The sequence below is a fragment of the Pseudomonas sp. KCJK9111 genome (assembly GCF_046231935.1).
GTDB lineage: Bacteria > Pseudomonadota > Gammaproteobacteria > Pseudomonadales > Pseudomonadaceae > Aquipseudomonas > Aquipseudomonas parafulva_B.
Genome location: NZ_JBJJMO010000046.1, coordinates 1 through 40755, shown reverse-complemented (window position 1 = coordinate 40755; position 40755 = coordinate 1). Strand labels below are relative to the sequence as shown.

37 protein-coding genes are annotated in these 40755 nt (G+C 62.9%); 7 read left to right on the top strand and 30 right to left on the bottom strand.

The features are described from left to right. From ACK59L_RS15625 to colR, 3 genes are all read right to left on the bottom strand, one after another. A partial coding sequence (locus ACK59L_RS15625) for a class I SAM-dependent methyltransferase (RefSeq protein WP_409274584.1) occupies positions 1-411 on the bottom strand: 411 nt, incomplete at its 3' end. 108 nt (positions 412-519) lie between these two features. Then, the gene (locus tag ACK59L_RS15620; protein ID WP_409274582.1) at positions 520-1827 is read right to left on the bottom strand and encodes a sensor histidine kinase; all 1308 of its coding nucleotides are present in this window, start codon (positions 1825-1827) and stop codon (positions 520-522) included. Beyond that, a complete protein-coding gene (colR, locus tag ACK59L_RS15615) occupies positions 1817-2500 on the bottom strand; it encodes a two-component system response regulator ColR (protein WP_023534349.1) in 684 nt (227 codons plus the stop codon). The genes ACK59L_RS15620 and colR overlap by 11 nt, the downstream gene beginning before the upstream one ends. 182 nt (positions 2501-2682) lie before the next feature. Here colR and ACK59L_RS15610 point away from each other — a divergent pair, with 182 nt between their 5' ends. Beyond that, positions 2683-3411, top strand: coding sequence for a phosphatase PAP2 family protein (locus ACK59L_RS15610; RefSeq protein ID WP_409274580.1), 729 nt, complete (start codon positions 2683-2685; stop codon positions 3409-3411). 93 nt (positions 3412-3504) lie between these two features. Here ACK59L_RS15610 and groL read toward each other — a convergent pair whose 3' ends face one another. From groL to ACK59L_RS15585, 5 genes are all read right to left on the bottom strand, one after another. Continuing rightward, positions 3505-5148, bottom strand: a complete 1644-nt coding sequence (gene groL, locus ACK59L_RS15605; protein ID WP_144964855.1) for a chaperonin GroEL — start codon at positions 5146-5148, stop codon at positions 3505-3507. Between the two features lie 50 nt (positions 5149-5198). Then, a complete protein-coding gene (locus ACK59L_RS15600) occupies positions 5199-5492 on the bottom strand; it encodes a co-chaperone GroES (protein WP_003251905.1) in 294 nt (97 codons plus the stop codon). Between the two features lie 235 nt (positions 5493-5727). After that, entirely contained in the window at positions 5728-6192 is a 465-nt protein-coding gene (locus ACK59L_RS15595) for an FxsA family protein (RefSeq protein WP_196135086.1), read from the bottom strand. A 67-nt stretch (positions 6193-6259) separates the two neighbouring features. Next, positions 6260-6991 (bottom strand): HugZ family protein, encoded by a 732-nt coding sequence (locus tag ACK59L_RS15590; protein WP_409274577.1) that lies wholly within the window; start codon positions 6989-6991, stop codon positions 6260-6262. Positions 6992-7095: 104 nt separating this feature from the next. Next, positions 7096-8106 carry a DUF481 domain-containing protein gene (locus ACK59L_RS15585; protein ID WP_409274575.1) on the bottom strand — a complete coding sequence of 337 codons (1011 nt, stop codon included), beginning with the start codon at positions 8104-8106 and terminating at the stop codon, positions 7096-7098. 150 nt (positions 8107-8256) lie between these two features. On the opposite strand from ACK59L_RS15585, the gene ACK59L_RS15580 reads away from it, so the two are divergent. Together ACK59L_RS15580 and ACK59L_RS15575 are read left to right on the top strand one after the other, a co-directional pair. After that, positions 8257-8610 (top strand): MGMT family protein, encoded by a 354-nt coding sequence (locus ACK59L_RS15580; RefSeq protein WP_409274573.1) that lies wholly within the window; start codon positions 8257-8259, stop codon positions 8608-8610. Between the two features lie 42 nt (positions 8611-8652). After that, on the top strand, positions 8653-10200 hold the full coding sequence (locus ACK59L_RS15575) for an AmpG family muropeptide MFS transporter (RefSeq protein WP_058637151.1): 1548 nt from the start codon (positions 8653-8655) through the stop codon (positions 10198-10200). Positions 10201-10237: 37 nt separating this feature from the next. Here the strand turns inward: ACK59L_RS15575 and ACK59L_RS15570 are convergent, their stop codons facing one another. The 3 genes from ACK59L_RS15570 to ACK59L_RS15560 form a co-directional block, all read right to left on the bottom strand. After that, positions 10238-11482 (bottom strand): MFS transporter, encoded by a 1245-nt coding sequence (locus ACK59L_RS15570; RefSeq protein WP_409274570.1) that lies wholly within the window; start codon positions 11480-11482, stop codon positions 10238-10240. A 192-nt stretch (positions 11483-11674) separates the two neighbouring features. Further along, the gene (locus ACK59L_RS15565) at positions 11675-12517 is read right to left on the bottom strand and encodes a mechanosensitive ion channel family protein (RefSeq protein ID WP_409274568.1); all 843 of its coding nucleotides are present in this window, start codon (positions 12515-12517) and stop codon (positions 11675-11677) included. Positions 12518-12627: 110 nt separating this feature from the next. Then, the gene (locus tag ACK59L_RS15560; RefSeq protein ID WP_144964860.1) at positions 12628-13113 is read right to left on the bottom strand and encodes a YajQ family cyclic di-GMP-binding protein; all 486 of its coding nucleotides are present in this window, start codon (positions 13111-13113) and stop codon (positions 12628-12630) included. Positions 13114-13212: 99 nt separating this feature from the next. Here ACK59L_RS15560 and ACK59L_RS15555 point away from each other — a divergent pair, with 99 nt between their 5' ends. Genes ACK59L_RS15555 through ACK59L_RS15545 form a run of 3 tightly spaced genes read left to right on the top strand, consistent with a single transcriptional unit; the run spans position 13213 to position 16765 of the window. Continuing rightward, positions 13213-14130, top strand: a complete 918-nt coding sequence (locus ACK59L_RS15555) for a putative 2-dehydropantoate 2-reductase (RefSeq protein ID WP_409274566.1) — start codon at positions 13213-13215, stop codon at positions 14128-14130. A gap of 36 nt (positions 14131-14166) precedes the next feature. Then, positions 14167-16197 carry an ATP-binding protein gene (locus ACK59L_RS15550; protein ID WP_196135091.1) on the top strand — a complete coding sequence of 677 codons (2031 nt, stop codon included), beginning with the start codon at positions 14167-14169 and terminating at the stop codon, positions 16195-16197. A gap of 1 nt (position 16198) precedes the next feature. Continuing rightward, entirely contained in the window at positions 16199-16765 is a 567-nt protein-coding gene (locus ACK59L_RS15545) for a cob(I)yrinic acid a,c-diamide adenosyltransferase (protein ID WP_100850934.1), read from the top strand. A 30-nt stretch (positions 16766-16795) separates the two neighbouring features. Here the strand turns inward: ACK59L_RS15545 and ACK59L_RS15540 are convergent, their stop codons facing one another. From ACK59L_RS15540 to secA, 3 genes are all read right to left on the bottom strand, one after another. Then, on the bottom strand, positions 16796-17740 hold the full coding sequence (locus tag ACK59L_RS15540; protein ID WP_196135093.1) for a Nudix family hydrolase: 945 nt from the start codon (positions 17738-17740) through the stop codon (positions 16796-16798). A 106-nt stretch (positions 17741-17846) separates the two neighbouring features. Continuing rightward, complete coding sequence (gene argJ / locus ACK59L_RS15535) at positions 17847-19064, bottom strand: bifunctional glutamate N-acetyltransferase/amino-acid acetyltransferase ArgJ (protein WP_058603293.1); 1218 nt, start codon at positions 19062-19064, stop codon at positions 17847-17849. A gap of 209 nt (positions 19065-19273) precedes the next feature. After that, on the bottom strand, positions 19274-22009 hold the full coding sequence (gene secA, locus ACK59L_RS15530; RefSeq protein WP_409274563.1) for a preprotein translocase subunit SecA: 2736 nt from the start codon (positions 22007-22009) through the stop codon (positions 19274-19276). A 352-nt stretch (positions 22010-22361) separates the two neighbouring features. Between secA and ACK59L_RS15525 the strand changes: the two genes are divergently transcribed. Further along, positions 22362-22817 carry a DUF721 domain-containing protein gene (locus ACK59L_RS15525; protein ID WP_058637158.1) on the top strand — a complete coding sequence of 152 codons (456 nt, stop codon included), beginning with the start codon at positions 22362-22364 and terminating at the stop codon, positions 22815-22817. 177 nt (positions 22818-22994) lie between these two features. Here ACK59L_RS15525 and lpxC read toward each other — a convergent pair whose 3' ends face one another. From lpxC to mraZ, 16 genes are all read right to left on the bottom strand, one after another. Then, positions 22995-23906 carry a UDP-3-O-acyl-N-acetylglucosamine deacetylase gene (gene lpxC, locus ACK59L_RS15520; protein ID WP_023534425.1) on the bottom strand — a complete coding sequence of 304 codons (912 nt, stop codon included), beginning with the start codon at positions 23904-23906 and terminating at the stop codon, positions 22995-22997. Between the two features lie 112 nt (positions 23907-24018). Continuing rightward, positions 24019-25215 (bottom strand): cell division protein FtsZ, encoded by a 1197-nt coding sequence (gene ftsZ, locus ACK59L_RS15515; RefSeq protein WP_058606149.1) that lies wholly within the window; start codon positions 25213-25215, stop codon positions 24019-24021. 55 nt (positions 25216-25270) lie between these two features. Continuing rightward, positions 25271-26530: a cell division protein FtsA gene (gene ftsA / locus ACK59L_RS15510; protein WP_023534383.1), complete on the bottom strand. Its 1260-nt coding sequence runs from the start codon at positions 26528-26530 to the stop codon at positions 25271-25273. A 14-nt stretch (positions 26531-26544) separates the two neighbouring features. Continuing rightward, positions 26545-27414 carry a cell division protein FtsQ/DivIB gene (locus ACK59L_RS15505; protein WP_058606148.1) on the bottom strand — a complete coding sequence of 290 codons (870 nt, stop codon included), beginning with the start codon at positions 27412-27414 and terminating at the stop codon, positions 26545-26547. A 5-nt stretch (positions 27415-27419) separates the two neighbouring features. Next, entirely contained in the window at positions 27420-28376 is a 957-nt protein-coding gene (locus tag ACK59L_RS15500; RefSeq protein WP_167338524.1) for a D-alanine--D-alanine ligase, read from the bottom strand. Continuing rightward, positions 28373-29800: a UDP-N-acetylmuramate--L-alanine ligase gene (gene murC, locus ACK59L_RS15495; RefSeq protein ID WP_181405482.1), complete on the bottom strand. Its 1428-nt coding sequence runs from the start codon at positions 29798-29800 to the stop codon at positions 28373-28375. The genes ACK59L_RS15500 and murC overlap by 4 nt, the downstream gene beginning before the upstream one ends. A gap of 13 nt (positions 29801-29813) precedes the next feature. After that, positions 29814-30893: an undecaprenyldiphospho-muramoylpentapeptide beta-N-acetylglucosaminyltransferase gene (murG, locus tag ACK59L_RS15490; protein ID WP_409274559.1), complete on the bottom strand. Its 1080-nt coding sequence runs from the start codon at positions 30891-30893 to the stop codon at positions 29814-29816. Next, positions 30883-32097 carry a putative lipid II flippase FtsW gene (gene ftsW / locus ACK59L_RS15485; RefSeq protein ID WP_058637160.1) on the bottom strand — a complete coding sequence of 405 codons (1215 nt, stop codon included), beginning with the start codon at positions 32095-32097 and terminating at the stop codon, positions 30883-30885. The genes murG and ftsW overlap by 11 nt, the downstream gene beginning before the upstream one ends. Further along, on the bottom strand, positions 32094-33440 hold the full coding sequence (gene murD, locus ACK59L_RS15480; protein ID WP_409274556.1) for a UDP-N-acetylmuramoyl-L-alanine--D-glutamate ligase: 1347 nt from the start codon (positions 33438-33440) through the stop codon (positions 32094-32096). The genes ftsW and murD overlap by 4 nt, the downstream gene beginning before the upstream one ends. 6 nt (positions 33441-33446) lie before the next feature. After that, a complete protein-coding gene (gene mraY / locus ACK59L_RS15475) occupies positions 33447-34529 on the bottom strand; it encodes a phospho-N-acetylmuramoyl-pentapeptide-transferase (protein ID WP_015271711.1) in 1083 nt (360 codons plus the stop codon). Then, positions 34529-35896 carry a UDP-N-acetylmuramoyl-tripeptide--D-alanyl-D-alanine ligase gene (murF, locus tag ACK59L_RS15470; RefSeq protein ID WP_196135099.1) on the bottom strand — a complete coding sequence of 456 codons (1368 nt, stop codon included), beginning with the start codon at positions 35894-35896 and terminating at the stop codon, positions 34529-34531. Before murF ends, mraY begins: the two co-directional genes overlap by 1 nt. After that, positions 35889-37376 carry a UDP-N-acetylmuramoyl-L-alanyl-D-glutamate--2,6-diaminopimelate ligase gene (locus ACK59L_RS15465; RefSeq protein WP_409274554.1) on the bottom strand — a complete coding sequence of 496 codons (1488 nt, stop codon included), beginning with the start codon at positions 37374-37376 and terminating at the stop codon, positions 35889-35891. The genes murF and ACK59L_RS15465 overlap by 8 nt, the downstream gene beginning before the upstream one ends. Next, positions 37376-39124 carry a penicillin-binding protein 2 gene (locus ACK59L_RS15460; protein WP_167338592.1) on the bottom strand — a complete coding sequence of 583 codons (1749 nt, stop codon included), beginning with the start codon at positions 39122-39124 and terminating at the stop codon, positions 37376-37378. Before ACK59L_RS15460 ends, ACK59L_RS15465 begins: the two co-directional genes overlap by 1 nt. Beyond that, positions 39124-39417, bottom strand: a complete 294-nt coding sequence (gene ftsL, locus ACK59L_RS15455; RefSeq protein ID WP_023534348.1) for a cell division protein FtsL — start codon at positions 39415-39417, stop codon at positions 39124-39126. Before ftsL ends, ACK59L_RS15460 begins: the two co-directional genes overlap by 1 nt. Next, positions 39414-40361, bottom strand: coding sequence for a 16S rRNA (cytosine(1402)-N(4))-methyltransferase RsmH (gene rsmH, locus ACK59L_RS15450; RefSeq protein WP_058604950.1), 948 nt, complete (start codon positions 40359-40361; stop codon positions 39414-39416). The genes ftsL and rsmH overlap by 4 nt, the downstream gene beginning before the upstream one ends. Continuing rightward, on the bottom strand, positions 40358-40755 hold a 398-nt coding region (mraZ, locus tag ACK59L_RS15445; protein WP_409274551.1), incomplete at its 5' end, for a division/cell wall cluster transcriptional repressor MraZ. The genes rsmH and mraZ, both read right to left, overlap by 4 nt.

The window sequence follows — 40755 nt, the reverse complement described above, 5'->3', positions numbered from 1 at the left end:
CCTGTGAGCCGATTCGCCAATATGGTGAAACAGACGCATGCAAAAAACGCTGTCCACCGCGTTATCCGGTAACTCGATGGCAAAGGGCGAGGTCTGCAAAGGTCGTACCCGGGCCACGACTTCCGGTGGTTGGGACGCGCATGCCGTCTCGATCATGTCGGCGGAATTGTCTGCGCCAATGATCACGCGGTTGGCTTTTTCCGCCAGCAGTGGCCAGAAGCGACCCGCTCCGCAGGGCAGGTCCAAGACCAAGCCCGGTTCGCCCGCCAGCATCAGGGCCCGGCGAGCCAACTGCTCATCGCGTTTATGGGACAGGCGCCTGGCCAAGCCGGCCTGGTGCTTCAAAAAATACTGTTGGGCATGGGCCTTGTCGTATTTACGGGAAAACTCGAGGTTGATGGGGCTGCGCATCGGGCATCTCCTGATTCCAATGGCGGCCAGACTAAGCAGCCAAGCGTTGGAATCAAGTTATGACGTTGTGAAAAAAGCGTTCTTCACCAGGATATTTCTTACAGGCTATTACGAAAGTGTATTCAGCTCGCCCTTGACCACGGTACTGCTGAGGTCCACTTGGAATCGGCAGCCATGGGGATGGGTCGAGGTCAGCGTGACCTGCCAGCCTTGGTCATCGCAAATGCGCTGGACCAACGACAAGCCAAGACCAAGGCCTTCCCCTCGGCGTTCGTCCCCGCGCACGAAGGGCTTGAACATGGCCTCGCGCTGCTCCTCGGGGATGCCTACCCCGCTGTCCTCCACGGTGAAACGTGTGGCTTGCAGAGTCAGACGAATGTAACCGCTGTCGGTGTAATGGGCGGCGTTACGCAACAGGTTGCCCATGACCGATTGCAGGAAGGTGGCGTTGTACAAGACCGGACCTGCGTTGCCACGGCCTTCGTAATGCAGCGTCAGCCCCTTTTGTTCGATGGTGTCGCGCCAAACCCCGATCAACTCATCCCCTACTTCGCGCAGGGTTGCCCGCGATGCCACAGCACCCTCGTCCCTTTGGGCCCGGGCCAGCATCAGGAAGGTCTTCACCAGCTCGCGCATTTCCTCAGTGGCGCGGGCCACCCGCTCGACCTGACTGCGCGAACGCGCGTCCAATGCCGGGTTTTCCATGAGCAACTCGCATGAGGTCGCCAGCACCATTAGTGGTGTACGCAACTCGTGGCTGACGTCGCTTGTGAACAGGCGCTCGCGCGTCAAGGCATCGCGCAGACGGCCCAAGGTGTCGTCGAAGGCCACTGCCAACTGCCCGACCTCGTCAGCGGCGTAGTCAGGCGCCAAGGGTGGCGCCAACCCAAGCAGCTGGTCGCGATGGCGCACCTGGCGCGCCAGGCGGATGACCGGCGCCATCACCCGACGCGCCACCAACCAGCCCAGGATCACGGCGAGCACCAGGCTCAATACGAACCCTACGACCACCACGGCGAACAGCAGCCGCTCTCGCTCCTCGAAGTCGCTTTGATCCTGCAACAGCACGTAACGACGACCGTCCACGATCTCCACCATGGCGTGATACGAAAGCTGGTCGCGAAAGACCTCGTGGAAACCCCGGTCCAGATGGCGCAGGTCCTTGGGCAGCTCGAAGTCGTCCCGCCCACCACTGAAGTAGAACAGTTGGTCCGGTCGCGGGCGGTGACTCCAGTCGCTGACACTGTCCATGCGCAACAGCCGCTGCAGGTCACCGCCGAGCACCGAGGAAATCAGGCGCTCTTCCACCAGGTGCACGGTGGAAACGATACCCACCGCGAAAGCCCCGGCCACCAGCGCGCTCATCAGCGCAAAGGCAATGATGATGCGCTGGGCAAGGCTCTGTTTAAACTCCATCGCGACCCTCGGCGAGGCGATAGCCGACGCCATGGACGGTATGCAGCAGGGGTTTTTCGAAAGGTTTGTCGATCACCTGACGCAACTGGTGTACATGGCTGCGCAGGCTGTCGCTGTCAGGGCAGTCATCGCCCCACAGGGCCTCTTCCAGGACTTCGCGCCGCAACACGTGCGGGCTCTTCTGCATGAGTACCGCCAGCAGTTTCAGGCCGACCGGGTTGAGCTTGAGCAGGCGGCCTTGCCGGCTGACCTCCAGTGTGTCGAGGTCGTAGCTCAGGTCGGCGACCTGCAGCGTGCGACGGCCACCCCCCTGCGCCCTGCGCAGCACAGCCTCGATACGCGCGGACAGCTCGGACAGGGCGAAGGGCTTGAGCAAGTAGTCATCGGCGCCGGAACGGAAGCCTTGCAGCCGATCGTCCAGTTGATCGCGGGCGGTAAGCATGATCACCGGCGTGTCGCGGCGGGCGTCTTCGCGCAGGCGCTTGCACAGCGTATAGCCATCGATACCCGGCAACATGATGTCGAGCACGATCAGGTCATAGTGCTCGGTCGCTGCCAGGTGCAGGCCCGACAACCCATCCTGGGCACAGTCGACGGTATAGCCCTTCATGCCAAGGTAGTCGGCAAGGTTGGCCAGAATATCGCGGTTGTCTTCAACCAAGAGGATGCGCATGAATTTCTCCTGTGCGACGCTGCTCGCGGTGATGCGCGGCAGGCGCAGCTTAAGGCCTAAGCCTGCGGGGTGCCAGCCTTTGGATGAATTCAGGCGGCTTGACGTTTTTTTCACTGAACCTTCACGGACACAGCATAGGAGCGGCTCGACAATGCGCGACCTTTCCGTGCCCTGGAGCCGCCATGCAGCAACCAACTTGCCCTCGCCCCTTGAACCTGTGGCTGTACCTGGGTATTCCACTGGCCACCATGCTTGCGCTGGTGGCGCTCGAATGGACCTCGGTGGACATGGACGTGGCCAACCTGTTCTTCGATACCGCCACCGGGCAGTTCATCGGTCGGCACAGCTACCTGCTGGAAAACATCCTGCATGACCGGGTCAAGCAGGGCGTTATCGTGCTGGGCGTTTTGGCACTGGCTGTGTTTGCGGCAAGTTTTTTGGTCAAGGGCTTGTACAGCTGGCGCCGCGAACTGGGTTGCCTGGTGCTCGCACTGGGGGTATCCACCGCCTTCGTCACGCCGCTGAAGAAACTGACGCAGGTGCAGTGCCCTTGGAGCCTCACGCAGTTCGGCGGCTCGGAAACCTACAGCAAGCTGCTTGAGCCAAGGCCTGCTACCGACAAGCCGGGGCTGTGCTGGCCGGGCGGTCACGCGACCACCGGGTTCTGCCTGTTCGCGCTGTTTTTCGCGTTGCGTGACCGTAAACCGCGTCTGGCGCGCGTGGCATTTGCAGTAGCCTTGATTGCCGGTACGGTGCTGTCGGTGGGCAGGATGATGCAAGGGGCGCACTTTTTGTCCCACAACGTGTGGACGGCCGTGTTCTGCTGGCTGATCGGCCTGGGTGCCTACTACCTGGTGCTGTACCGCAGACGCGCGCAGAACAGGCCAGCCACCGAGCCCCGCCCTGCCTGAGCCAGCACCCACCGATAGAATGCCGAGCCCTGAACGAAAAAGCCCCGGCTCTTGCGAGCCGGGGCTTCGGGGTACAGCGGGGGTAAGGCTGGCTTACATCATGCCGCCCATGCCACCCATGCCGCCCATGTCAGGCATGCCGCCGCCTGCTGGCTTGTCTTCCGGCAGGTCGGCAACCATGGCTTCGGTGGTGATCATCAGACCGCCGATCGAAGCAGCAGCTTGCAGTGCCGAACGGGTGACCTTGGCTGGGTCCAGGATACCCATTTCGATCATGTCGCCGTACTCGCCGGTCGCAGCGTTGTAGCCGTAGTTGCCCGAACCCTGCTTGACCTTGTCGGCCACAACGCTTGGCTCGTCGCCGGCGTTGGCAGTGATCTGACGCAGCGGTGCTTCGACAGCACGGCGCAGCAGCGAGATACCGACGTTCTGGTCTTCGTTGTCACCCTTGAGGTCAACGATTGCAGACAGGGCGCGCACCAGGGCAACACCACCGCCAGGCACCACGCCTTCTTCGACCGCTGCACGGGTAGCGTGCAGGGCGTCTTCGACGCGGGCTTTCTTCTCTTTCATCTCGACTTCGGTGCCAGCACCGACCTTGATCACGGCAACACCGCCAGCCAGCTTGGCCAGACGCTCTTGCAGCTTCTCACGATCGTAGTCCGAAGAGGTTTCTTCGATCTGGGCACGGATCTGCTTGACGCGACCCTGGATATCATCTTCAGCGCCAGCGCCGTCAATGATGATGGTGTTTTCCTTGGACAGGGTCACGCGCTTGGCGTTGCCCAGGTGTTCCAGGGTAGCGGTTTCCAGGGACAGGCCGATTTCTTCGGAGATAACCTGGCCGCCGGTCAGGACGGCGATGTCCTGCAGCATGGCCTTGCGACGGTCGCCGAAGCCTGGCGCCTTGACCGCTGCAACCTTGACGATGCCGCGCATGTTGTTGACGACCAGGGTAGCCAGGGCCTCGCCTTCGACGTCTTCAGCAACGATCAGCAGTGGGCGGCCGGCCTTGGCAACGGCTTCCAGCACTGGCAGCAGCTCACGGATGTTGGAGATCTTCTTGTCGACCAGCAGCAGCAGCGGGCTGTCCAGCTCGGCAACCATGGTGTCTGGCTTGTTGACGAAGTACGGGGACAGGTAGCCGCGGTCGAACTGCATACCTTCGACAACGGACAGCTCGTTTTCCAGGCCCGAACCTTCTTCGACGGTGATGACGCCTTCCTTGCCGACCTTTTCCATGGCTTCGGCGATGATTTCACCGATGGAGCTGTCGGAGTTGGCGGAAATGGTACCGACCTGGGCGATGGCCTTGGAATCGGCGCATGGCTTGGACAGGTTCTTCAGCTCGGCGACGATGGCGGAGGTGGCCTTGTCGATGCCGCGCTTGAGGTCCATCGGGTTCATGCCGGCAGCAACGGCCTTCAGGCCTTCGTTGACGATCGACTGAGCCAGCACGGTCGCGGTGGTGGTGCCGTCACCGGCTGCATCGTTGGCCTTGGAAGCGACTTCCTTGACCAGCTGGGCGCCCATGTTCTCGAAGGCGTCCTTGAGCTCGATTTCCTTGGCGACGGAAACGCCGTCCTTGGTGATGGTCGGCGCGCCGAAGCTCTTGGCCAGTACCACGTTACGGCCTTTCGGGCCCAAGGTCGCTTTTACCGCGTCAGCCAGAACGTTGACACCAACCAGCATTTTCTTGCGAGCGGAATCGCCGAATTTTACGTCTTTAGCAGCCATGATCGTTTAATCCTTGATAAATCTTTGGAGTAACGGGAAGTCGGTGGAAATCAGCCTTCAACAACGGCCAGGATTTCGTTTTCGGCCATGACCAGCAGGTCTTCGCCGTCGACTTTCACGGTGTTGCTACCCGAGTACGGGCCGAAAACCACTTTGTCACCCACTTTCACGGCCAGCGCACGTACTTCGCCGTTGTCCAGGACGCGGCCGGTGCCGACGGCGACGACTTCGCCGCGGTTTGGTTTTTCAGCGGCCGAACCTGGCAGGACGATACCGCCAGCGGTTTTCGATTCTTCTTCGCTGCGACGGATGACGACGCGGTCATGCAGAGGACGAAGCTTCATTGTCGATCTCTCCCAAATTGTGGTTTTCATCGGCCGGTGTCGACACCGGCGGGTTGATGCTGTCCGGCGTTGCCGGAAGGCCGCTCGCAACGAGCAAACGGCCTGAGTCATGTCTGGTGTCGCCACCAGAAACCTTGCGGTGACCACTACATGAGGCCGACCGAATCGATTACAAGGCTTGGTAGGGAAATTTTTTTGCACAGGCATGAAAAAGGGCCGCTTGGCGGCCCTGTTCTCACTGATCGCGGCGCTCGTACTCGCCTTCGATCACATTGGGTCGATGGCCCCCGCCATGCGGGGGCTGGCCCTGCAACGGGTCATCCTGAAACGCGCGCTGACGGGTCGCCTGGGCCTGGGCGCGCTCGCGCATCTTGCGAGCCGCCAGCCGGCGGGTGAAGGGCAACAGGCACAGCAGGCCAAGCACGTCGCTGATAAAACCGGGGATCATCAGCAGCCCGCCGCCGACCGCCAGCATCATGCCATGGAACATGTCCTCGGCAGGCAGCTCACCGCGCTGCAGGCTTTCACGTGCACGCAGGGCCGTGGCCAACCCGGCCACTCGCATGACCAGGACCCCGAGGGCGGAGCCGGCGATGATGAGCAGCAACGCGGGGAAAAAACCGATGGCGGCGCTGACTTTCACGAAGACGAACAGCTCCAGCACAGGAAACAGCAGAAGCAGCAGTAGAAAAACACGCATCAAAGCATTCCTCGTCGCAAGACACCCTTGCAGTAAGACCTACAAATGGATGCGTGTGCTCCGCTTTTCAAGCAGGTATTTCGCTCAAGGCCGGCCAGTGATCGGCGCGGGCCAGCAAAACCAAGGCTTCGCGCACTTGTGTCGGCGTATTGCAACGGCTTGGAAATGCCAACCAGTGGATCGCCTGGCCGATGCGCAGGTGCATCCCCTCGCTGTCGATACCGACCAACTGCGCAGGGATGTGGCTGGGAAGCTCGGCAAGCTGCACATAGTGCGCGATGGCGGCAGCGTGGTCGCTGTTCATGTGCTCGATCATGCCGCTCTCGACCTTGCCGGCGAAGGGATTGGCCAAGGTCACCTGATCGAGCCAGTGGATAGCACCGAAGCCACCAATGTACCGGTGGCGCACCGGCTCAAGCACCCAGAAATCGAAGTCGTGAGCCTGGTGGTAGTCGGCCGCGTCCGGAAAGTAGCGGTAATAGCGCAGGGCCGCTGCTTCGATGCTGGCCGGGTCCTGCAGCTTGCGCGCTTCAGCCATGACGGTCAGTCGCCCGACCGCCTGCACGTCCTGCGCCTCGCGCTCGCCCACCAGCAGCGAACACTTGGCGTCCTTGTGCAGGTTATGCGTGTGCTGGGCGATACGGCTGATCAGGATGAGCGGCCTGCCCTGTGCATCGAGGCAATAGGGCACGACCGAACCGAACGGGAAACCCGGCATGGACTTGGAATGGGTCGACAAGACTCCGCGGTATTCCTTGAGCAACAATTCCCGTGCAGGACGGACGGCGTTCTCACTCACTTCAAAACCCCTCGATGAAACCCTGCAGGCAGCAGGCGGTGGTCACAGGCACTAGCACGACCAAGTCAGGCCTGGCGCCAATCGCCTGGCTTAACCTCGACGGCTTACCAGGTGACGCCAAAGCCTGCAGTGTAGCGGGTCTTGTCCAGGTCGCTTTCGCGGGTGCCACTGATGATGTTCTTCTCGGCCTTGAGGTTCAGCGACGCCCAGTCGGTGACCTTGTAGCGCAGGCCGACTTCGGCGTCCAGGGAGTAGTCGGCAACATTGCCCAGAGGCTTTGCCAGCTCGCCGTTGGTGAACAGCTGCACTTTCTTGCCGATCAGGTAGCGGGTGTAGTCCCACTTCACGGCAGCGGAATAGAAGTTGTCCTTGTCACCGTCCTGGTACTCGAAGTCGGTGCGGTTGATCAACGAGCCCAGCGAGAAGGCACCCAGCTCATCGTCCCAGAACTGGTAGCCAGGGCCGGTACCCACCGTGCGCTGGCGGGCGAGGTCTTCGATACGGTCACGCTTGTACTCGGCGCGCCCCTGCCAGAACCATTTCTCGGTCAGGAAGCGGTCCAGCGCGTACTCGGCGCTCCAGTTGTCGGTGGTGGTGACATCGTCCTTGGTCTCGCGGTTGTATTCGCCTTCGGCGTTATGACGCCAGCGCCCATGACGCGCAGTAGTCTTGAAACTGACGTCGTAGTCGTCGGTGTCGTTCTCGGCCCGCTTGTAGTCCAGTGCCACATCGACATTGCCTTTCCAGACCAGGTCCTCGACCACCGGCTTGGGCTTCATGATCTGCTCGATGCTCGCCAGGTCCACCGTCTTGGGTGCCTCGCCGTTGGCCAAGGTCACCTTGCCGGCCTCGGCTGCCTTGAGCGACTTGGCCTTCTCGCCAGAGTAGGCATCCTGCTTGACCAGCAGCTCCTGGTCGCTTTCCAGGGTCTTGACCTGTTTCCAGTCCAAGGCGATCGAACCGCCGTAAGGCGTCTCGAGCAACAGCTTGCCGCCGTCGAACACCTTGATCTTGCCGCTCAGACGGTCGCCGTTCTTCATCCAGACGGTATCGGCAAACGCCGGGGATGCGCAGCAGGACGCGGCAAGCAATGACAGCAGTAATTTGTGGGACATAAGCAGGCTACAGGTTCGATTTGGCGAGAAAACCGGGCATTATCCAGATGCAACCGGCAAGAGCAAGCAAAGACCTGCAATGTGCCGATGAGTTCCACTCTCATTTACTGGCCGCTGGTCAGGTTTCATCTACACCCCAGGGAGGGTCTGGTGTCCGACGCGATAGGTCATACCTTGGAGACTGCAGAGGGCCGACGGACGGCACTTTATTCAGTGCTCGGCCAAGTGCCTGCCGGGCATGTGGTGAGCTATGGCCAATTGGCTGAGCTTGCCGGGCTTGGCAAAGCCGCACGGTGGGTGGGACGCACCCTGTCGCAACTGCCCCAGGGCACGCGCTTGCCCTGGCATCGGGTGCTGGGCGCAGGTGGTCGCCTGAGCCTGCCTTCGGGTACGCCATCGGGCGATGAGCAACGGGCCCGTTTGCGTGCCGAAGGTGTGCAGGTGGCCAACAATCGCGTGGATATGACGCGCCATGGCTGGCGCCCGATGGAGCACAGCGGTTAGAGTGCGCGCTTTGTCCTGGAAACTTGAGGCAGATGTTGGTCCATGCCCCGTAAAACCTGGCGCGCTGCGCTTGCTGCTTATGCCAGCCCGTCAACCCTGGTGCTTTTGCTGCTCGGCTTCGCGGCCGGCCTGCCTTACATGCTGGTGTTCTCGACCCTCTCCGTATGGTTGCGCGAAGCCGGCGTAGCCAGGGAAACCATCGGCTATGCCAGCCTTATCGGCCTGGCCTATGCCTTCAAATGGGTGTGGTCGCCGCTGCTGGACCAATGGCGTTTACCGCTTCTGGGCGGGATGGGGCGTCGCCGTTCCTGGCTGCTGCTGTCCCAGGCCCTGGTCGTGGTGGGCCTGGTCGGCATGAGCCTGTGCGACCCGCAACAGCACCTCTCCTGGCTGATCGCCCTGGCCGTCCTGGTGGCCTTTGCCTCGGCTACTCAGGATATCGCCGTGGATGCCTACCGCCTGGAAATCGCCGATGACCAACGCCAGGCGGCCCTGGCCGCCAGCTACATGGCCGGTTATCGCGTCGCCGCCCTGCTCGCCACGGCCGGCGCACTGTTCTTTGCAGAATGGTTTGGCTCCACCGGGTTCAGCTACCTGCACAAGGCGTGGGCCGGCACCTATGTCATGTTCGCAGTCATGATGCTCCCGGCCCTCTTCACGACCCTGGTCATGCGTGAACCGCCCGTGCCCCTGCGCACCCAACTGTCGGCAGCCCGCTACGGGTTGGCCCACCAGTTGGCCTCGGTGTTCGTGCTCATCATCCTGCTGGTGTCGGTGCCGGCCAGCTTCACGCAGATGTTCAATACAGGCTGGTCGAGCGTGATCTCGGGCGACGCCACGCCCCTGGACCTGCTGCTCGAAGACCGCGCCTTCCTGCGCTTGATCCTGTACGTGCTGCTGTCCTGGGCTTGCCTGTCGAGCCTTGGCCGCCGCGGCCTCGCGCCGGTGCTCACGCCCATCAATGACTTCATCGTGCGCTACCGCTGGCAAGCCCTGCTGCTACTCGGCCTGATCGCCACCTACCGCATGTCCGACACGGTGATGGGCGTCATGGCCAACGTGTTCTACATCGACATGGGCTTTACCAAGGACCAGATCGCCAGTGTCAGCAAGATTTTCGGCCTGATCATGACCTTGGTGGGCGCCGGTGTGGGCGGCTTGCTCATCGTGCGCTTCGGCATCATGCCCATTCTGTTCATCGGTGGCGTGGCGTCTGCCGGCACCAACATTCTGTTCCTGATGCTGGCGGACATGGGTCCGAACCTGGAAATGCTGGTGGTGACCATTTCCCTGGACAACTTCAGCTCAGGCATGGCGACTTCAGCCTTTGTCGCCTACCTGTCGAGCCTGACCAACCTGAAGTTCTCGGCCACCCAGTATGCGCTGCTGAGCTCGATCATGTTGCTGCTGCCACGCCTGATCGGCGGCTATTCCGGCGTCATGGTGGAGAAGTTCGGGTACCACGATTTCTTCCTGATCACCGCGCTGCTTGGGGTGCCGACCTTGATCCTGATCGCCTTGCAGTGGCGCCAGGACGGCACGCCCGGCCAACCGGCAAGCCAGCCTGCCCCGGCCCGCGAGCAGCCCTGAACAGCATGCCTTGCAAGGGCAAGGCCTGTGTATCGACCTAAGGCATCATAGCCGCTTGGGCACTGCGCCCTCTCAACAGCGACCACAGCGGGCAAAGGGCCAACCCCCCTGCCACACCGGCCGCCGCGGCAAAGTGCAAAAGGCTGGCACCGGCACCAATCATGGCCAGCAAAGCCCCGCCCAATCCCAGCAGCGCGATGGTGATCATGCCGAGCATGGCCGAGACCAGGCCTTTGCTTTGCGTGCTGGCGAACAATGTCATGCGATAGAGCACGGCATTGGCGACACCCAGGCCCAGCGCGTAGAGCGACAGGCCCGCCACCAGGCTGATGACGCTCGGCCATACCCAGGTTGCCACCACCATCAGGCAAAGCCCGGCCACATACGGCCACAGCGCACCGCGCACCAATGTCGGCAGCGGATAACGGTCGGCAATGTGGTTGATGATCAAGTTGCCCAGAATCAGCCCGCCGAACACCGGCAACTGCCACAGGGCATAGGCGAGCGTGCTTAGCCCCTCATCGTGGATGAGCAGCACCGGGGACAGGCCAATCCAGCCGATCAACGGCAGGCCAACCAGGCCCAGGGCGGCGCTCCCGGCGACGAAGCGTCGGTTCGACAGCAACTGCCCGTACCCGGACAGCAAGGGCAGCAGGTGGATCGGGGTAAAGGCCAGGCGCGAGCCGTCGCGCCGCTCCACCCCCAGGGTTTCGGGCATCAACCGATACAGAAGCAACCAGGCGACCACGGCGCCAATGGCGAACGCCACGAACAACCAGCGCCAGTCCAGCCATTGCAGCAGCAACGTCCCCACCAAAGGCCCCAGCAGTGGCGAAAGCAAGGCGATATTGGCCAGCAGGGCCATCATGCGCACGGCATCCGCCTCGCTGAATGCCTCATTGAGTGCGGGGTAACTGACCGTGACCACAAACCCCAGCCCGATGCCTTGCAGCAGACGCAGCAGGTTGAACAGGCCGATGTCATGCACCCAGAAGGTACCCAGGCACGCCAGGCCGAAGAATGCGCAACCTATGAGCAGCAGCGGTCGGCGGCCGTAGCGGTCGGCCAACGGCCCGATCAGCCATTGCAGCAAGACACCACCGAGCAGGTAGAGATTGAGCGCATGTGGAATGTATTCGGGGCCGGCCTTGAGCTCGCCGACCACAACGGGCATCGCCGGCATGACGGCGTCGCTGGCCAAGTAGGTCAGCAGTTCGAACAGTGCGAGTGTCAGGCCGAACAACAAGGCCCGCAACGGGGTGATGTACAGCAATGGTTTCATGATGGTTTACGAAGATGACGGGGAACGAGGCTATATGCCAGAAATCGCAATGACTGACTGTGAGCAAGTGTAAGCGCGCGTCCATTGAGCGCCTTGAGCAACGAAGCCCGCCCTGCGCGCCCAGCAGGCCCTCTGAAGGACGCTGCTGAACCCGCAGGGCGGGCTCGATCGATGCCAGCCTGCGCTGAGGTCTTACTGCGCGGGCGTTTCCTGCACCACGCGAATGACCCGCTGCGGGAATGGAATGTCGATCCCCTCTGCCTTCAAACGGTCACGTGCCTGCTCGTTGAGCATGAAGATCACGTCCCAGTAGTCCGAGGTCTTGGTCCACAGACGCAGCGAAACGGTGATCGAGCTGTCACCCAGGGTGGACACCACCGCCACAGGGGCCGGGTCGGCCAGCACACGTGGGTCCTGGGCCAGCTCCAGCAGGACGTTGCGCGCCTTCTGCAGGTCAGCCTCGTAGTCCACCCCCACGTCGAACACCACCTTGCGGGTAGGTTGGCGGTTGGTGTTGGTGATGATCCCGTTGGACAGGGAGCCGTTGGGCAGGATCACGGTCTTGTTGTCGCCGGTACGCAGCACCGTGTGGAAGATCTGGATGCTGTCCACGGTACCACTTACGCCTTGCGCTTCGATCCAGTCACCGATGCGGAACGGGCGGAACAGCAGGATCAGGACGCCGCCTGCGAAGTTCGCCAGGCTGCCTTGCAGCGCCAGGCCGATGGCCAGGGTGGCACCACCGATGGCCGCCACGAAGGAGGTCGTCTCGATACCGATCATCGAGGCCACGCTGATGGCCAGCAGGATCTTCAATACGATGTTGGCCAGCGTGCGAATGAAGTTCTGCAGCGCCGGGTCGTGGACTTTAAGGCCCACCAGCCTTGCCAGCCGGTCGCTGACGATGTTGGTCACCCACCAGCCGATGGCAAGGGTCACCAGCGCCAGCAGCAGGCGGCTGCCGTACGCCATGATCATGGGAATCCAGGTTTCGGATTGGCGGACCAGCTGATCGACTTCAGCACTCAAATCCATATTCATCTCCTGATGCCGAACGGCGATTGCACAATACGTCGGCCGCCTGCATTTCAGCGGCCAGGCCCCCATGGACAGCCGCAACTGCATGGGGGTTCCGGCGGCCCGGGTCAGTCGCGGAAGTTGTTGAACTGCAGCGGCATGTCGAATTCCTTGGTACGCAGCAAGGCGATGGCTTCCTGCAGATCATCGCGCTTCTTGCCAGTAACCCGTACCTGCTCGCCCTGAATGGCGGCCTGGACCTTGAGCTTGCCATCCTTGATGGTGGCGACGATCTTTTTCGCCAGGTCTTTGTCGATGCCCTCGCGGAACTTGGCCTCCTGCTTTTTCTCCTTGCCGGACGCATAGGGGTCCTTGGTCTCCAGGCACTTGACGTCGATCTTGCGCTTGACCAGGGCCAGGCGCAGGATTTCGAGCATTGCCTCGAGCTGGAACTCTTCCTCGGCGGTGAGCATGACGGTCTGCTCTTTATCCTTGAACTCGAAGCTGCCCTTGCCCTTGAGGTCGTAGCGGCGGTCGAGGTCCTTGATGGCATTGTCGACCGCGTTCTGCACTTCGTGCTTATCCAGTTCCGATACCACGTCGAACGAAGGCATGGTTACTCTCCCAAAATAAAAGCGCGCTCGGACTGAAGATGGAGCGCGCTGGGTTTGACGGTTAAAATGCGGGCTTATTATAACGGTTGCGAAACGCATATGAGCAGCACCTGGCACATTCTCGGCGCAGGTAGCCTGGGCAGCCTGTGGGCTTGTCGTCTGGCGCGGGCCAGCAAGGCCGTGCGCCTGATCTTGCGTGACAGCACGCGGTTGCAGGCCTACCAGCAAGTGGGCAGCCTTGGCTTGCTGGAACAGGACCTGACCGCCCACTACGCCATCCCGGCCGAGACCGCCCAGGGTATTGGGCCGATCCACCGTCTGCTGGTGGCCTGCAAGGCCTATGACGCGGCGCCGGCCGTGGCCAGCGTTGCCGGCCGTCTGGTGCCGGGGGCCGAGGTGCTGTTGTTGCAGAACGGCCTGGGTAGCCAGGACGAGGTGGCCAGGCAGGTGCCGCAGGCCCGCTGCATCTTCGTCTCCAGCACCGAAGGCGCCTACCTGGAACATGACTGGCAGGTGCGCTTCGCCGGGCAGGGGTACAACTGGCTGGGGGACCCTGGCAATCCTGCACCACCGCCGTGGCTCGAGGACTTGCAAGCGGCGGGTATCCCTGCCCAATGGACGCCCGACATCCTCACCCGGCTCTGGCGCAAGCTGGCCATCAACTGCGCGATCAACCCGCTGACCGTGCTGCACCAGTGTCGCAACGGGGGCCTGCTCGGCCACCTCGATCAGGTGCAGGCACTGTGCCTTGAACTCGAGAGCCTGTTGCTTCAGTGCGGCCAGCCGCAGGCCGCCCAGGACCTTGAGCAGGACGTACAACGGGTGCTCCTGGCCACCGCCAGCAACTACGCTTCGATGTACCAGGATGTACAGGCTGGGCGGCGCACCGAAGTGCACTACCTGCTGGGGTATGCCTGTCAGGCAGCCCGCCGACATGGGCTGCACCTGCCGCATCTGGAACACCTGCTCCAATGCCTGGTCGATAACTTGCGCGCGCGGGGCTTGCCCTGCGACTGACGCGGCCCTTGAACCCATACGGACATCGCCTTGCCCATGACGCTGCGTCAACGCCTGGAGAACCTCCCCGTCGGGCAGAAGCTGCTGGCAGCTTTGCTGGTCTTGCTGGTGACCATTTTGCTCGTGGCGAACCTGACCTTCATCAGCGCCGCCTACTGGATCACCCAGGAAAGCATGGCGCCGCAAGCGCTCCAGACCATCGGGCGGCTGGTCTCCAACCCCGAGCTGTCGACCCGCGCGGCAGACGACCCCGCCTCGGCCCAGGCGCTGCTCGATGAACTGGACAGCTATGCGCCGCTGCGCGCCGCCGCCTTGTATGGCAGCGACGGGCGCATGCTCGCCCAGTTGCAGCATGGCGACCCCCTGACACTGCCCAAGCGCTTTCGCAACATAGAAGGCTGGCGATTCATGGAGTTTCGCAGCACGCAGCTGATTCGCCTGCCGCGGGCCGGTAGCCCGCCGGCGCACTTGCTGCTGGTGGCCAGCAGCGAACTGCCCACGGCCTTCTATACCGGGACGCTCAGTGCAAGCCTGGCCATTCTGGTGTTCAGCGTGCTGTTGTGGCTCTTCATTGCCCGGCAGATCAAGCGCCTGATCACTCAACCGATCAACCAGCTCGAAGAACTCAGCCGCCAGGTCACCCGTGAGGAGAGCTATGCGCTGCGGGCCCGACGCGGCAACGACGACGAGATCGGTAGCCTGGCCAATGCCTTCAATACCATGCTCTCGCGCATCGAAGCCCGGGAGCACCAGCTCAAGCGTGCCCGGGACGAGTTCCAGAGCGCCTACGACCAGGCCCAGGGGTTGGCCGAGGAAACGCGCCATACCAACCGCAAACTCGAGCTCGAAGTGCAGGTGCGCAGCAAGATCGAGAAAAAGCTCACAGGCTTTCAGAATTACCTGAACAGCATCATCGACTCCATGCCGTCGGCCCTGATCGCCCTGGATGAGCAGCTGTACGTGACCCAGTGGAATCAAGAGGCAACGGCGTTATCCGGCACGACCCTCAACGAGGCGCTCAACCAGCCGGTGTTCATGGCCTTCGCGCCGCTCAAACCCTTCTTGCCACAGTTGAAGGACACGGTGGAGCGGCACCGGGTGGCAAAAATCGACCGTGTTACCTGGCACAAGGATGACGAGCCGCGGCATTACGCATTGACCTTCTACCCGCTCACCGGCGGTGGAGGCCGGGGCGTGGTGATCCGGATCGATGACATCACCCAGCGCCTGTCGCTCGAAGAGATGATGGTGCAGTCGGAAAAGATGCTCTCGGTCGGAGGCCTGGCGGCCGGCATGGCCCACGAAATCAACAACCCGCTCGGGGCCATCCTGCACAACGTGCAGAACATCCGGCGCCGCCTGTCACCCGACCTGCCGCGCAATCTTGAGCAGGCCCAGGCGTTGGGGATCGACCTGGCCACGGTCAACGGCTACCTGCAAAGCCGCGAAGTGCCCCAGTTGCTCGATGGCATCCAGCAAGCAGGGGCCAGGGCCGCCAAGATCGTCACCCACATGCTCAGTTTCAGCCGCCGCAGCACGCGCGAACTGGCACCCTGCGACCTGCCTGCCCTGATCGACCAGGCGGTGGACATAGCAGGCAACGACTTCGACCTGGCCATCGGTTTCGACTTCAAGGGCCAGGCTATCGTGCGCCAGTTCGACCCGGCGCTGGGGCCTGTGCCCTGTACTGCCAACGAACTGGAGCAGGTATTGCTCAACCTGCTCAAGAACGCCGCCCAGGCTATTCACCAGCGCCCGGCACCTTGCGAGCCAGGCCGTATCATCCTGCGCACACGGCTTGCGCCACCCTGGGCAGAAATCCAGGTGGAGGACAATGGCGTGGGCATGCCCGAAGCCGTGCGCAAGCGCACCTTCGAGCCTTTCTTCACGACCAAGGAAATCGGCCAGGGCACCGGCCTTGGGCTTTCGGTGTCGTACTTCATCATCACCAATAACCACAAGGGGCAGATGGAGGTGCATTCCACACCTGGGCAGGGGACCTGTTTCACCCTGCGCCTGCCCCTCGGCCAGCCGCATCCGCCGCTGCCGGTCAACACGGAGCAATGACATGGGCTACCGCTTGTCCAAGATCTATACCCGCACTGGCGACACTGGGGAAACCGGCCTGGGCGATGGCCGGCGAGTGCCCAAGGATCATCCACGCATCGAAGCCATCGGTGAGGTGGACAGCCTCAACAGCCAGCTTGGCTTGTTGCTAGCTGGCCTGGATGAACAAGGTCTGGACGAAGTCAGCCGCGTGCTGGCGCCCTGTCAGCACCGCCTGTTCGACCTGGGTGGGGAGCTGGCCATGCCCAGTTACCAGGCCCTGACCACCGCAGAGGTGGAGCGGCTGGAGGCGGCCATCGATGTGTGGAACGACGAACTGGGCCCATTGAAGAACTTCATCCTGCCCAGCGGGTCGGCGCTGGTCGCCCAGGCGCACGTGTGCCGCAGCCTGGCACGCAGCGCCGAGCGACGCTGCCAGCACCTCAATACCGTAGAGCCACTGGAAGGTGTCGGCCTGGCGTACATCAACCGCCTATCGGACCTGCTGTTCGTTGCCGCCCGCATCATTGGCAGGCGGCAAGGGATCGCTGAAGTGCTGTGGCAGCCCGCCGAAAAACCTCAGGGCTGACGCCTTGGCGCTTGCCGTACTGGCCCGCCGTCAAAGAGCCGGCCAGAACGCCCTGATACCCGCAACGCCCTGCGCCCCGGCTAGCCAGGCTTGCTCGCGCGCCTCTGGCCCCACGCCACCGAGCAGGTACACCGGCTGGTCGAACCCGGCAATCAGGCGCTGGGCGTGTTCCCAGCCAAGCGGCGCGGCCTGTGGATGGCTTTCGGTAGGCTGGACCGGCGACAGGGTGACGAAGTCCACCCCCATTTGTTTGGCCAGGGCAAGCTCCTCGGCGTTGTGGCAGGAGGCGGCAAGCCAGCGCTGGACCGGGAACGGCCTGCCCTTGTCGGCATACTTGCGCAACTGCGCCGCGGTCAGGTGCCAGCCTGCCGACGGGAAGTCGCCCAGCCATTCCAGCGGCCCCTTGAGCATCAGCTGGGCCTTGCCAGCGCATAACCCCACCGCATCCACCGCCACATCCCGATACTTGGGGTCGTACATGTCCGGTGCACGCAACTGGATCAGCCGGATGCCATTGGCCACGGCCTTCTGGATCCCCTTGAGCATGTCAGGCACGTCCAGGCCGTCCGGTGTGATCAGGTACTGATCCGGCAGCCGGGCAGCGGTGACGATGGGCTTGTTGGCCTCAGGAAACGCATGGTCCGGCAGCTCGCGCGGCGCGACCCAGGCCAGCGGTTGCCCCTCGGCGCCATGGGGCTCACCGGTGAAGGCCTCGACCTCGCGTACCTCAAGCAGTACGTGTTTGTCGGGGTAATCGTGACTGACCTTGATCAAAGGCCGCGAGCGGGTTACCTGGATGCCCAGCTCCTCGTCGAGCTCACGCGCCAGCGCGGCCTCGACGCTTTCCCCTGGCTCCACCTTGCCTCCCGGAAACTCCCAGAGGCCGCCCTGGTGTTGGGTGTCGGCGCGACGGGCGATGAGTATCCGCCCGTCCATGCCCCGAATCACGGCTGCAACGACGTGAACCCGTTTCATCGGTCACGCTCCGTCACGCCGACCATGGACGATGGGGTTGGCATAAAGCTCATGGTTCTGCTCCCTTGGCATTGAAACATCGGGACCGCGAACGGCCCCGGCGGCATCAGGTGCGGTACTCGGCGTTGATCTTCACGTATTCGTGAGAAAGGTCGGTGGTCCAGATGGTTTCACTGCACTGACCACGGCCAAGGTCGATACGGATGGTGATTTCTTCCTGGGCCATCACCCGGGCGCCCTGGTCTTCGGTGTAGCTTGGGCTACGGCCGCCCTGGCTGGCAATGCACACCTCATCCAGGTACACATCGATCAGGCTCACATCCAGCGCGGGCACGCCGGCACGCCCAACCGCTGCAAGGATGCGGCCCCAGTTCGGATCGGAGGCGAACAGTGCGGTCTTGATCAGCGGCGAGTGCGCCACCGCATAGCCGACGTCCAGGCATTCCTGATGATTGCCACCGCCGTTGACCTGCACGGTCACGAACTTGGTCGCCCCTTCACCGTCACGGACAATGGCCTGGGCCACCTCCATGCAAACCTCGAAGACTGCCTTTTTCAAGGCTTCGAACAGGGCTCCGCTGGCCTGGGTGACTTCCGGCAGGTCGGCCTGACCGGTGGCGATGAGCATGCAGCAGTCGTTGGTCGAGGTATCGCCGTCGATGGTGATGCGGTTGAACGATTTGTTGGCCCCGTCCAGCATCAAGTCCTTGAGTACCCCTGGCGCGACCTTGGCGTCGGTGGCGATGTAGCCCAGCATGGTTGCCATGTTCGGGCGGATCATGCCCGCGCCCTTGCTGATACCGGTTACGGTCACGGTCACGCCGTCGTGCTGGAACTGACGGCTCGCGCCCTTGGGCAAGGTGTCGGTGGTCATGATGCCTGTGGCCGCTTCAGCCCAGTTGTTTTCCGACAAGTTATCCAGGGCAGCTTGCAAGGCGCCTTCGATCTTCTCGACCGGCAGGGGCTCACCAATCACGCCGGTGGAGAACGGCAAAACCGATTCGGCGGGCACACCGGCAAGCTCGGCGAGTTTAGCGCAGGTCCGCTGCGCAGCTTCCAGGCCGGGGGCGCCCGTACCGGCATTGGCATTGCCAGTGTTGGTCAGCAGGTAGCGCACGGTGCCCTGTACCCGCTGCTTGGCCAGGATCACGGGGGCGGCGCAGAAGGCGTTGAGGGTGAACACACCGGCCACACTCGAACCCTCAGCGCAGCGCATGACCACCACATCCTTGCGCCCCGGGCGCTTGATGCCGGCAGAGGCAATGCCGAGTTCGAAACCCGGGACAGGGTGCAGCGTAGGCAAAGGACCAAGACCAACAGCCATTGGAGCGCTCCTAGAAAATACGTTTGGTGAAAAAAAGGGCCGCTGTGCGGCCCATCTCTGGCAAGCCCGGCCGAACCAGGCACACCGTATGGCTTGAATCGGCGCAACCCAGTCCGGCAGTGGTGTGCCGGCGATGAGCTGCGCAGTAGCCCCTTGGCATTGAGCGGCCCACAAGACGCCGTGCGCCTTGTGACGGCCCGGCGATCAGATCACTCGATCTGGCCGTGGCAGTGCTTGAACTTCTTGCCCGAACCACACCAGCACGGCTCGTTGCGCCCCAGTTTCTGCTCATTGCGCACAGGCTCGGCGGCTACGGCTACCTCAGCACCCTCCTCGGCCAACTGCTCGCTTTCAAGACCAGGTGCTGGCGCGTGCTCGAACTGCATGCGGCTGGCCAGCTCTTCGGCGTCGCGGCGCAGACGTGCTTCTTCCTCGGCAGGATCCTCACGGCGAACCTGAACGTGCGAGAGCACACGGATGGCGTCGCGCTTGATCGACTCGAGCAGCTCCTGGAACAGGGTGAACGACTCGCGCTTGTACTCCTGCTTCGGGTTCTTCTGGGCGTAGCCGCGCAGGTGGATACCATGACGCAGGTGGTCCATGGTCGACAGGTGGTCCTTCCACAGGTCGTCCAGCACGCGCAGCAGGATCTGCTTCTCGAAGGTGCGCAGTGCTTCCATCCCGGCCTGGTCCTCTTTCTCGGTGTAGGCCGTGGTGATTTCGTGCAGCAGTTTCTCGCGCAGGGTTTCTTCGTAGAGGTGGTCGTCTTCGTCGAGCCACTGCTGGATCGGCAACTTCATGGCAAAGTCACTGGACAGCGAGGCTTCCAGGCCGGCCACGTCCCACTGCTCAGGCAGCGACTGCGGCGGGATGTGCTGGCTGATGGTGGCATCGAGCACTTCCTTGCGGAATTCGGCAATGGTGTCGCCGACGTTCTCTGCGGCCAGCAGGCTGTTGCGCATATGGTAGATGACCTTGCGCTGCTCGTTGGCCACGTCGTCGTATTCGAGCAACTGCTTGCGGATATCGAAGTTGCGGCCTTCGACCTTGCGCTGGGCCTTCTCGATGGCGTTGGTGACCATGCGGTGTTCGATGGCTTCGCCCGACTGCATGCCCAGCGCCTTCATGAAGTTCTTCACCCGGTCAGAGGCGAAGATGCGCATCAGGCTGTCTTCGAGCGAGAGGTAGAAGCGGCTGGAACCCGGGTCACCCTGGCGACCGGAACGACCGCGCAGCTGGTTGTCGATACGACGCGATTCGTGACGCTCGGAGGCGATGACGTGCAGGCCACCGGACTCGATCACCTGCTGGTGACGCTTCTGCCAGTCGGCCTTGATGTGCGCGACCTGCTCGTCCGTGGGGTTCTCCAGTGCGGCCACTTCAGCTTCCCAGTTACCGCCCAACAGGATGTCGGTACCACGACCGGCCATGTTGGTGGCAATGGTCAGCGCGCCTGGCGCGCCGGCCTGGGCGATGATCTCGGCTTCCTTCTCGTGGTACTTGGCGTTCAGTACCTTGTGTTCGATGCCTTCCTTGTGCAGCAGGTTGGACATGTGCTCGGAGGTTTCGATGGTCGCCGTACCCACCAGCACCGGCCGACCCTGCTTCAGGGTTTCCTTGATGTCGGCGATGATCGCGGCGTACTTCTCTTCGGCGGTCAGGTACACCAGGTCGTTGTGGTCCTTGCGCGCCAGGGGCTTGTTCGGCGGAATGACCATCACGTTCAGGGCGTAGATCTGGGCGAACTCGAAAGCCTCGGTATCGGCGGTGCCGGTCATGCCCGACAGTTTCGAGTACAGACGGAAGTAGTTCTGGAACGTGGTGGAAGCCAGGGTCTGGCTCTCGGCCTGGATGTTGAGGTTTTCCTTGGCCTCGATGGCCTGGTGCAGGCCTTCGGACAGACGGCGACCCGGCATGGTACGCCCGGTGTGCTCGTCGATCAGCAGCACCTGGCCGTCCTGCACGATGTATTCGACGTTGCGATGGAACAGCTTGTGCGCGCGCAGACCGGCATAGACGTGCGTCAGCAGGCCCAGGTTGTGCGCCGAGTACAGGCTCTCGCCCTCGGCCAGCAGACCGACCTGGGTGAGCATTTCCTCGATGAACTGGTGACCGGCTTCGTTGAGCTCGACCTGGCGGGTCTTCTCGTCGATGGTGTAGTGGCCTTCCTGGGTGACCTGGCCTTCGACTTCCTCGATGTGCTGGGTCAGGCGTGGGATCAGGCGGTTGATCTCGATGTACAGCTTGGAGCTGTCCTCGGCCTGGCCGGAAATGATCAACGGCGTACGTGCTTCGTCGATGAGGATCGAGTCCACTTCGTCGATCACGGCGAAGTTCAGTTCACGCTGGAACTTCTCGTCCTGGCTGAACGCCATGTTGTCGCGCAGGTAGTCGAAGCCGAATTCGTTGTTGGTGCCGTACGTGATGTCGGCAGCGTAGGCTGCGCGCTTTTCTTCGGGCGGCTGGAACGCTGAGACGATACCGACCGACAGGCCGAGGAACTCGTACAGCGGGCGCATCCAGTTGGCGTCACGACGAGCAAGGTAGTCGTTGACGGTGACCACGTGCACGCCCTTGCCGGACAATGCATTGAGGTAGACGGCCAAGGTACCGACCAGGGTCTTGCCCTCACCGGTGCGCATCTCCGCGATCATGCCCTCGTGCAGGGTCATGCCGCCAATGAGCTGAACGTCGAAGTGACGCATGCCCATCACGCGCTTGCCGGCCTCACGGGCGACGGCGAAGGCTTCGGGCAGGAGTTGGTCCAGTGTTTCGCCTTTGGCCAAACGCTCCTTGAACTCGGCAGTCTTGCCACGCAGCTGCTCGTCGGAGAGGGCCACCATCTTCTCTTCGAAGGCATTGACGATACTCACCGTCTTGAGCATGCGTTTGACTTCACGCTCGTTCTTGCTTCCAAAAAGTTTCTTTAACAAAGGCGCAAACATATTGGCAGGATCTTCCACACGTAGGGATGGAGGGCGGCCCCATGAGTCGCCCGTGCAGCCCTAAGGCCGCATGCGAACGAGCATTCTACCCGGAAACGATGGTGATGAAAGTGGTGGATTCCACGATGCTGGCACAGCGCTTTTACAGGGGCGTGTCTTAGATAGGGGCATTTCCCCTGAGTTCAAGACCTGGAAAGATGAAAGCGTTCAACACTCGCCTGTGCGCGGTACCTTGCAGGGCCTGGGGCCTGTACGTCGAGCCCTGCGCTTGGCCAGTGGGCTCAACCGCCAGGTGATCGGGACTGACGCTGAAGTGTTAGACTGCCCAACTTGTAACCTCATGCGTACACCCATGGCCTACAAACCCTCCCCCGCCCAGCCGCCATCGGCGCTACTGCGCCAGGTTCGCCCGCTGCGCCTGCTGCTCAACCAGGCCGAGCGCCTGGAGCACCTGCAACGTCTGGTCGAAGGCCAGCTGCAACCGGCTGCACGCGAGCACTGCCACGTGGCGTCATGGCGCGACGGTACCCTGCTGCTTGTGGTCACCGACGGGCACTGGGCCACGCGCCTGCGTTACCAGCAAAAGCGCCTGATGGCGGCATTGCAGGCAACCGATGCGTTCGGCAACCTCAGGCGTATTCTGTTCAAGGTGCAGCCACCCCTGGTGCCCGCCAAGCGCGGCGGGCATGCGGCCGAGTTGTCCAACAGCGCAGCCCAGAGCCTGCTGCAGACGGCCGAAGGCATCACTGACGCGAAACTGCGGGCAGCACTAGAGCGCCTGGCGGCGCATGCGCAGGCCAAAGACTGAGCGCCAGTTCTGGCGTGCGGAGCAGGCCAGGCCAGACGATGCCCAAGACAGCAGGCAGAAGGACTGCGAAGCTTGGTCAGGCGCCCTACCAACTAACGTCCTGGCAATTGCTGCATGAAGCCGCCCATAAAAAAGGCCACCCGAAGGTGGCCTCAATGAACTAGAGAGTGTTCGAGCTTACACAGCCGCGACAGGACGCATATACGAGATCGGCGCCGTGCTGGCATCTTCGAAAGTGACCACTTCCCAGGCATCGGTTTCGGCAATCAGCTTGCGCAACAGCTGGTTGTTCAGCGCGTGGCCGGACTTGAAGCCCTTGAACTCGCCAATCAGGCTGTTGCCCAGCAGGTACAGGTCGCCAATGGCATCGAGAATCTTGTGTTTGACGAACTCGTCTTCGTAGCGAAGACCGTCTTCGTTCAACACGCCTTCCTCGTCGACCACAATGGCGTTTTCCACACTGCCGCCCAGCGCAAGGTTGTGCTTGCGCAGGTATTCGATGTCACGCATGAAGCCAAAGGTGCGGGCGCGGCTGACTTCCTTCACGAACGAGGTGCTGGAGAAGTCGACGCTTGCGCTCTGGGTCCGGTTGCGAAGCACCGGGTGATCGAAGTCGATCTCGAAGCTCACCTTGAACCCTTCGAAAGGCAGGAAGGTGGCGCGCTTGTCGCCCTCTTGCACTGTCACCTCACGCAGGATGCGGATGAACTTCTTGGCTGCGTCCTGTTCTTCCAGGCCGGCAGACTGAATCAGGAATACGAAAGGTCCGGCGCTGCCATCCATGATCGGTACTTCCGAGGCGGAGAGCTCGACGTAGGCGTTATCGATGCCCAGGCCCGCCATGGCGGAGAGCAGATGCTCGACCGTATCGACCTTGACGTCACCGTTGACCAGCGTCGTGGACATGGTTGTCTCGCCGACATTGGCCGCACGCGCCGGGATCTCGACCACAGGGTCGAGGTCGGCGCGGCGGAAGACGATGCCGGTGTCAACAGGCGCAGGCTTGAGGGTCAGGTAGACCTTCTCCCCAGAGTGCAGGCCGACACCTGTGGCACGGATGGTATTCTTCAGGGTGCGTTGTTTAATCATGGCATTGGCCGCTTCAGCGCAAATTGCGAACAGTTATCAACAAAGGCTGGCGATAATACCAGACCCAACCTTTGATGAATACCAATCACCTTCATAGCCCTGATAAATTTCATTAATCAGCCTGACGACGCAGGAAGGCCGGAATATCGAGATAATCCAGGTCATCCTGAGGGTTCAGCTTGGCCGCAGCTGCCGCACCCGCGTGCGCCTGGTTGCGCATGACGGTCGGGCGCTCCAGATCACGGTAGTTGACCGCTGGCTGCTCCTGACGCGCAGGGGCAGGGTTGGATGCCTCGTAGACCTGCTGGGCAGTCTGCAGGGTGTTATCCACCACCTTGACCGGCTTCTCGATGCGCGCACCCAGACCAGTCGCCACGACGGTAACATGCAGCTCGTCGCGCATGTCCGGGTCGATCACGGTACCGACCTTGACCATGGCATGGTCGGAGGCGAACGCCTCGATGATGCTACCCACGTCGGAGTACTCACCCAGGGACAGGTCCGGACCTGCGGTGATGTTGACCAGGATGCCACGGGCGCCCTGCAGGTTGACGTCTTCGAGCAGCGGGTTGCGGATCGCCGCCTCGGTCGCCTCGCGAGCACGGTTCGGGCCGCTGGCGCAGCCAGTACCCATCATGGCCATGCCCATTTCACCCATCACGGTACGCACGTCGGCAAAGTCGACGTTGATCATGCCTGGGCGCTTGATGATGTCGGAGATACCGCGAACGGCTCCGGCCAACACGTCATCGGCCTTGGCGAACGCGGACAGCAGGCTTGCGTCCTTGCCCAGGATGGTCAGCAGCTTCTCGTTGGGGATGGTGATCAGCGAGTCGACGCTTTCGGCCAGCATGCGGATGCCTTCATCGGCGATCTGCATGCGTTTGCGACCTTCGAACGGGAACGGACGGGTCACCACTGCAACGGTGAGGATGCCCATTTCCTTGGCCACTTCGGCGATGATCGGCGCTGCACCGGTACCGGTACCGCCGCCCATGCCTGTGGTGATGAACACCATGTTGGTGCCTTGCAGCACTTCGGCAATGCGCTCACGGTCTTCCAGCGCGGCCTGACGACCGACTTCCGGATTGGCGCCAGCACCCAGGCCCTTGGTCACGCCAGTGCCCAGTTGCAGGATGGTGCGCGCACCAATGTTCTTGAGCGCCTGGGCATCGGTGTTGGCGCAGATGAACTCCACGCCCTCGATGCTGCTCTTGACCATGTGATTGACGGCGTTACCACCACCACCACCGACGCCGATCACCTTGATGACCGGGCTTTGCGGGACGTTGTCTACGAGCTCGAACATTTTCCCTCTCCTTACAGTTCTCTAGTTGTCGCGCCTACCACTACTGCTTTGAAACTTAGAAGTTGCCTTGTACCCACCGCTTGAAGCGCTCAAGCACTGGGGCCTTCGGTTCATCGCCATAGCTGTTGTTGCTGCTGCTGTTGCCGGTCAAGGGCAGGTCTTCGGTCTGCTTGTGCAGCCCGTAGGTAAGCAAGCCCACACCGGTGGAATAAATCGGGTTGCGTACCACGTCGCTCAGGCCGCGCACGCTGTGCGGCACGCCCAGGCGTACCGGCATGTGGAAAATTTCCTCGGCCAGCTCGACCGCGCCTTCCATCTTGGCGGTGCCGCCGGTCAGGACGATGCCGGCGGGCACCAGGTCCTCGTAACCGCTGCGACGAAGTTCAGCCTGGATCAGGGTGAAGAGTTCGTCATAACGCGGCTCGACCACTTCGGCCAACGCCTGACGCGACAGTTCGCGCGGAGGACGGTCGCCAACGCTTGGCACCTTGATGGTTTCACCCGCACCTGCCAGCTTGGCCAGGGCGCAGGCGTACCGAATCTTGATTTCCTCGGCATACTGTGTGGGCGTACGCAGGGCCATGGCAATGTCATTGGTCACCTGGTCCCCGGCAATCGGGATGACCGCGGTGTGGCGAATCGCGCCTTCGGTGAAGATCGCGATGTCGGTGGTGCCGCCGCCGATGTCGACCAGGCACACGCCCAGCTCTTTTTCGTCGTCGGTCAGTACCGAATAGGCCGATGCCAGTTGCTCGAGAATGATGTCGTCGATTTCAAGGCCGCAGCGGCGTACGCACTTCTCGATGTTCTGCGCGGCATTGACGGCGCAGGTCACCACATGAACCTTGGCTTCCAGGCGCACGCCCGACATGCCGAGCGGTTCGCGCACCCCTTCCTGGTTATCGATCACATAGTCCTGGGGCAGCGTGTGCAGCACCCGCTGGTCCGCCGGAATGGCCACCGCCTGGGCCGCATCGAGCACACGCTCAAGGTCGGCCAGGCTGACTTCGCGATCGCGAATGGCGACGATGCCATGGGAGTTCAGGCTGCGGATGTGATTACCAGCGACACCCACGAAGGCCGAGTGGATGCGGCAACCCGCCATCAGCTGTGCTTCTTCGACGGCGCGCTGGATCGATTGCACGGTGGACTCGATGTTCACCACCACGCCTTTTTTCAGGCCGCGGGACGGGTGAGTGCCGATCCCGACGATTTCCAGCGTGCCGTCTTCGCCCACCTCACCTACCAAGGCCACTACCTTGGAGGTACCGATGTCCAGCCCGACGATCATTTTGCCGCTATGCGCGTTTGCCATGGTCCTGCCTCTCTCTAATTCTTCGCAACGGCGGGTTGGGCCGTCGTCGGTGCAATCGGTTCCCGCCAGCCAACGGCAAGCCCGTTGGCATATCGCAGATCGATGCGGGCGATATTGGCGATCTGCTCTTTAAGCGTCTTGTCGTAAATGGCAATGAAACGGCGCATCTTCTCGACCAGATGGTCGCGCCCCAGCAGCAGCTCGATACCGGGCGCTGCGCTGCTCGCGCCCGTGGTCAGGAACCAGCTGCCTCGTTCGCGCAGCTCCAGGCGCGCGATGGAGAAGCCTAAGGGGCGCAGCATCTGGCTCAATATCTGATACTGCTGCATGACCTGCTGCTGGGCTCGCTGGGGGCCGGCCAATTGTGGCAGGTGCTCGTAGTTGGCCAGTTCGCGCGGCGTGAAGGCCTGGCCCTGGTTGTTGAGCAAGGCGGCATCACCCCAGCGCGCCACCGGCAGTTGTTCCTCGAGGCGAATCACCACTTCATCCGGCCATACCCGGCGCACTTCTGCATGGGCGATCCAGGGCATCTGCTCAAGCTCCTTGCGCATCGCCGGCAGGTCGACGGTGAAGAAGCTTGCGGCCACGTAGGGTGCGATGCGCTGCTGCACCGACTGCTGGCTGATGTAGGTCAGGTCGCCCTGCACGTCGATCTTGGTGATCGGCCGGTCGGCATACGGCATGAGCCGTATGGCCCCCTCGTAGGCGCCGAAGCCTGCGGCTACCAGCAGCACCGGCCACAGCAGGCGCTTGAGGCCGCCCAGGCTTGGACGCGGCAGGCGCGCCGATACGGGCTCGTCGGCCACCAGCCGGCTGGCACCACGCGGCACCGGCTTGCTGCGGCCGGTAACGGGTTGCTGCTGACGTACCATTGCGCCCTGCATGATGATTAACCTCGCGTCGCCACGCTGTCGGCCAGGATCGCCAGCACCAATTGCTGGAAGTCCAAGCCGGCCGCGCGGGCCGCCATGGGCACCAGGCTATGATCAGTCATGCCTGGGGCGGTGTTTACTTCGAGCAGCCAGAACCGGCCCTGCTCGTCCTGCATCACGTCCAGCCGTCCCCAGCCTTCGATGCCAATGGCATCGCAGGCGCGGGCAGTCAGATCGATCAGTTCCTGCTCCTTGGCGCTATCGAGCCCACAGGGAATGCGGTACTGGGTATCGTTGGCGATGTATTTGGCGTCGTAGTCGTAGAACACGTGGGGCGTTCCCAGGGCAATCGGCGGCAGCACCTGCCCGCGCAACACCGCAATGGTGAACTCCGGGCCGTGAATCCACTGTTCCACGAGTACCTGAGAATCGTATTTGGCGGCCTCTTGCCAGGCGGCGACCAGTTCCTGCTCGCTGTTCACCTTGGCCATGCCGATGCTGGAGCCTTCATGGGCAGGTTTGACGATAAGCGGGAAGCCCAGTTCCGTACTGGCACGCAAACAATCGCTTTCGCTGGCCAACACCGCGTGCCGCGGGGTGGGGATACCCAGGCTCTGCCACACCTGCTTGGTGCGCAGCTTGTCCATCGCCAAGGCAGAAGCCAGGATGCCGCTGCCGGTGTAAGGAATGCCCAGGCACTCGAGCAGCCCTTGCATGCTGCCGTCTTCACCACCGCGGCCGTGCAGGATGATGAAGGCACGGTCGATTTTTTCGCTTTGCAGACGAGCAAGCAGGTCATCGCCCACGTCGATGGCGACGACGTCCACGCCGGCGTCGGTGAGCGCGCCAATCACGGCGGCGCCAGACTTGAGCGAGACTTCCCGCTCGGCGCTCTTGCCCCCATAGAGCACGGCGACGCGACCGAACGCCTTGACGTCCAGGGTGCTGGGCAATGTGTCGTAGGCGCTGGTCATTTCGACGTCTCCTGCACGGCGCCGGCAAACAGCGGGCTTTTCATCAATTGCGGAGCCAGGCCGCCGACATCGCCGGCACCTTGGCAGATCAGGATGTCGCCGGCACGCAGCAACGGCTGAACCAGCGGCGCCAGCTCGGCGCCGCGCTCGATGTAGATCGGGTCCAGCTTGCCGCGCTGGCGAATGCTGTGGCACAGCTGGCGGCTGTCGGCCCCCGGGATCGGCTCTTCGCCGGCCGGGTAGACTTCCATCAGCAGCAGCACGTTGGCATCACCGAGCACCTGGACGAAGTCGTCGTACAGGTCGCGGGTGCGGCTGTAGCGGTGCGGCTGGTAGACGATCACCAGCCGGCGGCTTGGCCAGCCGCCACGCACGGCCTTGATCACGGCGGCCACTTCAGTGGGGTGATGACCGTAATCGTCCACCAGCATCACGCTGCCGCCCTCCACGGGCAGCTCACCGTACACCTGGAACCGACGGCCCACGCCCTGGAACCCGGAGAGCCCCTGGAGAATGGCCTGGTCGGGAATGCCTTCGTCGGTGGCGATGGCGATGGTCGCCAGTGCATTGAGCACATTGTGATTGCCCGGCATGTTCACCGAAACCTCCAGCGGCTCACAGTCGCGGCGCAAGACGGTGAAATGCGTCTGCATGCCTTGCTGACGAACATTGATGGCGCGGATATCGGCTTCTTCGCTGAAGCCGTAGGTGACCGTCGGGCGCTTGACCTGGGGCAGGATCTCGCGCACCACCGGGTCATCCAGGCACATGACGGCCAGGCCATAGAACGGCAGGTTGTGCAGGAACTCGACGAAGGTCTTCTTCAGTTTGTTGAAGTCCCCTTCGTAGGTGGCCATGTGGTCGGCGTCGATGTTGGTGACCACGGCGACCATCGGTTGCAGGTGCAGGAAGCTGGCGTCGCTTTCATCGGCTTCGGCAATCAGATAACGGCTGGTGCCTAGCTGGGCGTTGGTGCCCGCTGCAGTCAAGCGGCCACCAATGACGAACGTGGGGTCCAGCCCACCGGCGGCGAATACCGAGGCCAGCAGGCTGGTGGTGGTGGTCTTGCCGTGGGTGCCGGCCACGGCCACGCCATGGCGGTAGCGCATGAGTTCGGCCAGCATCTCTGCCCGTGGCACCACGGGAATGCGACGTTCCAGGGCAGTGGCCACTTCAGGGTTGGCCGGGTTGATGGCGCTGGACACCACCAGCACGTCAGCGGTCGCAGCGTTCTCTGCACGATGGCCAACGAAGATCTGCGCGCCGAACGACTCCAGGCGCTCGGTCACAGGCGAGGCCTTGAGGTCCGAACCGGATACCTCGTAGCCCAGGTTCAGCAATACCTCGGCGATACCGCACATGCCGACACCGCCGATACCCACGAAATGGATACGACGAATACGGCCCATCTTGGGCTGGGGCATGGCTTTCTGGCTCTCAACCACGGGCCACCTCCAGGCAGATATCGACGACGGTGCTGGTTGCAGCAGGTTTGGCCAGGCGCCTTGCGGTACCGGCCATGACAGTCAGTTTCTCGGGTTGCATCAGCACCTCGTTCAGGCGTTCAGCGAGCTGCGCTGCGCCAGTTGTCGCTTGTGGCATCAGGAAGGCAGCGCCTTCGCGGGCCAGATAATGGGCGTTATGGGTCTGGTGGTCATCGATCGCATGGGGCAAGGGCACCAGCATCGAGGGCAGGCCCGCTGCCGCCAGCTCGCTGACGGTCAGGGCCCCGGCACGGCACACCACCAGGTCGGCCCAGCCATAGGCTTGGGCCATGTCCTTGATGAAGGGCTCGACCTGCGCCTGGACACCGGCTTGGCGGTATCGCTCGGCGGTGATCGACGCATGTTGCTTGCCAGCCTGGTGGAACACCTGGGGCCGCACGGCTTCGGGCACTTCGGCCAGCGCTTTAGGCAACAATGTGTTCAAGGGTTCCGCGCCCAGGCTACCGCCGAGCACCAGCAGGTGCGCTTGACGCTGGCCAAGCGCAGGACGCTCGGCATCCATGAACAGTTCGGCACGCACCGGATTGCCTGTGGTGCGGCGCTTTTCACTGGCCGGGAAGGTGTCGGGGAAGGCTTCACATACCCGTGCGGCCAGGGGTACCAGCGAGCGGTTGGCGGTGCCGGCGCGGGCATTTTGCTCATGAATGATCAGCGGCACCCCGCAAAGGCGCGCCGCCACGCCGCCGGGACCTGTGACATACCCGCCGAAGCCCAGCACACAGGCAGGCTTGAGCGTGCGGATGATGCGCCGGGCCTGCAGCACGGCCTTGACCAGGGTCAAAGGGGCCTTGAGCAGCGATAGCTTGCCCTTGCCACGCAGGCCGCTGACTTGAATCCGATGCAGGGTAAGGCCGGCCTGGGGCACCAGTTCATTCTCGATCCCTCGCGGGGTGCCCAGCCAGTGCACGGTGTAGCCACGCGCCTGGAACTCGCGCGCGCAAGCCAGCGCTGGGAACACGTGACCGCCGGTTCCGCCGGCCATGATCAATACGTTCTTGTCTTCAGCGGCCATGGGCAGGCTCCTCGGCAAAGTCGCTCTCGCTGAATTCATGTTCTTCGCTGCCCAGATGGGTACGGCTTTCCCATTCGATGCGCAGCAGCAGCCCTACGCACGCGCAGCAGATGACCAGCGAGCTGCCGCCATAGCTGAGGAACGGCAGGGTCAGGCCCTTGGTCGGCAGCAGGCCGACGTTCACGCCAATGTTGATCAGGAACTGACCAATCCACAGGAAGGCCAGGCCAAAGGCCATGTACGCGGCGAAGAACTGTTTGGCTTTCTCGGCCCACAGCCCGATGTAAAGCGCGCGAATGGTGACGAAGACGAATAGCGCGATGGTGACCAGCGAGCCAACCACACCCAGCTCTTCGGCCAGCACCGAGAACACGAAGTCGGTGTGCGCTTCAGGCAGGTAGAACTGCTTCTGCACGCTGTTGCCCAGGCCCACGCCCAGCCACTCGCCCCGCCCGAATGCGATCAGGGCCTGGGTCAACTGGTAGCCGGAGCCAAACTGATCGGACCAGGGGTCGGTGAAGGTGATCAGTCGCGCCATTCGATAGGGCTGCGCCTGCACCAGCACAAACACCGCCACGACCGCCAGCACCACCATCAGGCTGAAGCGGAACAGTCCCACCCCACCCAGGAACAGCATGGCAGCCGCGGCCCCCATCATCACCACGGTGGCGCCAAAGTCAGGCTCCATCAGCAGCAAACCGGCCATGGGCAGCAACACGATGAACGGCTTGAAAAAGCCCATCCAGCTTTCGCGTACCTCGGTCTGCCGGCGTACCAGGTAGCCGGCAAGGTAGATGACCACGAATACCTTGGCGATTTCCGAAGGCTGGACGTTGAAGAAGCTGAAGCCGATCCAGCGCATCGAACCGTTGACCTCGCGCCCGATGCCGGGCACCAGCACCATGACCAGCAGGCCAAAGGCACCGAGCAGCATCATGAACCCCATGCGCTGCCAGGTGGCGATCGGCACCATCATGGTCGCGCCACAGGCAACCAGCCCGAGGAAGACGTAAACCAGGTGCCGGTACATGTGATAAAGCGGGTTGCCGGACTGGACGGCGGCCACTTCCGAGGAGGCGGAGGTGATCATCACCAGGCCCAGGCCCAGCAGCGCCAGGCAACCGGCCAGCAGAGGGAAGTCCAAGTCGATGCCACGGCCGCTGATCAGCGGCGACGGATAAGGCTTGAGGATGCCGAAGATCATGCCAGTGCTCCCGCTGCCTGGGCAAACAGGCGCCCGCGTTCTTCGAAGTTCTTGAACATGTCGAGGCTGGCGCAGGCTGGCGACAGCAGCACGGCATCACCGGGCTGTGCCAGTTCGGCGCAGCGCTGCACAGCGTCGTCCAGGGAGGCTACCCGCACCAGCGGCGCAGCATCGCCGAGGGCCTGGACCAGGCGTTCAGCATCACGGCCAAGCAACACGACGGCGCGGCAATAGCGCCGGATCGGTTCGCGCAGCGCGGCAAAATCGGCGCCCTTGCCGTCGCCTCCGGCAATCAGCACCAGCTTGCCTTGCGTATCGGCACCCAGGCCTTCGATGGCTGCCAGTGCGGCGCCCACGTTGGTGGCCTTGGAGTCGTCGTACCAGTTCACCCCGTTGCGCTCACGTACCCACTGGCAGCGGTGAGCGAGCCCCGTGAATTCACGCAGCGCCTGCAGCATCGGCTCGAAGGGCAGCCCTGCAGCATGGCCCAGGGCCAGTGCGGCCAGCGCATTGCTTTGGTTATGAGCACCGCGCACCTTGAGTTCGCGCACCGGCATCAGGGCCTGGAACGCGAAGGCAAGGTATTTCTCGCCGTCCACCTCGCGCAGGCCGAAGGCCTTGAAGTCGGGCTCGCCCAGGCCAAAGGTCCAGCAGGGGCGGCCTTCGACCGGCAGGGGACGGCTGAGCGCGTCCTGGCAATTGACCACCACCTGCCGCGCACCCCGGAAAATGCGGTGCTTGGCCAGGTGGTAGGCCGGCAGGCCACTGTAGCGGTCCATGTGGTCTTCGCTGATGTTCAGCACCGTGGCGACTTCGGCATTGAGCTGGTCGGTGGTTTCCAGCTGGAAGCTGGACAGCTCCATCACGTACAGCTCGACGTCATCGGCCAACAGGTCCAGGGCCGGGGTGCCGAGGTTGCCGCCAACCGCTACGCGCTTGCCCGCCCTGGCGGCCATTTCGCCGACCAGGGTGGTGACGGTGCTTTTGGCATTCGATCCACTGATGGCGATGATCGGTGCCTTGGCGTTGCGCGCAAACAGCTCGATGTCGCCGGACAGCTTGACCCCGCGGGCAGCGGCTTGTTGCAGCGCCGGCGTAGCCAAGGCCAAGCCTGGGCTGACGTACAGCTCGCTGGCGCGGCACAGGAAGTCCACGTCAAGCTCGCCACAGCGTACTTCCACCTGCGGGTAATCTCGGCGCAGGGTTTCCAGTTCCGGCGGTTGCTCGCGGGTATCGGCGACCGCAAAGGCAATGCCCCGGCTCGCCAGGAAGCGAACCAGGGACATGCCGCTCTTGCCGAGGCCGACAACGATGCGGAATTGGTCGGAAGCGATCAGTGACACGCGCATCTACCTCAGTTTCAGGGTGGCAAGGCCAATCAGCACCAGGATCACGGTGATGATCCAGAAGCGGACGATCACGCGTGGCTCTGGCCAGCCCTTGAGTTCAAAGTGGTGGTGAATCGGCGCCATGCGGAACACGCGCTTGCCGGTCAGCTTGAAGGAAGCGACCTGGATGACCACGGACAGGGTTTCCATCACGAACACACCGCCCATGATGAACAGCACGATCTCCTGGCGCACGATCACGGCAATGGTGCCCAGCGCCGCGCCCAGCGCCAGAGCGCCCACGTCGCCCATGAACACTTGTGCCGGGTAGGTGTTGAACCACAGAAAGCCCAGGCCGGCACCGATCAGTGCGCCGCAGAACACGATCAGCTCACCAGAGCCGGGTACGTACGGGATCAACAGGTACTCGGCGAATTTCACGTTGCCTGACAGGTAGCAGAAGATGCCCAGCGCCCCGCCAACCATCACGGTCGGCATGATGGCAAGGCCATCCAGGCCATCGGTCAGGTTCACGGCGTTGCTGGAGCCGACGATGACGAAATAAGTCAGCACCACGAAACCGATGCCCAGGGGGATGGTAACGTCCTTGATGAACGGCAGTATCAGGGTGGTCTCGACACTGGTCGGGGCCGTCTTGTAGAGGAACACGGCCGCAGCCAGGCCGAACACCGACTGCCAGAAGTACTTCCAGCGACTTGGCAGGCCGCGGGAGTTCTTCTCGATGACCTTGCGGTAGTCGTCGACCCAGCCGATGGCACCGAAGGCCAGGGTAACGATCAGCACCACCCAGACGTAACGGTTGGTCAGGTCGGCCCACAGCAAGGTACTGACGGCAATGGCAGACAGGATCAATGCCCCGCCCATGGTCGGCGTACCGGACTTGGACAGGTGCGACTGCGGCCCGTCATTGCGAACGGCCTGGCCGATCTGGCGAATTTGCAGGGTACGGATCATCCACGGCCCCAGCCACAGCGCCAGCGACAACGCGGTAAGCACCCCGAGAATCCCGCGCAGGGAGAGGTACTGGAAGACCGCGAAGCCTTTGTGGAACTGTTGCAGATACTCGGCCAACAGCAGCAGCATTAATGTTTCTCCCCGCTGGCACCGCACAGTGCAGCCACGACATTTTCCATCGCAGCGCTGCGCGAGCCCTTGATCAAGATAGTGGTATCGCCGGCATTTTCGGCACTGACTGCTTCGATCAGCGCGGCCTGCGTAGCGTAATGGTGGCCATGGGTACCGAACGCCTCGACGGCGTGCGCCATGTTGGCACCCACCGCATACAAGGCGTCGACCTTGCCGCGGGCGTAGTCACCCACCTGACGGTGACCTTCCTGCGCCCACTGACCCAGCTCGCCAATTTCTCCAAGCACCAGGACGGTGCGTCCGGAAAAGCCGGCGAGTATATCAATGGCGGCACACATGGAGGTGGGATTTGCGTTGTAACTGTCGTCGATCACGCGAGCGCCGCTCGGGGTGACCTGCGCCACGGTGCGGCCCTTGACCGGCTGGACCGCAGCCAGGCCGGCAGCAATGCCCTGCAGGCTGATGCCCACGGCATGGGCGGCGGCGGCGGCGGCCAAGGCGTTGCTGACGTTGTGCACGCCCAGCACGTTAAGTTGCACCTGCGCCTGCCCGCCTGCCCCGTGCAGGGTGAAGGTCGGGCAGCCGCGGGGGTCACGGCCAATGTCACTGGCATGGAAGTCGGCACGGGTATCGTCGAGCGCAAAGCTCACGATCCGGTGATCGCCGGCACGGGTTCGCCAAGTGTCGAAGGCCTTGTCGGCCAGGTTGAGAATGGCGGTACCGCCCTCACCCAGTCCTTCGAGGATTTCGCCCTTGGCCTCGACGATTTTCTCCGGGCCGCCGAATTCACCCACGTGCGCGGTGCCGGCATTGTTGATGATGACCACTTGGGGCTGAGTCAAACCCACGGTGTAGCGAATTTCGCCGATGCGCGAGGCGCCCAGTTCGATGACGGCGGCGCTGTGCTCGGGGGCGATTTCCAACAAGGTCAGCGGCGCGCCCAGGTCATTGTTCAGGTTGCCGCGTGTGGCATGCACCAGGCCGCGCGTGCGCAGGACACTGGCGAGCATTTCCTTGACCGTGGTCTTGCCGCTGGACCCGGTAATGGCCACAACGGGCTTGTCGAAGGCCGCCCGGTTGAGTGCACCGAGCTGGCCAAGGGCCAGGCGGCAATCGGCGACCACCAATTGCGGCAGGTCGACGCCCTGCACTTCGCGTTCGACCAGCGCCGCCACGGCGCCCTTGGCCTTGACGTCAGTCAGGTAGTCATGGCCGTCAAAGCGCGGGCCGGCCAGGGCAACGAAGAGCTGCCCCGGCGCGACGCTGCGGCTGTCGATGCTGACGCCATCGAAGCGGGCATCGGCGCCGGTCAGGCGACCCTTCAAGGTGGCGCTCACCTGGCTAAGCGTCATCGCCTCAAGCATTGGGGGCCTCCCAGGCTGCGAGTGCCTTTTCGGCCTCGGTCAAATCGGAAAACGCATGGCGCTGCGCGTTGATCTCCTGATAGTCCTCGTGTCCCTTGCCGGCCAGCACGATGACGTCGTCGGCAGCGGCACCGGCGATCAGCTGGGCGATGGCCTCACCGCGACCGGCCACGAACGCCACCTCGACCGGCGCCGTAAAGCCGGGCCGAATATCGTCAAAGATGCGCATTGGGTCTTCGGTCCGCGGGTTGTCGTCGGTCACCAGCACCCGGTCGGCCAGACGTTCGGCCACTTCTGCCATCAGCGGGCGCTTGCCCCGGTCACGGTCGCCGCCACAGCCGAACAGGCACAGCAGTTGGCCGTGGGCATGGGGGCGCAGGGCCTGGAGCACTTTTTCCAGGGCATCGGGCGTGTGCGCGTAATCGACCACCACAAGGGGCTTGTCGCCGCCGCCCAGGCGTTGCATGCGGCCAACAGGGCCGTGTAACTGCGGCATGACCTTGAGGATCTCGTCCAGGGCGTAGTCCAACGCCAGCAGGGTCGCCACGGCCGCCAATACGTTGCTCAGGTTGAAGCGACCCAGCAGCTGCGTGCGCAACGTGCGCTCGCCCTGGGCGGTGACGAGGGTGGCGCAGACGCCATCGTCGTCGAACTTGGCCTTGGGGCAGTACAGCGAGGCGTCCGAGTGCTCCAGGCTGTAGGTGATCAACCGGGTATCGATACGCTCGGCCATCGGCTTGTGAGCGTAGGCGTCAGCCAGGCGGCGACCGAAGTCGTCGTCCAGATTGACCACTTGGCAACGCAGGCTTGGCCAGGCAAACAGCTTGGCCTTGGCCGCTTCGTAGGCCTGCATGCTGCCGTGGTAGTCGAGGTGGTCACGGGACAGGTTGGTCATCACCGCGATGTCGAACGCCAAGGCCGCTACACGCCCCTGTTCCAGGGCATGGGAGGACACTTCCATGGCCACGGCCTTGGCGCCTTGTTTTTTCAAGTCGTACAGGGTCGACTGCACGGCGATCGGGTCAGGCGTGGTCAGTCGACCGCTTTTCAGCTCGCCGTAGAAACCCGTCCCCAGGGTACCCACCAGGCCGCAACGCTGGCCCAACAGGTCGAGCGCCTGTGCCACCAGTTGGGTGACGCTGGTCTTGCCGTTGGTGCCGGTCACGCCTACCAGGTTCAATTGGCGGCTGGGCTCGCCATAGAAGCGCCCGGCGATGTCCGACAGCTGGGCGATCAGGCCCTTGACTGGAATCAGCGGTACATCGGTCAGCGGCAGCACCGTGGCGCCCTGTTCCTCGTAAGCCACGGCGGCAGCGCCACGGGCCAGCGCGTCGGCGATATGCTCGCGGCCATCGACCTTGGCCCCAGGCACTGCCAGGAAAAGGTCGCCTGGGCGCACGTTGCGGCTATCGAGGGTCAGTTCACGAATCAGCGGGTCGCGGCTGGCATGGGCGAAGAGCTTGCTCAATGGCATTGTCATTATCCACGCCCTCCGTTGGCGGCTGCTGCATTGACTTGCGATTGGCTTGCCGGCGCTGCCGGCGCAGGTGGCGGCAGGTTGTCTGGCGGCACGTTCATCAGCCGAAGGGTGCCGGACATGACCTTGCTGAACACAGGTGCCGATACCAGACCGCCGAAGTAGCCGCCTTTGCCGGGTTCGTCGATTACCACGACGATCGCATAGCGCGGGTCGCTCATCGGGCCGAAGCCTGCGAACAGCGAGCGATAGGCATTTTCGGTGTAGCCCTTGGAACCCACCGTGGCTTTACGCGCGGTACCGGACTTGCCGGCCACGTGGTAGAACGGCACCTGGGCACGGAACACGCCGCGCGGCGCCTCGATCACTTGCTGGAGCATGCCCTGCACGGTTTCTGCGGTTTCCTTGGGAATCGCCTGGACGGCTTCGGGCGCCTTGTCCACCTTGAGGATCGACAACGGCACCATCTTGCCGTCGTTGGCCAAGGCTGCATAAGCGTGCACCAGCTGCAGAGCGGTGACCGAAACGCCGTAACCGTACGACAGCGTGGCCGTTTCGGCCTTGCGCCACTCCCGGTGGTTGGGCAGGTTGCCGACGCGCTCGCCCGGGAAACCCAGGCCGGTGTACTGGCCCAGGCCGACCTGGGACATGACCCGGTAGATGGCTTCGCCGCCGATATCGAAGGCAATCTTGCTCATGCCCACGTTACTGGAGTTGATCAGAATGCCGGTCAGGTCGAGGATCGGACCCTCGCTTCGGGACACGTCCTTGATGGTATAGCGACCGATCTGCAGACTGCCCGGGTAAACCTCGACCTTGTCGGTAGGCTTCCAGCGGCCGCTTTCCAGTGCGGCACTCATCGAGATCGGCTTGACCGTGGAGCCAGGCTCGAACACGTCGATGATGGCCCGGTTGCGCATGGCCGCCGGGAACATGCTGCGGCGGTTGTTGGGGTTGTAGGTAGGCTGGTTGACCATCGCCAAAACCTCACCGGTCTTGACGTCCATGATCACCAGGCTGCCGGCCTTGGCGTCCTGCTCGGCGATGGCGTTGCGCAGTTCGCGGGTAGCCAGGTATTGAAGGCGCAGGTCAATCGACAACGCCAAGGTCTTCCCTGCCTTGGCGTTCTTGGTGACCTGGATGTCCTTGATCAGGCGGCCGCGCCGGTCCTTGATCACCTGCCGCTTGCCCGGTACACCGGCCAGCCACTCGTCATAGGCCAGCTCGACGCCCTCGCGACCGTGATCGTCCAGGTCGGTAAAGCCGACCATGTGGGCGGTCACGTCGCCGGCAGGGTAGAAGCGGCGGAACTCTTCCAGCCCATAGACGCCTGGTACCTTCAGGTCCAGCACATGCTGCCCCTGCTCCGGGGTCAGGCCGCGGACCAGGTAGATGAACTCCTTGTTGGCTTGCTGGGTCAGGCGCTCGGTGAGCTGCTGGGGGTTTTGCCCCAGAGCAGTTGCCAACTGCGGCCAGCGGTCGCGCGAAGCCTGCATTTCCTTGGGGTTGGCCCACAGCGTGGTGACCGGCGTGCTGACCGCCAGCGGCTCACCGTTGCGGTCAGTGATCAAGCCACGGTGCGCAGGGATGGGAATGTGGCGCAGGCTGCGTGCATCACCCTGCCCCTTGAGGAAATCGCGGTCGACGACCTGCAGGTCGATGATGCGCCAGCAAATGGCACCAACCATCAGCGCCAGCAGGCCGACGACTACACGGAACCGCCAGGGGTAGAGTGCGCCTTCGAGCTTCATCATGGCGCCACCATCCGCACTTCGTCAGCGGCTGGCACGCGCATCTTGAGCTGCTCGGTAGCCAGGTTTTCGATGCGACTGGCCGCTGTCCAAGTGCTTTGCTCCAGGATCAACCGGCCCCATTCAGCCTGGGCCTTGTCCCGCTCGTTGAGCTCCCCGTACAGGGTATTGAGCAATTGCCGGTTCCAGTGCGCGCTGTACGACACGGCAATGGCCGAGCCCAGCACGCCGACGAACAGCATGAGCATGAGGAAGCTGCCGCCAGGCAGAGGTTTGGCGAACAACTTGCTCACCGCAATTTCTCCGCAACACGCATCACTGCACTGCGTGAGCGGGGGTTGGCCTTGAGCTCTGCATCGGAGGCGAACTGGGCTTTACCGATCAGCTTGATCGTGGGTTCGAACACCTTGTGCTGCACGGGCAGGTTGCGCGGCAGGTTGTCAGCTTCGCCCTTGGCCAGTTTGCGCATGAACAGCTTGACGATGCGGTCTTCGAGCGAGTGGAAGCTGATCACGGCCAGGCGACCGCCAACCTCCAGTGCGTCGATGGCCGCTTGCAGGCCGGTTTCCAGGTCGCCGAGTTCGTTGTTGACATGGATACGCAGGCCCTGGAACGCGCGGGTGGCTGGGTTCTTGCCCTTTTCCCATGCAGGGTTGGCCACCTTGAGAACCTCGGCAAGGTCGCCTGTACGGGTGAACGGCTGCTTTTCACGGCGCTCGACGACTGCACGGGCCATACGGCCGGCAAAGCGCTCCTCGCCATACTCCTTGAATACGCGGGCGATTTCCTCGACCGGCGCGGTGGCAATGAATTCGGCGGCGCTGATGCCCTGGTCGGGGTTCATGCGCATGTCCAGCGGCCCGTCATTGAGGAAGCTGAAGCCACGCTCCGGGTCGTCAAGCTGTGGTGAAGACACGCCCAGGTCCATCAGTATCCCGCTCACCTTACCGTGCAGGCCGCGCTCGGCCACTTCTGCACCCAGCTCGGCAAAGCTGCGCTGCACAATGACAAAGCGGCCGTCTTCGGCCGCCAGCGCTTGCCCTGTGGCAATCGCTTGTGGGTCTTTGTCAAATCCCAACAGCCGCCCTTCTGGGCCGAGCTTGCTGAGGATCAGCCGACTGTGTCCGCCACGGCCAAAGGTGCCGTCCAGATAGCAACCGTCGGCGCGCAAGGCCAGTGCCTCGACAGCTTCGTCGAGCAGGACGGTAATGTGGTTGAAGCCGCTATCTATGGTCACAGGATCAGGTCACGCAATTCGTCGGGCATGGCGCCCGGTTGTTGGATAGCTGCGAGGTCGGCTGCCGAAACCGTGTTCCAGGCTTCCTCATCCCACAGCTGGAATTTGTTCAGTTGCCCCACCAGCATCGCCTTCTTGTCCAGCCGGGCGTACTCACGCAAGCGGGGCGGCACCAGGAAGCGACCACTGCCATCAAGCTCAAGGTCGACCGCGTTACCAATCAGCAAGCGCTGCAGGCGGCGGTTTTCCTCACGAAGCGATGGCAAGGCTCGCAACTTGGCTTCAATTTGCTCCCACTCATCGAGCGGGTAGACGCACAAACAGGGATCGACAGCGTCAATGGTCACGATCAGCTGCCCGCTGCACCGCGAATCGAGCTCGGCACGGTACCGGC

Coding starts and splice junctions, on each gene's coding strand:
- ACK59L_RS15525 (WP_058637158.1), top strand. CDS start 22,362: ATGGCCTACAAACCCTCCCCCGCCCAGCCGCCATCGGCGCTACTGCGC.
- murC (WP_181405482.1), bottom strand. CDS start 29,800: ATGCCCCAGCCCAAGATGGGCCGTATTCGTCGTATCCATTTCGTGGGT.
- colR (WP_023534349.1), bottom strand. CDS start 2,500: ATGCGCATCCTCTTGGTTGAAGACAACCGCGATATTCTGGCCAACCTT.
- ACK59L_RS15465 (WP_409274554.1), bottom strand. CDS start 37,376: ATGACAATGCCATTGAGCAAGCTCTTCGCCCATGCCAGCCGCGACCCG.
- ftsW (WP_058637160.1), bottom strand. CDS start 32,097: ATGATCTTCGGCATCCTCAAGCCTTATCCGTCGCCGCTGATCAGCGGC.
- ACK59L_RS15585 (WP_409274575.1), bottom strand. CDS start 8,106: ATGTCCCACAAATTACTGCTGTCATTGCTTGCCGCGTCCTGCTGCGCA.
- ACK59L_RS15500 (WP_167338524.1), bottom strand. CDS start 28,376: ATGACCAGCGCCTACGACACATTGCCCAGCACCCTGGACGTCAAGGCG.
- murF (WP_196135099.1), bottom strand. CDS start 35,896: ATGCTTGAGGCGATGACGCTTAGCCAGGTGAGCGCCACCTTGAAGGGT.
- ftsA (WP_023534383.1), bottom strand. CDS start 26,530: ATGGCAAACGCGCATAGCGGCAAAATGATCGTCGGGCTGGACATCGGT.
- ACK59L_RS15505 (WP_058606148.1), bottom strand. CDS start 27,414: ATGCAGGGCGCAATGGTACGTCAGCAGCAACCCGTTACCGGCCGCAGC.
- ACK59L_RS15620 (WP_409274582.1), bottom strand. CDS start 1,827: ATGGAGTTTAAACAGAGCCTTGCCCAGCGCATCATCATTGCCTTTGCG.
- argJ (WP_058603293.1), bottom strand. CDS start 19,064: ATGGCTGTTGGTCTTGGTCCTTTGCCTACGCTGCACCCTGTCCCGGGT.
- ftsZ (WP_058606149.1), bottom strand. CDS start 25,215: ATGTTCGAGCTCGTAGACAACGTCCCGCAAAGCCCGGTCATCAAGGTG.
- ACK59L_RS15550 (WP_196135091.1), top strand. CDS start 14,167: ATGACGCTGCGTCAACGCCTGGAGAACCTCCCCGTCGGGCAGAAGCTG.
- ACK59L_RS15595 (WP_196135086.1), bottom strand. CDS start 6,192: ATGCGTGTTTTTCTACTGCTGCTTCTGCTGTTTCCTGTGCTGGAGCTG.
- mraY (WP_015271711.1), bottom strand. CDS start 34,529: ATGCTGCTGCTGTTGGCCGAGTATCTGCAACAGTTCCACAAAGGCTTC.
- ACK59L_RS15570 (WP_409274570.1), bottom strand. CDS start 11,482: ATGAAACCATTGCTGTACATCACCCCGTTGCGGGCCTTGTTGTTCGGC.
- lpxC (WP_023534425.1), bottom strand. CDS start 23,906: ATGATTAAACAACGCACCCTGAAGAATACCATCCGTGCCACAGGTGTC.
- ACK59L_RS15610 (WP_409274580.1), top strand. CDS start 2,683: ATGCAGCAACCAACTTGCCCTCGCCCCTTGAACCTGTGGCTGTACCTG.
- ACK59L_RS15560 (WP_144964860.1), bottom strand. CDS start 13,113: ATGCCTTCGTTCGACGTGGTATCGGAACTGGATAAGCACGAAGTGCAG.
- ACK59L_RS15575 (WP_058637151.1), top strand. CDS start 8,653: ATGCCCCGTAAAACCTGGCGCGCTGCGCTTGCTGCTTATGCCAGCCCG.
- ACK59L_RS15555 (WP_409274566.1), top strand. CDS start 13,213: ATGAGCAGCACCTGGCACATTCTCGGCGCAGGTAGCCTGGGCAGCCTG.
- ACK59L_RS15565 (WP_409274568.1), bottom strand. CDS start 12,517: ATGGATTTGAGTGCTGAAGTCGATCAGCTGGTCCGCCAATCCGAAACC.
- murG (WP_409274559.1), bottom strand. CDS start 30,893: ATGGCCGCTGAAGACAAGAACGTATTGATCATGGCCGGCGGAACCGGC.
- ACK59L_RS15460 (WP_167338592.1), bottom strand. CDS start 39,124: ATGAAGCTCGAAGGCGCACTCTACCCCTGGCGGTTCCGTGTAGTCGTC.
- secA (WP_409274563.1), bottom strand. CDS start 22,009: ATGTTTGCGCCTTTGTTAAAGAAACTTTTTGGAAGCAAGAACGAGCGT.
- ACK59L_RS15600 (WP_003251905.1), bottom strand. CDS start 5,492: ATGAAGCTTCGTCCTCTGCATGACCGCGTCGTCATCCGTCGCAGCGAA.
- ACK59L_RS15545 (WP_100850934.1), top strand. CDS start 16,199: ATGGGCTACCGCTTGTCCAAGATCTATACCCGCACTGGCGACACTGGG.
- groL (WP_144964855.1), bottom strand. CDS start 5,148: ATGGCTGCTAAAGACGTAAAATTCGGCGATTCCGCTCGCAAGAAAATG.
- ACK59L_RS15540 (WP_196135093.1), bottom strand. CDS start 17,740: ATGAAACGGGTTCACGTCGTTGCAGCCGTGATTCGGGGCATGGACGGG.